This window comes from Trichocoleus sp. FACHB-262, assembly GCF_014696035.1.
Classification (GTDB): Bacteria; Cyanobacteriota; Cyanobacteriia; order FACHB-46; family FACHB-46; genus Trichocoleus.
Map to the genome: position 1 here is coordinate 1 of NZ_JACJPK010000079.1, position 57,671 is coordinate 57,671.

50 protein-coding genes, 1 tRNA gene, 1 rRNA gene and 1 pseudogene (1 of these 53 running past the window's edge) are annotated in these 57,671 nt (G+C 46.7%); 28 read left to right on the plus strand and 25 right to left on the minus strand.

What is annotated here, in order from left to right; translation table 11 throughout:
• The 6 genes from rrf to H6F68_RS15895 form a co-directional block, all read left to right on the plus strand.
• Positions 1 to 114 (plus strand): 5S ribosomal RNA (gene rrf, locus H6F68_RS15870); the annotation flags it as partial.
• 212 nt (positions 115 to 326) lie between these two features.
• Positions 327 to 1,151 carry a molybdate ABC transporter substrate-binding protein gene (gene modA / locus H6F68_RS15875; RefSeq protein WP_190560445.1) on the plus strand — a complete coding sequence of 275 codons (825 nt, stop codon included), beginning with the start codon at positions 327 to 329 and terminating at the stop codon, positions 1,149 to 1,151.
• A 33-nt stretch (positions 1,152 to 1,184) separates the two neighbouring features.
• The gene (gene modB, locus H6F68_RS15880) at positions 1,185 to 3,050 is read left to right on the plus strand and encodes a molybdate ABC transporter permease subunit (RefSeq protein WP_190560447.1); all 1,866 of its coding nucleotides are present in this window, start codon (positions 1,185 to 1,187) and stop codon (positions 3,048 to 3,050) included.
• Between the two features lie 98 nt (positions 3,051 to 3,148).
• Positions 3,149 to 3,715 carry a hypothetical protein gene (locus tag H6F68_RS15885; RefSeq protein ID WP_190560449.1) on the plus strand — a complete coding sequence of 189 codons (567 nt, stop codon included), beginning with the start codon at positions 3,149 to 3,151 and terminating at the stop codon, positions 3,713 to 3,715.
• The gene (locus H6F68_RS15890; protein ID WP_190560451.1) at positions 3,715 to 4,104 is read left to right on the plus strand and encodes a DUF2358 domain-containing protein; all 390 of its coding nucleotides are present in this window, start codon (positions 3,715 to 3,717) and stop codon (positions 4,102 to 4,104) included. The genes H6F68_RS15885 and H6F68_RS15890 overlap by 1 nt, the downstream gene beginning before the upstream one ends.
• 244 nt (positions 4,105 to 4,348) lie before the next feature.
• Positions 4,349 to 6,208: a polysaccharide deacetylase family protein gene (locus H6F68_RS15895; RefSeq protein WP_242065530.1), complete on the plus strand. Its 1,860-nt coding sequence runs from the start codon at positions 4,349 to 4,351 to the stop codon at positions 6,206 to 6,208.
• 90 nt (positions 6,209 to 6,298) lie between these two features.
• Here the strand turns inward: H6F68_RS15895 and fba are convergent, their stop codons facing one another.
• From fba to H6F68_RS15915, 4 genes are all read right to left on the minus strand, one after another.
• Positions 6,299 to 7,378, minus strand: a complete 1,080-nt coding sequence (fba, locus tag H6F68_RS15900) for a class II fructose-bisphosphate aldolase (protein WP_190432357.1) — start codon at positions 7,376 to 7,378, stop codon at positions 6,299 to 6,301.
• A 164-nt stretch (positions 7,379 to 7,542) separates the two neighbouring features.
• Positions 7,543 to 7,614, minus strand: a tRNA-Lys gene (locus H6F68_RS15905).
• 138 nt (positions 7,615 to 7,752) lie between these two features.
• On the minus strand, positions 7,753 to 8,622 hold the full coding sequence (locus tag H6F68_RS15910) for an aldose epimerase (protein WP_190560453.1): 870 nt from the start codon (positions 8,620 to 8,622) through the stop codon (positions 7,753 to 7,755).
• A gap of 49 nt (positions 8,623 to 8,671) precedes the next feature.
• On the minus strand, positions 8,672 to 11,545 hold the full coding sequence (locus tag H6F68_RS15915; protein WP_190560454.1) for a CapA family protein: 2,874 nt from the start codon (positions 11,543 to 11,545) through the stop codon (positions 8,672 to 8,674).
• Positions 11,546 to 11,891: 346 nt separating this feature from the next.
• Here H6F68_RS15915 and H6F68_RS15920 point away from each other — a divergent pair, with 346 nt between their 5' ends.
• Positions 11,892 to 12,116: a hypothetical protein gene (locus H6F68_RS15920; RefSeq protein ID WP_190432362.1), complete on the plus strand. Its 225-nt coding sequence runs from the start codon at positions 11,892 to 11,894 to the stop codon at positions 12,114 to 12,116.
• Positions 12,117 to 12,354: 238 nt separating this feature from the next.
• On the opposite strand, the gene H6F68_RS15925 is transcribed toward H6F68_RS15920, so the two are convergent.
• The 3 genes from H6F68_RS15925 to H6F68_RS15935 are packed head-to-tail and all read right to left on the minus strand — an operon-like array spanning position 12,355 to position 14,895.
• Positions 12,355 to 13,893, minus strand: coding sequence for an AAA family ATPase (locus H6F68_RS15925; RefSeq protein ID WP_190560456.1), 1,539 nt, complete (start codon positions 13,891 to 13,893; stop codon positions 12,355 to 12,357).
• Positions 13,886 to 14,326 (minus strand): VOC family protein, encoded by a 441-nt coding sequence (locus H6F68_RS15930; RefSeq protein ID WP_190560458.1) that lies wholly within the window; start codon positions 14,324 to 14,326, stop codon positions 13,886 to 13,888. Before H6F68_RS15930 ends, H6F68_RS15925 begins: the two co-directional genes overlap by 8 nt.
• A 59-nt stretch (positions 14,327 to 14,385) precedes the next feature.
• Positions 14,386 to 14,895 (minus strand): TIGR02652 family protein, encoded by a 510-nt coding sequence (locus tag H6F68_RS15935; RefSeq protein ID WP_190550260.1) that lies wholly within the window; start codon positions 14,893 to 14,895, stop codon positions 14,386 to 14,388.
• A gap of 116 nt (positions 14,896 to 15,011) precedes the next feature.
• On the opposite strand from H6F68_RS15935, the gene H6F68_RS15940 reads away from it, so the two are divergent.
• A complete protein-coding gene (locus tag H6F68_RS15940) occupies positions 15,012 to 15,569 on the plus strand; it encodes a gamma carbonic anhydrase family protein (RefSeq protein WP_190560460.1) in 558 nt (185 codons plus the stop codon).
• Between the two features lie 154 nt (positions 15,570 to 15,723).
• Complete coding sequence (locus H6F68_RS15945; RefSeq protein WP_190432371.1) at positions 15,724 to 15,843, plus strand: photosystem II protein Y; 120 nt, start codon at positions 15,724 to 15,726, stop codon at positions 15,841 to 15,843.
• A gap of 150 nt (positions 15,844 to 15,993) precedes the next feature.
• Here the strand turns inward: H6F68_RS15945 and H6F68_RS15950 are convergent, their stop codons facing one another.
• Both H6F68_RS15950 and H6F68_RS15955 read right to left on the minus strand, forming a co-directional pair.
• Positions 15,994 to 16,737 carry a queuosine precursor transporter gene (locus H6F68_RS15950; RefSeq protein ID WP_190560461.1) on the minus strand — a complete coding sequence of 248 codons (744 nt, stop codon included), beginning with the start codon at positions 16,735 to 16,737 and terminating at the stop codon, positions 15,994 to 15,996.
• Between the two features lie 65 nt (positions 16,738 to 16,802).
• On the minus strand, positions 16,803 to 17,318 hold the full coding sequence (locus tag H6F68_RS15955; RefSeq protein ID WP_190560462.1) for a hypothetical protein: 516 nt from the start codon (positions 17,316 to 17,318) through the stop codon (positions 16,803 to 16,805).
• Positions 17,319 to 17,527: 209 nt separating this feature from the next.
• On the opposite strand from H6F68_RS15955, the gene H6F68_RS15960 reads away from it, so the two are divergent.
• Positions 17,528 to 18,955: a folylpolyglutamate synthase/dihydrofolate synthase family protein gene (locus H6F68_RS15960; RefSeq protein ID WP_190560463.1), complete on the plus strand. Its 1,428-nt coding sequence runs from the start codon at positions 17,528 to 17,530 to the stop codon at positions 18,953 to 18,955.
• On the opposite strand, the gene H6F68_RS15965 is transcribed toward H6F68_RS15960, so the two are convergent.
• Together H6F68_RS15965 and purT are read right to left on the minus strand one after the other, a co-directional pair.
• Entirely contained in the window at positions 18,952 to 20,337 is a 1,386-nt protein-coding gene (locus H6F68_RS15965) for an ABC transporter substrate-binding protein (protein WP_399314174.1), read from the minus strand. The two genes, H6F68_RS15960 and H6F68_RS15965, sit on opposite strands and share 4 nt — an antisense overlap.
• Positions 20,309 to 21,532, minus strand: a complete 1,224-nt coding sequence (purT, locus tag H6F68_RS15970) for a formate-dependent phosphoribosylglycinamide formyltransferase (RefSeq protein ID WP_190560474.1) — start codon at positions 21,530 to 21,532, stop codon at positions 20,309 to 20,311. The genes H6F68_RS15965 and purT overlap by 29 nt, the downstream gene beginning before the upstream one ends.
• A 695-nt stretch (positions 21,533 to 22,227) precedes the next feature.
• On the opposite strand from purT, the gene pilM reads away from it, so the two are divergent.
• The 7 genes from pilM to H6F68_RS16005 all read left to right on the plus strand — a co-directional run bounded on the left by pilM (position 22,228) and on the right by H6F68_RS16005 (position 30,368).
• Complete coding sequence (gene pilM / locus H6F68_RS15975) at positions 22,228 to 23,337, plus strand: type IV pilus assembly protein PilM (protein ID WP_190432381.1); 1,110 nt, start codon at positions 22,228 to 22,230, stop codon at positions 23,335 to 23,337.
• Between the two features lie 4 nt (positions 23,338 to 23,341).
• Positions 23,342 to 24,127, plus strand: a complete 786-nt coding sequence (locus H6F68_RS15980; protein ID WP_190560476.1) for a PilN domain-containing protein — start codon at positions 23,342 to 23,344, stop codon at positions 24,125 to 24,127.
• Positions 24,124 to 24,864 carry a pilus assembly protein gene (locus tag H6F68_RS15985; protein ID WP_190550248.1) on the plus strand — a complete coding sequence of 247 codons (741 nt, stop codon included), beginning with the start codon at positions 24,124 to 24,126 and terminating at the stop codon, positions 24,862 to 24,864. Before H6F68_RS15980 ends, H6F68_RS15985 begins: the two co-directional genes overlap by 4 nt.
• A 67-nt stretch (positions 24,865 to 24,931) precedes the next feature.
• The gene (locus H6F68_RS15990; RefSeq protein WP_313930148.1) at positions 24,932 to 27,121 is read left to right on the plus strand and encodes an AMIN domain-containing protein; all 2,190 of its coding nucleotides are present in this window, start codon (positions 24,932 to 24,934) and stop codon (positions 27,119 to 27,121) included.
• 332 nt (positions 27,122 to 27,453) lie between these two features.
• Complete coding sequence (locus tag H6F68_RS15995) at positions 27,454 to 27,738, plus strand: HU family DNA-binding protein (protein WP_190432385.1); 285 nt, start codon at positions 27,454 to 27,456, stop codon at positions 27,736 to 27,738.
• Between the two features lie 26 nt (positions 27,739 to 27,764).
• Positions 27,765 to 28,844, plus strand: a complete 1,080-nt coding sequence (gene cobD, locus H6F68_RS16000) for a threonine-phosphate decarboxylase CobD (protein ID WP_190560480.1) — start codon at positions 27,765 to 27,767, stop codon at positions 28,842 to 28,844.
• A gap of 66 nt (positions 28,845 to 28,910) precedes the next feature.
• The gene (locus H6F68_RS16005) at positions 28,911 to 30,368 is read left to right on the plus strand and encodes an NAD(P)/FAD-dependent oxidoreductase (protein ID WP_190560482.1); all 1,458 of its coding nucleotides are present in this window, start codon (positions 28,911 to 28,913) and stop codon (positions 30,366 to 30,368) included.
• Between the two features lie 28 nt (positions 30,369 to 30,396).
• Here H6F68_RS16005 and dcd (H6F68_RS16010) read toward each other — a convergent pair.
• A pseudogene (gene dcd, locus H6F68_RS16010) lies at positions 30,397 to 30,585 on the minus strand (dCTP deaminase); the annotation flags it as partial.
• Positions 30,586 to 31,427: 842 nt separating this feature from the next.
• Between dcd (H6F68_RS16010) and H6F68_RS16015 the strand changes: the two are divergent.
• Both H6F68_RS16015 and H6F68_RS16020 read left to right on the plus strand, forming a co-directional pair.
• On the plus strand, positions 31,428 to 32,132 hold the full coding sequence (locus H6F68_RS16015) for a thermonuclease family protein (RefSeq protein ID WP_190560483.1): 705 nt from the start codon (positions 31,428 to 31,430) through the stop codon (positions 32,130 to 32,132).
• Between the two features lie 279 nt (positions 32,133 to 32,411).
• The gene (locus H6F68_RS16020; RefSeq protein ID WP_190560484.1) at positions 32,412 to 33,581 is read left to right on the plus strand and encodes a hypothetical protein; all 1,170 of its coding nucleotides are present in this window, start codon (positions 32,412 to 32,414) and stop codon (positions 33,579 to 33,581) included.
• Between the two features lie 65 nt (positions 33,582 to 33,646).
• Here H6F68_RS16020 and H6F68_RS16025 read toward each other — a convergent pair whose 3' ends face one another.
• The 3 genes from H6F68_RS16025 to H6F68_RS16035 form a co-directional block, all read right to left on the minus strand.
• The gene (locus H6F68_RS16025; protein ID WP_190560486.1) at positions 33,647 to 34,306 is read right to left on the minus strand and encodes a DUF2290 domain-containing protein; all 660 of its coding nucleotides are present in this window, start codon (positions 34,304 to 34,306) and stop codon (positions 33,647 to 33,649) included.
• Positions 34,303 to 36,423 carry a DEAD/DEAH box helicase gene (locus tag H6F68_RS16030; protein WP_190560487.1) on the minus strand — a complete coding sequence of 707 codons (2,121 nt, stop codon included), beginning with the start codon at positions 36,421 to 36,423 and terminating at the stop codon, positions 34,303 to 34,305. The genes H6F68_RS16025 and H6F68_RS16030 overlap by 4 nt, the downstream gene beginning before the upstream one ends.
• 158 nt (positions 36,424 to 36,581) lie before the next feature.
• On the minus strand, positions 36,582 to 38,549 hold the full coding sequence (locus H6F68_RS16035) for a phospholipase D-like domain-containing protein (protein ID WP_190560490.1): 1,968 nt from the start codon (positions 38,547 to 38,549) through the stop codon (positions 36,582 to 36,584).
• A 618-nt stretch (positions 38,550 to 39,167) separates the two neighbouring features.
• On the opposite strand from H6F68_RS16035, the gene H6F68_RS16040 reads away from it, so the two are divergent.
• Together H6F68_RS16040 and H6F68_RS16045 are read left to right on the plus strand one after the other, a co-directional pair.
• Positions 39,168 to 41,876 carry an Eco57I restriction-modification methylase domain-containing protein gene (locus tag H6F68_RS16040; protein WP_190560492.1) on the plus strand — a complete coding sequence of 903 codons (2,709 nt, stop codon included), beginning with the start codon at positions 39,168 to 39,170 and terminating at the stop codon, positions 41,874 to 41,876.
• Complete coding sequence (locus H6F68_RS16045; RefSeq protein ID WP_190560494.1) at positions 41,866 to 42,522, plus strand: hypothetical protein; 657 nt, start codon at positions 41,866 to 41,868, stop codon at positions 42,520 to 42,522. Before H6F68_RS16040 ends, H6F68_RS16045 begins: the two co-directional genes overlap by 11 nt.
• Before the next feature lie 602 nt (positions 42,523 to 43,124).
• On the opposite strand, the gene H6F68_RS16050 is transcribed toward H6F68_RS16045, so the two are convergent.
• The gene (locus H6F68_RS16050) at positions 43,125 to 43,493 is read right to left on the minus strand and encodes a hypothetical protein (RefSeq protein WP_190560496.1); all 369 of its coding nucleotides are present in this window, start codon (positions 43,491 to 43,493) and stop codon (positions 43,125 to 43,127) included.
• A 226-nt stretch (positions 43,494 to 43,719) separates the two neighbouring features.
• On the opposite strand from H6F68_RS16050, the gene H6F68_RS29815 reads away from it, so the two are divergent.
• Positions 43,720 to 43,956, plus strand: a complete 237-nt coding sequence (locus tag H6F68_RS29815; protein WP_190560498.1) for a helix-turn-helix transcriptional regulator — start codon at positions 43,720 to 43,722, stop codon at positions 43,954 to 43,956.
• 344 nt (positions 43,957 to 44,300) lie between these two features.
• On the opposite strand, the gene dcd (H6F68_RS16060) is transcribed toward H6F68_RS29815, so the two are convergent.
• From dcd (H6F68_RS16060) to H6F68_RS16085, 6 genes are all read right to left on the minus strand, one after another.
• Positions 44,301 to 44,897, minus strand: a complete 597-nt coding sequence (gene dcd / locus H6F68_RS16060; protein ID WP_190560500.1) for a dCTP deaminase — start codon at positions 44,895 to 44,897, stop codon at positions 44,301 to 44,303.
• Positions 44,898 to 45,115: 218 nt separating this feature from the next.
• A complete protein-coding gene (locus tag H6F68_RS16065; RefSeq protein ID WP_190560505.1) occupies positions 45,116 to 45,640 on the minus strand; it encodes a DUF6262 family protein in 525 nt (174 codons plus the stop codon).
• The gene (locus tag H6F68_RS16070) at positions 45,621 to 47,030 is read right to left on the minus strand and encodes a tyrosine-type recombinase/integrase (RefSeq protein WP_190560508.1); all 1,410 of its coding nucleotides are present in this window, start codon (positions 47,028 to 47,030) and stop codon (positions 45,621 to 45,623) included. Before H6F68_RS16070 ends, H6F68_RS16065 begins: the two co-directional genes overlap by 20 nt.
• A 1,007-nt stretch (positions 47,031 to 48,037) precedes the next feature.
• Positions 48,038 to 49,123 carry a tyrosine-type recombinase/integrase gene (locus H6F68_RS16075; protein WP_190560565.1) on the minus strand — a complete coding sequence of 362 codons (1,086 nt, stop codon included), beginning with the start codon at positions 49,121 to 49,123 and terminating at the stop codon, positions 48,038 to 48,040.
• Positions 49,124 to 49,290: 167 nt separating this feature from the next.
• A complete protein-coding gene (locus H6F68_RS16080) occupies positions 49,291 to 49,713 on the minus strand; it encodes a dCTP deaminase domain-containing protein (protein ID WP_190560510.1) in 423 nt (140 codons plus the stop codon).
• A gap of 128 nt (positions 49,714 to 49,841) precedes the next feature.
• Positions 49,842 to 50,423, minus strand: a complete 582-nt coding sequence (locus H6F68_RS16085) for a P-loop NTPase family protein (protein WP_190560512.1) — start codon at positions 50,421 to 50,423, stop codon at positions 49,842 to 49,844.
• 313 nt (positions 50,424 to 50,736) lie between these two features.
• Here H6F68_RS16085 and H6F68_RS16090 point away from each other — a divergent pair, with 313 nt between their 5' ends.
• From H6F68_RS16090 to H6F68_RS16115, 6 genes are all read left to right on the plus strand, one after another.
• On the plus strand, positions 50,737 to 51,285 hold the full coding sequence (locus H6F68_RS16090; protein WP_190560514.1) for an adenylate kinase: 549 nt from the start codon (positions 50,737 to 50,739) through the stop codon (positions 51,283 to 51,285).
• Positions 51,286 to 51,372: 87 nt separating this feature from the next.
• Positions 51,373 to 52,092: a ribonuclease PH gene (gene rph, locus H6F68_RS16095; protein ID WP_190432395.1), complete on the plus strand. Its 720-nt coding sequence runs from the start codon at positions 51,373 to 51,375 to the stop codon at positions 52,090 to 52,092.
• 170 nt (positions 52,093 to 52,262) lie between these two features.
• Complete coding sequence (locus H6F68_RS16100) at positions 52,263 to 52,541, plus strand: hypothetical protein (RefSeq protein WP_190560516.1); 279 nt, start codon at positions 52,263 to 52,265, stop codon at positions 52,539 to 52,541.
• A gap of 82 nt (positions 52,542 to 52,623) precedes the next feature.
• Positions 52,624 to 54,150 carry a ferredoxin:protochlorophyllide reductase (ATP-dependent) subunit B gene (gene bchB / locus H6F68_RS16105; RefSeq protein WP_190432398.1) on the plus strand — a complete coding sequence of 509 codons (1,527 nt, stop codon included), beginning with the start codon at positions 52,624 to 52,626 and terminating at the stop codon, positions 54,148 to 54,150.
• An 84-nt stretch (positions 54,151 to 54,234) separates the two neighbouring features.
• Positions 54,235 to 54,468: a hypothetical protein gene (locus tag H6F68_RS16110; protein ID WP_190560518.1), complete on the plus strand. Its 234-nt coding sequence runs from the start codon at positions 54,235 to 54,237 to the stop codon at positions 54,466 to 54,468.
• The gene (locus tag H6F68_RS16115; RefSeq protein ID WP_190560519.1) at positions 54,465 to 54,806 is read left to right on the plus strand and encodes a type II toxin-antitoxin system PemK/MazF family toxin; all 342 of its coding nucleotides are present in this window, start codon (positions 54,465 to 54,467) and stop codon (positions 54,804 to 54,806) included. The genes H6F68_RS16110 and H6F68_RS16115 overlap by 4 nt, the downstream gene beginning before the upstream one ends.
• A gap of 54 nt (positions 54,807 to 54,860) precedes the next feature.
• Here H6F68_RS16115 and H6F68_RS16120 read toward each other — a convergent pair whose 3' ends face one another.
• From H6F68_RS16120 to H6F68_RS16130, 3 genes are all read right to left on the minus strand, one after another.
• A complete protein-coding gene (locus H6F68_RS16120) occupies positions 54,861 to 55,559 on the minus strand; it encodes a lecithin retinol acyltransferase family protein (RefSeq protein WP_190560521.1) in 699 nt (232 codons plus the stop codon).
• 44 nt (positions 55,560 to 55,603) lie between these two features.
• Positions 55,604 to 57,025 carry a protein kinase domain-containing protein gene (locus H6F68_RS16125; protein ID WP_190560523.1) on the minus strand — a complete coding sequence of 474 codons (1,422 nt, stop codon included), beginning with the start codon at positions 57,023 to 57,025 and terminating at the stop codon, positions 55,604 to 55,606.
• 253 nt (positions 57,026 to 57,278) lie between these two features.
• Positions 57,279 to 57,671, minus strand: partial view of an FHA domain-containing protein gene (locus H6F68_RS16130; protein WP_190560525.1) — the 3' portion only. 372 nt of this gene lie beyond the right edge of the window; the window shows 393 of its 765 coding nt (coding positions 373-765); its start codon lies off the right edge, out of view; its stop codon occupies positions 57,279 to 57,281.

The following is a 57,671-nucleotide window of genomic DNA, read 5'->3' on the forward strand; positions in this document are numbered from 1 at the left end:
GGTGTTCATGGCGCGGTGGAACCACACTGACCCATCCCGAACTCAGAGGTGAAACGCTGTAGCGGCGACGATACTTTGGGGGCAGCCCCACGGGACAATAGCTCGATGCCAGGGCAATAATCAAACACAGAAAAGAGAGAGGAGCATGCCTAAGCGCTCCTCTCTCTTTTCTGTGTTTCGGGTATGGTATACCTGATTTGTACGTTGTTTCTCTCTGTTGACGGTCACTTTAAATCTCTTACTTCGAGCTACTTGTTTTCTGGTACTGAAACAAATAACTGCAATTGTGATATGGTGCTTCAAATTAAAAGCTTTTCATAAGTTGCATGAAATTCTTTGCTCTTGCCGGAGTAGGTCTTTTGGTCTCTGGATTCGCTTTAACGATCGCTGGTTGTAATTTTGTTAACTCAAGCTCTGAGTCTTCAACCTCAACAACCTCAACATTTAAAAGCCAATCAGCTACTTTGACCATATCAGCGGCGGCTAGCCTTACAAATGTAATGGAAGAAGTAAGGTTGCTTTGGCAGAAAGAAAACCCAGAAAATTTTTTAACTTTTAACTTTGGTTCTTCCGGATCCTTGCAGGCTCAGATTGAGCAAGGTGCTCCTGTCGATATTTTTGTATCTGCTGCAACCAAGCAGATGGATGTTTTGCAGAAGCAAGGATTGCTACTAAGCAGTACTCGGAAAAACTTCTTAACAAATCAAGTGGCTTTGATTGAGCCGAAAAATGTGTCGGCTTTGAAAGATTTCAACGACCTCAAGAATGGAAGTGTTAAACGTTTAGCGATCGCAGATCCTGAGAGTGTACCAGCTGGAATGTATGCCCAAGAAGTTTTGACTTGGCTGAGAATTCTTGAATTAGTTAAACCAAAATTAGTTTTAGCGAAAGATGTAAGACAAGTTTTGAGCTATGTAGAAACGGGAAATGTGGATGCTGGAATAGTTTACTTGACAGATGCTAAAACGTCGAGAAAAGTTAGGATCGTAGCGATCGCGCCTGAACAGTCTCATTCTGCCGTTAGTTATTCTGTAGCAGTGTTGAAAGATAGCAAAAATGTAACTGCTGCTCAAGAATTTGTACAGTTTTTATCCAGTCCACAGGCTAAAGCTGTATTTCAAAAGCATGGATTTGGCATTGCCAGCAATTGATGTTTTTATTGCAGGAGATAAAGGCATCATGACATGGCGTTTGACTGGTCTCCTCTGGAGATTTCTCTAAAGACTGCTGCTGCTGCTACTACGATTGCTGGTTGCTTGGGGACAGTAGTAGCCCGTTGGATGTTTAGTTACCCAAGCAGGGCAAAACCCTGGTTTGATGGTGTACTGACGCTGCCTTTGGTTTTACCACCTACTGTCGTTGGTTTCTTGTTGCTGCTGCTATTTGGTAAGCATGGGCCGATAGGTCAAGTTCTACAACCTCTGGGTTTGAACGTGATTTTTTCCTGGTCTGCAACTGTAATTGCGGCTACTGTGGTCTCGTTTCCTTTGATGTACCGAACTGCACTAGGTGCTTTCGAGCAAATTGATTCTGATCTGATTCAAGCAGCACAGACTCTTGGGGCTTCAGAGTGGGGGATCTTTTGGCGGGTACTATTGCCTTTGGCTTGGCCAGGCATGATAGCGGGCAGCATTTTGACCTTTGCACGCGCGCTAGGAGAGTTCGGTGCCACTTTGATGTTGGCAGGCAACATTCCTGGAGAAACTCAAACGATTCCTACCGCTATTTTCTTTGCAGTCGAGCAAGGGAACAGGTCTCAGGCTCTAGTTTGGGTAGTAGTGGTGGTAGTGATCGCGCTAGTGACCATTGCTAACCTAAATTACTGGTCTCACTATCGACATCGGTTCAGGCAACAGCAAACAGTCCAACCACAAGGGCATTCCGCCAACATAACTACTCATTTGGCCAAGGGTGCTACACGACCCACTGTAGAAGCAAAAACTGCATCCTTGAAACCGGAACTAGGGATCGCCATCTCCAAGCAGTTAGCTAACTTCTCGCTCAAAGTTAGCTGTACAGCTGATCAAAAACCACTAGGACTCTTAGGAGCTTCAGGTTCTGGCAAGAGCTTGACTCTGCGCTGTATTGCTGGCCTAGAGACGCCATCGAGTGGGTGTATTGTATTGAATGGCCGAGTGTTATTTGACTCAGAGCGGGGCATTAATCTTCCTAGTCGGCAGCGGCAGGTTGGCTTTCTATTCCAAAATTACGCGCTTTTTCCTCACCTGACAGTTGGACAAAATATCGCCTTTGGGCTGTATACATTGCCTGCAAGCGAACGTGCGGATAGAGTGGCTCGGCTGCTCAGTGTGATGCAACTACAAGGGTTAGAACGCCGATATCCGCAGCAACTGTCGGGAGGTCAGCAGCAGCGAGTCGCCTTGGCTAGAGCCTTGGCGATCGAACCGCAGATTTTGCTTTTAGATGAGCCTTTTTCGGCGTTGGATACTCATCTGCGCAGTCAATTAGAGAAGCAATTACAGGAGATTTTAGCAAGTTATCCAGGGATTACTTTGTTTGTAACCCACAACTTAGAAGAAGCTTACCGGATTTGCCAAAATCTAATGATCCTAGCTGCTGGACAGGTTGTGGCTTCTGGCCCTAAAGCAGAAGTCGTGGAACGGCCAACTAAATTTGTGGTGGCTCAGCTAACGGGTTGCAAAAACTTTTCCCAAGCGGAAATAGTTGAAACACAACTGATTCGAGCCGTCAATTGGAATTGCCTGCTAAGGGTTGTGGAGCCGATTCCATCTGACTTATCTCTGGTTGGTATCCGAGCTCACCACATTATATTTACCAATGCTCCTGAGCAGAGCAATTCCGCGATCGCTCCGGATAGCAGTAACACTTTCCCTTGTTGGTTAGTTCAAACCAGTGAAACGCTACACCGAACGACGCTCTACTTGAAGCTGCATGCGGCTCCCAGCGATGACCAGGACTATCATTTACAAGCAGAGGTGTTCAAAGAAAAATGGTCTTCACTTAAAGAGCAGCCCTTGCCTTGGTACATCCATTTAGACCCTTTGCGACTATTTTTAATGACGGGGTAAGCCGCATTAGTTACAACGTGGAGGCAATGTGTAACGGTTGTGCCATTTCCAAGTGGAGCGTCATGATGATGCTACAGCCCTAAATTCCGCGCTCTACAATGACTCCTGACGAAATAACCAATGCCTTGACGAACTTGTTTGGCGCTTTAGCTCAAAGGTTAGAGCCAGAAGCCTGGCAAATCGAAACCACAAACTTCCGCCTCCTAGTTTTGCTGTCCGAAGACCACACTTGGTTAAGAGTGCTCCTGCCGATCGCCCCTGCACAAGAAGCGCAAGCTTTTATGCCACAACTGCTAGAAGCTAATTTTGATGCCACTCAAGAAACCCGTTATGCCCTGCACCAAGATGTTTTGTGGGGGGTGTTTCAGCATCGTCTAGAAAGTTTGGCGATCGCAGACCTAACAGCAGCGATTCAGCGTTTGCAGTCCCTGCATGAACAAGGTTTAGCCAAACCTTTCAATGACCTAGTAGAAGTCCAAATTCGCCAAATTATTCATGTCGCCAAACTCCAAGGACAGTCATTAGAAGCGACTTTGCAAACGTTAAATCGTTTCTATGAGGAAGGATTAATGGGAGATTTGGAGCAGGGAGCTAGTAGCCGCGAAGAAGTACTCGCAGCTTGGAAGCGTCAATTAGAGCGTTTGTGGCCTGAGGTCGAGTCTTAATGGATATTGTGCAGGTTCTACGTGAGGACTATGAGCGGTTTCCTGTGAACCAAACCTATAGCATCTATGCAGAAAAAGTCTTTTTTCAAGATCCGCTCAATCGTTTTCAAGGGGTAGAGCGCTACAAGCAAATGATTGTTTTTCTAGAGCGATGGTTTGCGGACCTCAAAATGGATCTGCATGATATTCAGCAGAACGGCAACTCGATTAGAACCGAGTGGACGCTGAAGTGGCGATCGCCCCTACCTTGGCAACCCAGGATTGCTATTACAGGTTGGAGTGAGTTGCAACTTGATGCCACCGGGTTAATTGTGTCCCATGTGGATCATTGGCATTGCTCCCGCTGGGATGTTTTAAGGCAGTATTTCTGGGCAAGGGATGAAGCATGAATATGTGCTTTTAGCACCTCGATAGAGCGGCGTGAAGTTAGGGTTTTACCCGGATTTTTGGGGCAGGCAGAGTAGTGTCTAATTAAGGTTTAGCGAACACAACCTGCTAGGAACAACCTTGGAAACGGTTGGTCTAAAGATTGCAGTGGCAGAGTTGGGATCTGCCTTTTGTGTGATTTGTAACACCTGACAAATCTTTTGGTATCGGTTACATCTAGCCACAGTGCCTTTGTCCTGCAAAAATATGACGTTGATTTGCCGGGAGCATCACCTGGGCTCTCAAGCTGCCAAAAATTTCTCTCACGGACTTGGAATTATTAACTTTCGCTTCCGTTTCGCTATTGGTCTGCCCTTAGGATTGATGACGCTGCTGTGGTCCCATTCAGCGATCGCGCAGGACTTGAGCCATTCTCCACAATCGCTAGCGTCTGGGGCAGGATTGTTAGCGCTTAACTCTAGAGAAGCACAATCATCTGAGCCAGTTTGTCAAACCGATGACAATCTCAGAACGTCAACTCAGCTAACTACTTGGATGGGGAATTTGGTTAAAGCTTCCACCTGGGTTGGTGATCCGGAAGTTGGTTTAAGTCATTTAATTCAGGGCTTAGGACCGCAACTGGTAAGCTATCTCAATCCTAGCCCTTGGCCACAGATCAGCGATCGCGCTCAACAGGCCAGAGTCCCCGTGATCATGTATCACGATATTCTGCCAGAAAAGCAAGTTTTCTTTGACGTAACGCCGGAAGAGTTTGAGCAACACCTGCAACTGATTCAAGAGCGTGGGCTAACCCCGATTAGTCTCGATCAGCTAACCACGCATCTACGAACTGGGTTGCCTTTACCAGAAAAGCCCATTTTATTAACCTTCGATGATGGCTACAAGGGACACTATGAACACGTTTACCCCTTACTCAAAAAATACGGCTACCCAGCGGTATTCTCTATCTATACTGCCAAGGTTGGTAAAAAGCTGGGGCGCTCTAGCCTGAATTGGGAAGAGTTGCGACAAATGGCTGCCGATCCCTTAGTCACGATCGCGGCTCATAGTGTGACTCATCCGCCAGATCTCACCAAACTCACAGATGATCATTTGCAAACAGAAGTAGCCGAGTCGAAACGGCTTTTAGAAGCTGAATTAGGCATGCCGATTCGTTACTTCACTTACCCAGAAGGAAAGTACGATGCCCGAGTCGCTAAAGTGGTTCAGGACGCGGGTTACTTAGCAGCATTCACAATGGATGATGTGGATGAGCGCTTTGCAGGTGAATCCGAGAGCTTGTTGGCGATCGCTCGCTTTGGACAGTCTCGCCTCCCCGATATTGTAGATCAAGCTTGGGGTGGATCTCCCCTGCCCAGGTGGAATCTGGGATTTGATTTTTCTGCGCCAGTGCAACTCACCGAAACAACAATTGACGAGACACCTTTCCGGTTAATTTCCGGAGGTAAACCGATCACGATTCATGCCAAGAGTCGTTACCAGGTTCAAGAAATCCTAGAAGGAACTCAGGCGATCGCGGCAGTAGATGGCGGGTTCTTCTCCCTCAGGTACTTGGACTCCAACGTGATGATCGGCCCTGTCATGAGTCAAAGTAACGGGCAATTCGTCCCAGGAAATCACAGCGACAATCCCAGGCTGAAGGGACGGCCACTAGTGGTAATGGGTCCTCAAGCGGCTAAGTTTATTCCCTTTAACCCAGACAAGCACAACAGTTTAGAGGGGGTGCAAGCAGAATTAGCAGGTGTGACAGATGCTTTTGTCGCGGCGGCTTGGCTAGTGAAGAATAGCCAACCTCAACCTGCTAGTACTTTCAATAGCTTGTTCGATTTTGATGCCGTGCGTCATCGAGCCTTCTGGGGCATCAATCAAACCGGGCAACCCACCATCGGAGTTTCAGTAGAGCCAATTGACTCGGTTTCTTTAGGAATTGCGTTGGTAAAGGCAGGCTTTCGCGATGCAGTGATGCTAGACTCTGGTGCCAGCACTTCACTCGCTTACAAAGGTGAATCGCTGGTGGGATATATTCCTCGCCCTGTGCCTCATGTGGTCGCACTCGTACCCTCTGACGCAGAAGCTAAAGCAGCTTGTACACTGGCATCTCGATAATTGATGGGCGATCGCCTGAACCTTTCCATAAAAAAGCTGGATAGCATTAAAGACTACCCAGCTTTTTTAGTTAAGAGTCGAACCTGTTAATTAAACAGTGACAGCTTTCTTGGTAGCGCCACCCAGTTCGCCTTTGGCATACTTAGCAGCAAAATCATCCAGAGAAACAGGCTTGATCTTGCTAGCTTGACCCGCAGCACTAAAGGCTTGGTAGCGCTCAGCACAAACGTTTTGCATGTACTTGATGGAAGGCTTGAGGAAGTGACGAGGATCGAACTCCTCAGGCTTGGAAGCTAGTGCTTCACGGACCGCAGCAGTGATCGCCAAGCGGTTGTCGGTGTCAATGTTGACTTTACGCACACCGCTCTTGATACCCTTTTGAATTTCTTCGAGGGGTACACCGTAGGTTTCAGGAATCTTACCGCCGTACTGGTTGATCAGCGCAATTAGATCTTCAGGTACAGAGGAAGAACCGTGCATGACCAAGTGGGTGTTGGGAAGGCGACGGTGGATTTCTTCGATGCGGCTGATGGCGAGGATTTCACCAGTAGGCTTGCGGGTGAACTTGTAAGCACCGTGGCTGGTCCCGATCGCAACTGCGAGGGCATCAACGCCAGTTTGCTCCACGAAGTCTACTGCTTCATCAGGGTCGGTCAAGAGTTGGTCATGGGAGAGGGTGCCCTCAAAACCATGTCCATCTTCTTTGTCACCTTGGCCAGTTTCTAGAGAGCCGAGGCAACCCAATTCACCTTCAACGCTGACGCCGATTGCGTGAGCAACTTCTACCACTCGGCGAGTTACTTCAACGTTGTACTCGTAGCTGGAAGGGGTTTTAGCATCAGCTTCCAGAGAGCCGTCCATCATGACGCTAGTAAAACCATGACTCATGGCTGAGTAGCAAGTCGCAGGGCTATTGCCATGATCTTGGTGCATTGCGATAGGAATATCAGGATAGGTCTCTACCGCAGCCAAAATCAGGTGGCGTAGGAAGGCTTCTCCAGCATATTTACGAGCGCCACGAGAGGCTTGCAAAATCACAGGGCTATCGGTTTCATGGGCAGCCTGCATGATGGCTTGAATCTGCTCCATGTTGTTAACGTTGTAGGCGGGAATGCCGTAACCGTTTTCAGCCGCGTGATCCAACAACAGCCGCATGGGTACGAGCGCCATAGAGAGTCCTCCTAATTACTTCGTCGTTAGCTAGCTAGTTTTAGACGAGCTCAATTCTTACGTTAATCTTAAGATACTTTGTGCTTGTAAATAGAGGAAGTATCTCAAGATTCACCTTGAACCCTTTTTACTAGGTCTATAAGATTTGTTTATCTTTCTTTTTATGGGTCGCCCGGGACTCGAACCCGGAACAAATCGGTTAAAAGCCGAGTACTCTACCATTGAGTTAGCGACCCGTTCAGTTGCGCCTGTCCCAGCGCCGTTTACAACAATAACACAGCCTTCCTGAATTTAGAAGATATTTACCAAGAAAAACGTAAATTTCTTCAGATTATTTTTAGATTGCCTGCCTAGCTTGAGATGCAGCGCTGAAACTACAGAAATTTAGCCGTGAGTTGAACCGTTGTATCTAAAGTCGCACCGGGGGCTAACTGGGTCAGGCGATTGCCCGTATTCAAGGCATTGCGTCCCGCAGTCCAGGGCTCTAGGCAATAGAACTCTTTGCCTTTTACTGTCCAGAAGACCACGGTGGAGTAGGGTGACTCGTAGCTGAGCGTCAAATGCACCCCCTGGCTGCGATCGCTGGCGCTGGCTGAGCGGTGCGAGAGCTCCCGGAACGCTACATCAATTTCATCGCGCTCAAAATCGAACTGGTTGCTGAAGGATTCGACGGCTTGCGATCGCTGATCGAGCAAGTCGGTGGCAGGAATATCGAACTGGAGCTGAGTTTTATCTGAGGTTACAAAGTAAGGATGTAGACCTACCGAGAAAGGCATGGGTTCATTAGAGCGATTCTCAAACCGCTGATGAATCTCTAGGGTATGCCCTTGCAATTTGTAGGTGAAGGCGACTTGAAACTGGAAGGGATACGCCGCTAGGGTTTGCTCATTGCTCTGTAACACCAGAGTCAGGCTGGCTAAATCTTGCGTTTCTTGTTCTGTTACTTGCCAAGGTAAGTCACGAGCGAAGCCATGCTGTTTGAGCGTGTAGGTTTGGCCGTTGTTGTTGTAGGTGTTGTTGGGCAGATTGCCGCAAATCGGAAACAAGATGGGGATACCACCCCGCACCGTCAGTTCAGGATTGGCGAATCGTTCAGCATCCAGATACAGCAGCTCTTGGCCTTGCACTTGCCAGCTGGTAACAATGCCACCCCGCTCAGGCACAATTTCTAAGTGAGAGTTGGTGGCTTGGTCAGAGAGTAGATAGGTTATGTATTGCCGCTGTTCAGTTGCGATCGCAAACACAGTGATTGACTCCTTGGGTTGGAATGAGATCTCGCTCAGCTCTGCAAAGCTACTCTGAGCGCTCCGCGAATGGGTTGGCTAGAGGCGTTTCTGGTTGCTGGTGGCGACTTGCTGCTGTTGATAGAACTTGAGAAGGAGCAGCAGTAGAAGTAGGGAGGGCGATCGCCGGAGCTTGATGTTCTAGGAGAGCAATGTGCTCGCGAGGATGCTGTTTAGGATGTGAGGGTGGCTCGAATGGTTTTGGCTCAGATGGTTCTGCCTGAGGCAATACAGGTTCCGGGGAAGAATTTCCTTGCTCCGAATCTGGCGCTGCGGTTGGAGCAGTTGGAACTGTCTCAGCAGGATTGGTAATGAACGGCTCCAAGCGATCGCTGGGTGCAGTCGTGGGTGCAATTGATGGCTCAGCTTCCAGGGGTGTGGAATCTTCTGGAGAGGTGGTGAAGGGTTCCAGATTGTTGTTAGGCGGAGCCGATGGGAGTGAGGGTTCCGCGTTTTCAGGAATAGAGGTATCGTCCGCAGGTGCCTCTACAGGCTCAGTGAAGGGTTCTAAACTCTCGTTTAGGGTTGGACTAGGTGCGGGTGTCTGATTCAGAGGACTAGAAGTATCACCGTTTAATGGCTGAGAAGGATCACCCTCTAGGGGCGACGACTCAAAGGGTTCAGTGCTGTTTTCAGGCTCTGTAAAGGGTTCTGGCTCGGGTTGAGAGTTGAGAGGAGCACTAGGGTCAGGAGATGTATCATCGCTAGGGACAAGCTCGTCAGGCGGTTCTGATGGGTCTGGTGTCAGCGGTTGCCAATAATCATCTGGTTCCTGACGGTGTGGGTAAGTATAGCCATCCTCAGGCTCAGAGTTCAGCTCTGATGGCTCAGATTCGGTCGGTTCAAGCTCCGCTGGCTCAGATTCAGATGGCTCCGAATCTAGGGATGGGTTGGACCTGTATGGCTCGAAAGCATCTGGCTCAAAAGGTGCAGGCGCAGTGGAGTCATCAGGCCAAGCATCGGTTGAGTCTGGAGAGGGGGCAGCGGTCGGTTGAGAGGGTAAGGATTGCCAGTTGTCGGCGGGTTCTGGATTAGAGAAGCTAGGGCTTGGCTCTGAGCCGGGGAAAGCAGGAGCGCTATTACTGGGTGCAGTATCGGGTGCGAAAGGTTGTGAGTTGAGTGGAGTAGCAGGGTTGCTGGGTCGCTCATCTGGTGAAGCAGGTAGGTCGTCAGGAGCTGAGTCTGGTGCAGTAATAAAAGAGTCAGGTGACGTTGTCTCAGGTGTAGATTGTGGCGACGGAGCAAGATTTGTCGTATCTGGGTTGGGAGATGGTTCGCTGAAAACCTCTGACTCTCCTGGCTCAACCACTTCAGAACTACGGGCATCAAGAATAACGGAGGACGGCATCGGTTGAGCAAAGAGGCTCGATCGCTCACGAATTTGATTAAGGATTTGCTCACCGCGATCGCCAGACACAATTCGGGGTTGATACTGCGTCACCTCAACTGGCAAAAATTCTACCTTCATTTGCTTGTCTCGCAAGGCAACTTTTAGCACCGCCGTATCGTAGTCGCTGCGGGAATTGCCGCCAAAAATGAAGTTACCTAGCGAATAGACGATCGGTCGTCCCTTATAAATTTCTGCTCCTTGGAGGACATGGGGATGGTGCCCCACAACCAGATCAGCGCCTTTATCAATGGTGTGATGTGCTAGCTGAATCTGCATATCCACGGGATACTCAGCTAATTCCTCGCCCCAGTGATAATTCACGACGATCCAATCAACCTGCTTACGAATGGCTCGAATATCCTCGGCGATGCGATCGTTGCGAGTAGGATTGGTGCCAGCAACATCTATATCTGCCGCATGAAGGTCTGCATCGTAATAGCCGAGATAAGCAATGCGCTGCCCCTTCACTTCTAAGATTTCTGGACGACGAGCTTCTTTAATATCTCGACCCGCCCCAATGTGATGAATGCCCGCCTGCTCTAGCGTTTCTAGCGTTTCTATCAACCCCGATGCTTCGTAGTCCATCGCGTGATTGTTAGCCAGAGTCACAATGTCGATGCCGCCATCCGTCAATACTTCTACCGACTCTGGGTCAGCCTTGAAGTTAAATTGCTTATCTGGCAGTGGCGTGGTGGCGCGAGTTAAAGGATTTTCGAGATTCACCATCGCTACGTCTGCTTGGCGATACTCCTTCATGTCGGCGAAGGCCCAATTGTAGTCTTGACCAACTAAATCCTCGAAGGCATCAGATAGGGTGACATCCCCCCCAAACATCAAGGTGACGGCTGGGTCATCAGGATTGAGTAGGTTTTGGTGCTGCACCACTGGAACTGTTTCCAAGGCAGCACGGATCGCATTCGGTCGGTTGGGTTCAGACCTCGTGAGTGTGGCTTCGGGGGTGCGACCGTTGGCAGAGGCGATCGTTGGCTCGGTAGGAGTTTCGTTATAGCTGAGCAGACAACCCAAGACAAACGCTGCTACAGCAGAACCACTGAGCAAGAGAGAACGAGCTAGTTTCAGATAAACACGCTGGTCTAGCAGTTGTTTGACAGATATGGATTGAGTCGCTGCTTGAGAGCGGTTGGGGGGCTGACGGGGGCGCTTTTGGCGTCTGCTGGATGTGGCTAAGCGAACAGATTGCTGCCAGAGAGTTTGACTTTCATCTGCGAAGCGAGCCGCAATCCTGACTCCTTCGATAAAGTCTAAGTTGAGCTGGCAGAGACGATGGCAAATGAAGCGGACTAAGCGATCGCGCTCTGGAATGCGATCGAACTCGACGGTAATGTGTAGGCAGTTGGAGCGAGTGGGTCGAATGGAGGCGTAGACCCCTTGAGGAACTAAGTAGCTATTCAGCCAATAGGCGATCGCTCGAACATTACCTTCTCGTGCTAACTCCAGCACGGAAGGTTGAGATACACGATTAGAATAAGCCATCCTCTTCACTCCTCAACATCAACTGCCACCGTTACTTCCCGTTGCACCCACAAATTGGCAGATGATTGACCCTATCTTATCGGCATTAAATCATTAATTACTCGGACGGGAAACCTATTTATACCTTTAATCCAGAATAGTTAGCCCCGATAGAACATATGGTTCACGCTATTTTGGCTTCATAGATGCAGCCTGCACTTCCTAGTTAATGTTAGTTGTCAGTGATAGCAATCACAAGCTTATAACGTTTAGGGTCACAGGTTATAGTCGATCTCAATCAACTGTTAGAACTCGAAAATACCTGATAGTAAGGGTGGCAGTAAAACAGTCAGGATAATTCGTAGCTATGATCCATACGCTCGTACAATCTGCTTTCCAGACAGGCTGTCTCAGCGTGGCATCTGAGGGGTTAATCCGCCAAGTATTGTCAATTGGAGGCTATAAAGCTGCCGATTTAGAGGTGTTAGAAAAGTTATACAGTGCCGTGGATGCTGGAGTCATTAAGCGAGAAGCTCCTGGAGCCGTTGAGATGCCATTGCAACGTCTGCGATCTGTGGCACAACGGAGATAACTCTCGACTGAGACACGAGCTAGTAGGGAATAAAGTTTTAATTTGTGGCTAAAGTTATGGTGAAGAAGACTCTGGCTTAGGGATTCATGAACCTAAAATTCATAGGATTAAACTGCTATTGGACGACTAAGCAATCCTAATTTTGATCTAAATCAAAACAGAATTTTTATCCGATCTTGACCACAATCTTTCCCATGACCCAACAGACACCAAGCTCCTCAATCAGGGGCTTATTTTTTTAGTTACGAGTTTTCAGTTTTTGTTGCCTCTGTTCCCAAGCTCGTAGAATATGGGCCATCGTTACCTTAATCTCCAACGAATCTGCGGCTGCGTAAAAAGTCGCAGCTTGGGCGATCGCGCGAATTTCACCTCCATTTAGAGGCAGCTTGTGAGCTAGAAACTCCCAATCAATGCTGGAGTCGAGGCCGATCGTGCCTGGAAAAACTTGATGCCATAACTTCAAGCGATCGCCTGGCGTGGGGAGCGGGAATTCTAAAATTTGGTCAATTTCCTGTCGCCAGTGCCAACGCACCGATTGCAACAGCGGCACACTGAATAAGGTGATGCCTCGCTGCTGCTGACGTTGATGAATCAGTTGATGCAGGTCTGTGGTCGCTAAGGAAGCAGAACGTCCCAGCCAGAGCGGTGCCGACTTAATCAGCAATACCGTGGGGCTGTGTTCATGAATTTCCTGAAGCAACCTGGGAAACTCGGCGGGCGGCACCAAGGCTAGGTCAGTCCAGAACAGAGAAGTTTTTAATTGTTGAGCGATCGCCGCTGCTGCCATAGTTTTGCCTGTACCCGCCGCTCCTACCAAAATCGCCACGGTTCCAGGTAGCGGGGGAGGGGTAGAGCAGCTAGGTTTTAAATCGCTCCAAACTGCTTGCACCTCGGACCACAGCTCTACCCGTTGCCCTAAATGCTGCAAGGTTGCCAAAAGCGATCGCGGCAAAATCAGTTGCGTCCAGTCAGGTGTGGCTTTTTCTTCACGCAGGTAACGGGGCAGGAGAACGTGAGTATGAGGAAGAGGGTGCAGCTGAGGAAGCTGAGCAGGTTGAACTAAAACCTCTAAAGTTTGCGGCTGGGGTTGCTCAGCCAATAAATAATTCACCAAGTCGTCACTCAACTTCAGCCGCCGAGTGAGGAAGGTTTCCTCGCCACAAGCCACCATTTGCAGCAAACCCTGCTGAATTAAGCCAGAGTTTGCAGTCAGGTAAGCCCGACCCGTTTGCCATTCCTGGTCATTACGACACAGCAACCGCAACACCAAATCGACGGTGGGTAAATCAGGGCAGCCACAGGTGCTCGAAAACTCAACCGAAACTCGTGCTGCTGAGCTGGATTCGTGGCTTTGGAGATAGCTGTAGAGCTTAGCGTAGCGACGATTAATTTCTGGAGCCAAGCTAAACAGAACTAAGTTCTTTTCAAAGGCGGTGAGCTTGAGGCGATCGCGCAACTGAGGTAAACCTAGGGCCACACCCTGCTGTAAACTAGCCTGAATTCGCGCCTCCATCTGCTGCTGATAGCTGGTTGCAGTACCACTGCGATGGGTAGGACGCAGACGAGTTTCATCATAACCAGTCGTACCGTCTAAGGCGACTAAACCTTTCCACCAGTGGCTTGTGGCTCGATCAGCCCGTGACTGCGCCACTCGATCTACTGTTTTTTGCTCTTGACGCTGTCGAGCGATCGCCACACTCAAGGTGCGATCGAGCCAAGTCAGTTCTGCTTTCAGGTAGGCCCAGTTATTCTGAAACACCTCTGCTGGATCACTCATGCTTCATCACCCGGATGAATTCCAGGGGTAAACCATCGGCATCGGCAATGAAAGCAACCTCATAAACGCGATCGCCAATCATTTGTTGGTTGGGTTCCAGTAGCACCTTCAGGGGTGAGATCTGCTCAGGTTGGAACTCAGCCGCCTCAGCAAATTTGGCTTGCAAATCCTCTAGCCACTTGGGCAAATCCGTAGTGGTATCGGTGAGGTCAAAAGAAAGGTGATAGTACCCGGTGTAGTGCTCGTCGTTAAAAGCATCAGCGACGGGACGCGGCTCTGGAATTTGAATCAATTCAATCCGTCCGCTCAAGCCTGACATCCAGCAAGCCAGCGTGTAGCCCGTGGTGAATCGTTCATTGACCACAAACCCTAACTGCTCGTAAAACGCGATCGCCCGATGGATATTGGCAGTCCGAATAGATGCGTGATGCATGGATGATGAAGTTCAGCGCCCAGAGCCGTTAGCGAAAGTAGGTTACAGCTCCGGATGGATTACTCAAATAAACGAAAATACGGATACCGAACAGGGGCACCCGGTTCTTTTTCTAGATCGAAGTTAATTACGTCCCAGCAGGGATCTTCTTCTGACGTCGGGCTAAATTCTACAGGTAGGCCGTAAAGCCGAGGTTTGGCTGAATCTGTCTGACCCCGCCAAGGAGTGCTGCGCTCTAGATAAGCACTGATTAAGTCTTTATAGCGTTGGGCAATGATGACGCGAGTCGCCCGATAGCCCTGAGTGTAAAGCCGATCTAGCGCTTCATGAATTTCAAAGCGAATGCCGTCTGGATGCGTGTGCTGGCGATACCACTCGTTGTTCCATTGTCGCCAATGCCGCCCTGACTGCAAGTGAACCAGTTCGCCTGTTTGTGGATCTGATTCAAAGGCACCGTGCCTCTGACACAAATAAGTATCTGTCAGGGTTAGAGCCGGAATGGTTTGGCGGCAGTGCGGGCACTGAATCTCCGGACCAAAAATTGGATACTGTAAGCCATGAGTCATCATGAAGTGCGGATCTGCATGGTGTTTCTGTGTCAGTGCCAGTTGTTTTATTATAACTAGGGAAGTTCTGCCCTCGATGTCAATTCTATGGGCATTCTGCTGATACTCTGGGCACAATTTTGAGTGATTTCAACCCATCTCCTCTAATTTCGGCTTCTTATTGGCCTGCACCGGATCTTTCTCAAGCTGCATTTGTGGCTCCGGGGGCGACGGTCATGGGTAATGTGGCGATCGCCGCTGGTGCCAGTATTTGGTTTGGTGCAGTGGTGCGGGCTGATGTCGAGCGCATTGAAATTGGCATCTGTACCAATGTTCAAGATGGAGCCATATTACACGGTGATCCAGGTAAGCCCACCATCTTAGAAGACTACGTCACCATTGGACATCGAGCTGTAATCCATAGCGCTCATATTGAGCAAGGTTGCTTAATTGGCATCGGGGCGATCGTGCTGGATGGCGTGCGCGTAGGGGCAGGCAGCATTGTGGGGGCGGGTTCGGTCGTAACCAAAGATGTACCTCCGCGATCGCTTGTGGTGGGAGTTCCGGCGAAACGGTTGCGCGAACTCGCAGATGAAGAGGTGGCAGACTTAATTGAGCATGCCCGGCGTTACGAAAAGTTAGCCTTGGTTCATGCAGGCAAAGGCACCGATCTTGGCTTCACCCAAACGCACGCTTAAGCATGCTTGTAGATGCCCTCAATCGATCGCTAAAAATAAGCCGAAAGCCTGAGAAATTGCGATCGCTGTGAAAAAGCGCCCGTTTGGATAAATAATACAATTATGAGAGCTATTCAAAAATCTTTAATCTCTGGTTAGAAGAGGAGATCGGGATATGGACTTGGATTATCGCGTGGTGGTGGTTTTGCTGCCAGTCATTTTGGCTGGAAGCTGGGCAGCGTTCAATATTGCCAAGGCTGCCTTGGCTCAAATTCAGGGGTTTCTGGCCAAGTAACCACACTATAGGGCTGAATTATTTCAGTTCACATGATGCAACAAACGACTGTAATCCTTTGCGGAAACACAGTCGTTTTTGTTTTGGCGCTATGTTCTAGGGCAATAAGTTAGAGCAATGCGATCGCTGGATTTTTGTAGGGCTGTGGCTTTAATCGAGTTTTTGCTCGGTTGTTTCAGACCATGCCAGCGGGTTGAAGGAAGTGTCGTAGTCGTAGACATCAATGTGCTCAGTCTGCTTGAGAAAGTTCACCACTATGTAGGTTAAAGGGGTGGCGATCGCCTCGTAAGCCGTTTTGATCAGCCATTGAGTAACGATCGCTGAAATCATCTGGCTAGCTGCGATCGTGCCGACAAAGGCTACTGTGACGAAAATTAGCGAATCCAACCCCTGCCCGACAATCGTGGAACCAATGGTTCGCATCCAAAGCCATCTTCCCTGAGTCGCCACTTTCAACTTGGCTAACACGAAGGAATTGACAAACTCCCCCACCAAATAGGCTAGAAACGAAGCCAGCAGCAATCGAGGTGTATTGCCCAGAATCCGCTCGTAAGCCGCTTGTCCATCCCAAAACGGTGCAGGAGGAAGCTGTTGGCCGAGCCAAATGGCAAGCACGGCAATTAAGTTGCACAGAAACCCCAACCAGATTGCTAGACGAGCCTGCCGATACCCATACACTTCAGTGAGCACATCCCCACAGATGTAGCTAATCGGAAAAATCACGATTGCCGCAGTTACGACCTGGCCTTGCAGGCTCACCAGCTTGGTCGCGACAATGTTGGACACAATTAGGCAGGTTACGAATAGAACCACCACGAGCAAGAACCATCCAGAGTAGCGAGCGGAGGGAGGGGGCGATGCTGAGGGGGAATTGCGAGAAGGCTGCTTCGGCATGGTGCTGTTGCTAGGGTTCTACCTGCAAAGCATTGTGGCACTGAATTGAGTAGATGAACGAACTGTTAACTTATATCGTCAAGTGTTTCTCCAAGCTTGGAAAATAGAGTTTTAAGTTCGTTAAATTGAGTTTTGAGTTGATGCTGCGTCGCAAAAATTCGCGCCTGCTGGACCCTTATAGAAGGGTCCAGCAGACTAGAGGACCGAGCCTTCTGGGCGAACTCCTCAGGTGCAACTTGAACTTGATAAATTTCACTTAACAATTTTGCTAAGGCCTCTGAAGTTGGCTTTCCCTGGTTTAATAAACTCTGAGCCAGAATCCGGGCTTGACTCAGCGTCAGCTTTTGCTGCCCAGCATATAGTTCTTGATTTTCCTGATTGAGGTTGGACAACTCTCGGTTAGTATGAATCAGCTCTTGCTCCAGCACTTGAGTTTCTTGATACGAATTTTCTAGTTGTTGTGTTAGAGACTCTATCTGCTCTTGTAATAACGCGATCGCATCTTGTAGCTTAGATTCAGCCTGTTCGTAAATAGCGTTAATTTCCTGCAATTTTCTCTGCTCGGAGGGCTGACTCAGCATAGCCGATAGTCCTTGCGCGTTTTTTGTTAGTGCACACCTCTTAACTAGAAGTTTAGAAGACGGCAAGATAGAGGCCAAAAAAATTCATCAAACTAGAGCGATTAACTTTAAAGCAACGTCTTAACTAGCTAGGAAACAGAGCTGCAAAAATCAGGATGATGGTTGGGCAGCTAATGTCATCCTGTAAAGTAACGGTTCCTGGTTTGGCAATGAATTCGATTAAGCAAGCGAGTGATGCAGGTCAACCTAATGACAAAAGACAGGCAGTCAATGTGGAGGCTCTGCTCAACCGTTTTGGTTATTTTGGGGTGCATTTGGGCTTAGAACGCATCCAGCGACTTTTGGCGGAATTGGGTGATCCGCACCAGCAGGTTCCGATTATTCATGTGGCGGGGTCGAATGGGAAAGGCTCTGTCTGTGCTTACCTGTCAGCCGTGTTGACCCAAGCTGGGTATCGCGTGGGGCGCTATACCTCGCCACATTTGGTCGATTGGTGCGAACGAATTTGCTTGAATGAGCAACCCATTGCACCGGAAGCATTGGAGCAAGTTTTGCGACAAGTCGAGGCAGCGATCGCCCCAAACCAGCCCTCTCCCACGCAATTTGAAGTGATTACTGCGGCCATGTGGCTATATTTTGCCCAACAGCAAGTGGATATTGCCGTGGTTGAAGTGGGCTTAGGAGGGCGCTTGGATGCCACGAATGTTTGCGATCGCCCCCTGGTCAGCGTCATCACTTCCCTCAGCCGCGAGCATTGGCAACGCCTCGGCCCCACTCTCGCCGACATTGCCAGAGAGAAAGCAGGGATTCTCAAGGCTGGCTGCCCTGCGGTAATTGGCCCCTTACCCCCAGAGGCGCAAGCTGTCGTCGAAAAACGAATTGCAGAACTGAACTGTCCGGCTGTTTGGCCGCAACCTGCCATAGAAACTCAACCCGGTTGGGCCGAAGTCGCTAGCATCCCAAATTGGTTCCAATCAGAAGCCAAAAACCAAAAGCTAAAAGCCAAAATCGAATATTCGTTGCCGCTCCCCGGTGCGGTGCAATTGAGTAATTCCGCTTTAGCGATCGCTGCATTGCAAATTTTGCAGCAGCAAGGCTGGGAGATTCCCGATGCAGCGATTGTGAGTGGCATCGCTAAAACGCAATGGCCTGGACGATTGCACTGGCTAACTTGGCGCGGTCACCGTTTGCTGGTAGATGGGGCACATAATCCGGCGGGAGCCCAAGCTTTGCGGCAGTATATCGATCGGCATGGTGACCAACCCGGAGAGGTGTATGGCGATCGCTCTGTTGTGTGGGTGGTGGGCATGATCGGCACTAAAGATCATGAAGAGGTACTCGAAGCTTTGCTGCGCCCTAACGACCAGCTCCATTTAGTCCCAGTTCCAGACCATGAGCCTGTGGATCTTGATCGGTTAGCGGATTTAGCCCAGCAGCGGATTTGTCCTCAGTTAGTCGCCTGCGAAACTTACCCCGATCTGGAGCTAGGGCTACAAGCGGCTACCCAAAATGCCAAAGGGGTAGGCAATCAACCTACCCCCGGTGCTTTAGTAGTGTTAGCTGGTTCGCTTTATTTGTTGGGTGACTTCTTTAAGCGATTCCAGGCTGATTTGGGTCCTAATTTGGGTGCTATCTAGGCTCCTCTCCGCTGATTCCAATTTGTTTCGGCATCCGCGATCGCCTGATCGATGGTTTTCTCACCCAACATCGCCGCCTGCAAATTGTCGTAAATGGTTTTTTGCAGTTGCTTCACATCCTTCATGGCTGGAACCAACACTTCTGCATCTTTTAGCTGCCCTGCACTGATAGAGCGAGCTTTGTCTACCGGAGTGGCGTTGGTAGGCAGAGTTTTGAAGTAGCTATCCTCTAGGGCCTGTACGGTCGAGGGCAGCACATTGGCTTCCTTCGCAAAAACCAATTGATTGTCGTTGTTGGTGACATACAACGCAAACTTCACGGCTGCGTCAGGATGCTGAGTATCGCGAGGAACGACTAAATTCATCACAGCCACATTTTTCTTGCCACTGTCCCCGGTGATTTGCGGAGCAGAGGCAGAAGCTTGAGCCACAGCAGGAGCATTTTTAGCGATCGTATTCAGGAATTCTGGACCAGAAGCCAAGATGGCAGTTTCACCTTGCTGATACAAGTCGATCGCGTGGCGGTGTCCTTGGGTTAGCACTTCACGAGGCAAAGCACCGCTTTTGTACAGGTCCACCCAATATTGGAAAGCAGCCTTGCCTTGAGGCGTATTAAAGGCGGCTTTACCCTGCTCATCAACTAACTGAACCCCCATCTGCACAAACGACTCCATCACCTCGCCAGAGTCTTCCGGGACCACCGTGGCAAAAAAGGCGTACTTGCCTGTTTTGTCTTTGATTTGTTTAGCGACTGTAGCTAGTTCAGCGTAGGTGGTCGGTGGCTGGCTCACTCCTGCTTGCTTCAACAAATCGGTGTTATAGATCGCAACTCGCGTCGTTAAATACCAAGGAATGCCAAAGCTTTGATTATTCAGCGTGCTGGCTTTCCAAATATTGGGGAGGTACTGCTGGCGCACTTCGGCGGGAATTTTTTCATCCAAGTTTAACCAGGCATTGCGAGCCGCAAGCTGAGAGGCAAAGCCCGGATTCAGGTTGACCACATCGGGGGCAGTTTTGGCAGAGACAGCGGTGAGAATCTTGCTCTCCATCGCCGTCCAAGGCACATCCACCCAGCGCACTTTGATATCAGGATTTTCCGTTTCAAACTTACCAATCAGTTGGTTGAAATAGTCGGTAAATTGAGGCTGCAACTGCATGGTCCAGAACTCAATTTCTTGCTTACCGCCCGCAGTTTGGTTGTTTCCAGAGTTGGAAGGGCCTGTGCCACAACTCACTACCCAACTCAAAAGCAAGCCCAGCAAGGCAAAAATGCCAAATTGTCTCCAGCGTCTCATTCTCATAATTTCATAACGATCGAGTATTGCCCAATCTACTGCTTCAAAGTAGCCACTACTACACCACAACTTTGACGGCAGCCGCACAAGCTTTGGCTCGTTCTCTAGCTTCGTCGGTTGTGGCTCCTAAAGCCAAAGCAACGCCCATGCGTCGTTTCTGGTGACACGAAGGTTTACCAAAAATGCGAACTTTGCTCGTGGGGACTTGCAAGGCCAGATCAATGCCTTCATAGCGGGGGTTGTCTCCCGTCTCGGACGCTAAAATCACTGCCGAAGCTCCGGGTCGAATCAACTCAATCTCACCAATGGGTAGCCCAGCGATCGCCCGCACATGCAGCTCAAACTCCGACATATTTTGGCTAATCATCGTCACCATCCCTGTGTCGTGGGGGCGAGGGCTAACTTCACTGAAGTAAACCGTTTGCGCACTTGCCGGATCACCTTGGATAAATAGCTCCACACCAAAAAGGCCCCAACCGCCTAAAGCTTCGGTGATTTGACGACCGATGGCATGACACTGCTCTAGCGTGCCTGGGTTCAGCGGGCAAGGTTGCCAAGATTCCCGGTAATCACCATTGACTTGAATGTGCCCAATCGGGGGACAAAAGTGAGTCCCATCCATAGCCCGCACCGTCAGCAAGGTGATTTCTGTATGAAACTCCACAAACCCTTCGACAATGATGCGGCGATTCTGGGCGCGTCCCCCCGATTGCGCGTATTGCCAAGCAGCATCAATTTCAGCCTCAGTTCGGACAATACTCTGCCCCTTTCCCGAAGAACTCATGACAGGCTTGACGACACAAGGCAGTCCCAGTTCCGCGATCGCTTGCCGATATTCTGCCTCGCTGTCGGCAAAACGGTAAGGCGAAGTCTTCAAGCCTAACTCTTCCGCTGCTAGCCGCCGAATGCCTTCGCGATTCATGGTTAAGTTGGTTGCCCGTGCGGTAGGAATCACCCGCCAGCCTTCTTGCTCTAGCTCTACTAGGGTAGCGGTGGCGATCGCTTCCACTTCTGGCACAATCCAATCCGGTTTTTCGCGCTCAATTAAGTGCCGCAGCTTGGGGCCATCCAACATATCCACTTCGTAGGATCGATGCGCTACTTGCATCGCGGGAGCATGGGCATAGAAATCAACTGCAATGACTTCCAACCCCAGCCGCATCGCTTCGATCGCAACTTCCTTGCCCAACTCTCCAGAGCCTAGCAGCATGAGGCGTCGCCCACTAGAGGTTAAGGGAGTTCCCCAAACTTGGCTTTCCTGGCGTGATGGCACAGCATTCATAATTTAACCGTCTGTATTTTTCTCTTTTTTATATATACTTTCATGCATCCCGTTCTAACAGACGGGTGCTCAGGGGTCGCTCTACGCTTTTTCGCTGCTTACACAGCCCAAAAGGACATTGTCTAGCTTGGCGGGAACAATTAACCATAAGACAGCCATCACTTAGTGGTTTGCTAAAGGGGAAAATACCTATTCGGTTGATGGGTTATCCTCAAATCGTGATGGGTTGATCAGCCGGATGAATCCTATTCCATCAGTACGAGTTAACTCAATTTTTGAAGAGGTGTACGCAATTTTCACAATTGTGTGTAATATCGCTGGTAAGTTGAGTTGGATTGAGATCAACGCAAGCGAACTGTCCCCTTGCTTGGTTCCCCAAAAAAACCAAACTTTTGGAAAGTTCAAAACGAGCTTATTGGGGATGAAAGCCAAAAACATTAGGAGAAAAAAACAGCCGTTTTCTTTTCTTTAGTGAATGGTGTTGCTGTAAATGATGTTTTCACCCGAAGACGCAACCAGCAATCTAGGAGCAGTTCACTCTTTGTTGATGATATTTTTTAAGGTTTGTATCCTTCTAAGCAGCATGGTAATTCTGCAATAAATTGGTTACCATACATCGGCATCCATCTCACTACAGCCCTTGTCTCTGGCCTCACCCAACTAACTAAACTGATACGACTGAGTGGATAAATGCTGTGGTTAACACATTGAAAGGTCTATTTTCAAAGCGTACGAAAGGGGTTGGTATAGAGATCACCCCCGAACGAATTAACATTGCCCAAGTGCGGAAGCAGGGACAGGCATTCAAATTAGTCACGCTGTCATCTGTAGAGGTGCCAGAGGGTATATTTCAGGAGGGCCAAATTGCTGACCCGACTGCGATGGCTGGCTTGATTCAATCCGCCTTGGCTGAAAATAAAATTAAAGTAAAGCGTGCAGCAACAGCGATCCCGGCACGAGAAGCAGTCACCCGATTGATCCCCGTTCCAGCGGAACTGGATGATCGCGAACTTCGGGAAATGGTCTTGAATCAAGAGGCTGGTCTTTACCTGACCTTCCCTAGAGAAGAGGCTGATGTTGATTACCAAAAGCTGGGCTTCTTTGTAGATGAGGATGGCATTGAAAAGGTTCAAGTTTTGCTCGTCGCCACGCGCAAGGAAGTGACAGATACTTACCTCAGCACTTTTGAGCAGGCGGGCTTGCAACTGGACGTTTTAGAAACCAGCAGCTTCGCTTTAATTCGGACAATTCGAGAGCAACTGCGGCAGTTTGCCCCTCAAGAAGCAGTGGCGATCGCCGACGTTCAGTTTGAAAGTACAGAAATTTCTATTGTGGTGGATGGCGTCCCCCAGTTTTCCCGCACCGTCCCGATTGGCACGTTCCAAATTCAGAGTGCATTGAGTCGAGCGATGAACCTGCCTCCTAGCCGCAATACTGATTTGTTGCAAGGCATGACGATCCCAATTACTCCCACCGATACTATTGGTGGCACGACTAAAATGGGGGGTACCAATCCAGGTACGGCTGCCATGCTGAGAGTTCTGGGAGAACTAGCAGATGAGCTGCGTCGTTCTATTGACTTCTATCTCAATCAAGGTGAGAACTTGGAAGTGGCGCAACTGCTCTTGGCAGGACCAGGAGGTGGAATTGGTCAGTTAGATGAATTTTTTACTCAACGACTCAGTTTGCCTGCAAGCCAGGTTGATCCAATTGCAGCGCTTTCACTAGAGGTTGATCAGGAAATTCCCTTAGTTCAACGACCTGGATTAGGGGTGGTGCTAGGCCTAGGATTGCGGGAGATCTGAACTCATGTATAGTCTTGATGTTAATTTTCTCAATGACCGACCGGAGTATCGACCAGATGTAGGAGGTGGGCCATCTCGGCCTAAAGCGGCTCCTGGCAGCTTGGTACCCTTGTTCCTGGGGGTGGCAACGGGTGTGTTTCTCCCTGCTGTCGTTCTCGTTTTGTGGTTAGTGCTGCAAAACAAAAATGCAGAACTACAGACTCGAATTGATGAGCTCAATGTACGACTAGGTGAATTGCAAAGAGCGGATGAAAAGGTAGCTGCAATTAATGCTCAGGCGGGTCAAATTAAGGCTGAGACTGACGCCTTGGCTACAGTCTTCAATCAAATTAAGCCTTGGTCTGCCATGTTGCAGGATATCCGCGATCGCGTTCCAGCCGGTGTACAAGTCAGCAACATTCAGCAGACTGATGCCCCTGCTGCGACTCCTCAAAGTCCAAATCCAGCTCCCAAAGTTGAGATTTCAGGCGCAGCTCGCTCCTTTAATGATGTTAATGATTTCTTGCTAACCCTACAGAAATCCCCTTTTCTCAAGGCCAGCGAAACACAGCTAGTCGGTGCTGACTTAAGGGATAACCCAACTCAAATTGAGGTTCGGCAAGATCGCACACCTCAATCTTCTACCCCAGATGTTCAAGTGAAGCTGCCACAAGTGGTGGTTTATAAAATTCAAACTAGCTTAAGTGATGTCCCTGCTTCTGAATTGCTCCGAGAACTGGATCGCAAGGGTGCTGTGGGGTTAGTCACTCGGATCAGAACGCTTCAACAAAAAGGAGTCATTCAACCATGACTATCAGTGGAGATTTTGTCCCTTCCGACGGCAGAGACTTTGGCTCCGAGCCTGCCTATCCTACAATCTTCGGCATTGCCTTAACTCCCACCATTAGTGGTGTTTTGGTGGCGGTTTTAGGCATTGGGGCATCTGCATATCTATTGCTCAATCAAGTTCAGCCAGCTTGGAATACCTACCAAACCCTCCAAGCTGAAGCAGAGCAAAAGGAAACCCAAATTCAACAACGGGGCAATATTCAGAAAAAAATTGATACAGCAAACAAAAATTTAGAGCAGGCGAAACAACGTAGGACAGAAGTTTATGCTTTGTTCGCTGATGAGAGAACGTTAGACACTCTACTGCTTGATCTCAATCGCCTAGTTAATGCCAGAAAAGCCAAGTTAAGTAGTTTCACACCTGCTCCAGAACCTGCAACTGTGGTCAGTGATGGTTCCTTAGGGCCTGCGGTCAATGGCAAGCTTAAGCGCAAAGAGATCACGGTTAACTTAGAAGGCAACTACGAACAAACTCAGTCGATTATGCGGAGTGTAGAGCGATTACAGCCGCTCTTGCTAGTTAAAAGCTTTAACTCTCAACTAGATCAGTCAACCCAGAAAATTACCGTTGATCGCCGGGGTCGTCTGCTTCCAGTTGGTCGGCCTGAGACTAACTTAAAAACATCCTTTAAGCTACAGGCATTATTGCCGTTGAGTTCAGAGGAAGCGGCAGCAGCGGCAAAACCGCCTGCTCAGTAACGTTGATGGCTTTTGAGTGTGGAGCCAAGACAAGGTTGAGATTTCCATTTTTTGAGAGGAGGGAACTGTGAAGCATCATCTCGGATTGAGCAGTCTGTACATTGGTGGGGCCGTCATGGTGATGGCTGCTCAGCCTGTATGGGCTGCTCCAGCAACGCAAGTGACTGGTGTAAAAATTAATCCCACGAGCGGTGGGGTAGAGGTTGTATTAGAGACTCGTAATGGCGCACGTCCACAAGTTTTTACTGTCAGTCGAGGCAATAGTTGGGTTGCTGATGTAATCAACACCCAACTGCGCTTGCCTCAAAGTGAGAGTTTTCGTCAAGATAATCCTGCGCCTGGGATTAGTTCTGTCGTAGTGCTACCCCTAGATACCAATAGTGTGCGAGTGATCGTGGCGGGTCAAGGCGCAGCTCCCGCAGGACAAGTAGCCCAGCGCGATCGCGGCGGCTTACTGTTTAGCCTTACCCGTCCAGCGGGTAGCGAAACAGCTCAAGCAACTCCAGCGCCTACGGCTCAGCCCGGTAGTGCTACCCCAGCAGCCCCAGCTCCAGTTCCTACAGCTCCTGCTGAGGATGTGTTGGTTCCTAACCCCAAAATTACAGTAGATGGGGTGCCAGTACCACCACAAAGTCCGAATGTAGCACCTCCATTCTTGCCTAGAGCCGTAGCGCCTCCGGTGGGCGATATTGTGGTTTCTAATGTGGACGCGGCTGCAAGTGCAATTGATTTGGGTAGTGCTGAGCGTGTTCCTCGTTTGGTGTTGAGGGATGCACCAGTGCGAGAAGTGCTGTCTCTATTGGCTCGTGCCGCAGGACTCAATTTGGCTTTTAGTGCTGAGGGAGGTGGGCAACAGCAAGGTCAACAAGCCCCAGCTCAGCCAGGAGCCGCAGGAGCAGGTGGGCCAACTATCTCACTAGATATTGAGAACGAGCCAGTCCAGAATGTATTTAATTATGTGCTGCGCCTCAGCAACTTAGAAGCGAACCGTGTAGGACAAACCGTTTTTGTGGCTCCCAGGTTACCTAATGCCGCTAGAGATGTGATTGTTCGCACCTTCCGGATGAACCAGGTAAGCGCGGAGCAAGCCTCTGGCTTTTTGGTCAGTATGGGCGCGGAGAGCGCAGTTACAGTCACTCAGCCAGTAACAACTGTTAACGCGATTCCGGTGCAAGGAGCTGAGGGTGCGCCACCAATTACCCAAACCAGCACCACGAATCAGACGGTCGTAAATACACTACGGATTGATACGGAAGACTCAACTCCTTTGCTCAGAGGTTTGCAAGTCTTAGTAGATACTCGCCTTAACTCTATAACCCTGGTAGGTCCTAGAAACCTGATTGAGGTAGCATCAGCTCAGTTAGTGCAACTCGACCTACGCCGTCGCCAAGTAGCCGTAAATGTCAAAATCATTGACGTAAACTTGCTTAAAGAAGAACGGTTTGGCTCCAGCTTCTCCTTTGGGATTGACCAAAGCCGAGCGATCAATGCAGGTGGCATTGGAGTTGTGAACTTTGGTAGTACAAGCCCAGTCACAGCAGGCAGCCTCACTAATGCAACTGTAGGGACTGGACCCACTAGCTTTGGTGGACCACTTGCCTTCAACTTTGCTAGGCAGTTTTTGCTTCAGCTGCAGGCATCTATTGCCAATAATAATGCCAAGATTTTGACTGATCCAACATTGGTGGTGCAAGAGGGGCAACAAGCAACTGTTAACCTCACTCAGCAAGTTATTGGAGACGTTGAAACCACCATTTCCACTAGCACTCCTCCTGTGGTAACTACAGAGATTACCAAAGAAGATACAGGTCTCATCCTGACAGTTAATGTTGAACGAATTGATGATAACGGCTTTGTTACGCTGTCAGTTGCTCCTCAGGTGATTGCCTTAGCAGGAACGCAAAACGTCACACTACCTGGATCTGGAACACAGGCGATTGCTTTGCTATCAGAGCGATCGCTGACTTCTGGAACCATTCGGATGCGAGATGGACAGACTTTAATTCTGTCTGGCATTATTCAAGATCAAGACAGAGCCAACGCTCAAAAAATCCCTATCTTAGGTGATTTGCCCATTATTGGTGCTTTATTTAGAAGTACCGTAAGAGCCAATACTCGAGCTGAAGTAATTGTGTTGTTAACACCGCAGATCTTGGATGATTCCGATCGCTCTACTGTTGGCTACAACTATACGCCAAGTCCTGATGTCCGTCAGATTCTGGAACGAGGCACCACACGCAATCCTGAGAAGAAGTAGTGAATGCCTGAATAGCTTCTGTTGCAGGGTACCAGATTCTGTAACTGACTATTCTTAGTACCCAATCCCCTATTCACCTCTGAGTAGGGGATTTTTTTGCGAAAAAAGTTTCCAATTTGAGTCTAATTACCTAGAAAATCCTGAGATCTATATATCTTAAAGGTTTCAACGATCCATATTAGGCGAGTACACCTTAGAATAAGGCATTGAAAATTCGAGTCTGCGGGACTTTCAGCCATTTTGGCTGAGTTCTTCTCGGATGATCACTCTACAATCTCACCTGGAGATTAGGACAGTAATATCTATCTTCTTAAAAAAGGAGATTCAAACGCATGAATAAAGGTGAATTAGTTGATGCGATCGCCGATAAGGCGAGTGTGACCAAAAAGCAAGCAGATGCGGTCTTGACTGCGGCTTTGGAAACCATTGTTGAAGCGGTTTCTACAGGCGATAAAGTCACGCTAGTCGGCTTTGGCTCTTTTGAGTCACGGGAGCGCAAGGCTCGTGAGGGACGCAATCCCAAAACGGGTGACAAAATGGAAATCCCAGCGACCAAAGTTCCTGCCTTCTCGGCAGGTAAGTTATTTAAGGAGAAGGTTTCGCCTCCCGAAAAATAGCTACTTTTCACTAGTGAGGCCGCTCTTTGAGCCGTCCAATCCACGGGGGGAATTTAGCTTGGGCAGCAGCGCTGGCGGGCTGTCCCCCTGCTGCTATTCTTGATTTCTCTGCCAGCATTAATCCTTTAGGCCCCCCTGAGTCTGCGATCGCGGCAATTCAAGCTCACTTATCCGAGCTGACGGCTTATCCTGATCCAGACTACGCTCAACTTCGAGCCGTTCTGGGTCAGGCTCATAGCTTACCTGTAGACTGGCTCTTGCCAGGTAATGGTGCTGCTGAGTTGTTGACTTGGGCCTGTAGAGATTTATCTGCGCTGGAGGTGACTGGCTTAATTACCCCCGCCTTTAGCGACTATGGGCGAGCCCTAAAAGCATTTAACAGTTCTGTGCTTGAGTGCCCGTTCGATAATTTTGGTTTGCCAGTTTTGGATGTTGGGTCAGTCATTGAACCCCTAACATCCAAAATTGCTTCCCAGACCAGGGGCTTGTTGATTAATAATCCTCACAATCCGACTGGACAGCTATTTTCCAGAGAAAGTATTCTGCCATATTTAGAGCAATTTGCTTTGGTGGTGGTAGATGAAGCCTTTATGGACTTCTTGCCGCCAGAGCAGCAGCAAAGCTTGATTGAGGTGGTGCAGAAATATCCCAATCTGGTAATTTTGCGATCGCTCACCAAGTTCTACAGTTTGCCTGGTTTGCGCTTAGGCTATGCCATTGCTCACCCAGAGCGCTTAAAGCGTTGGCAGCAATGGCGAGATCCTTGGCCTGTGAATGTACTAGCGGCGGCAGCAGCGGCAGCGGTGGTTCAGGATACAACGTTTCAGGCGCAGACTTGGGCTTGGTTGCCAGTAGCGCGATCGCAGCTTTACCAAGGTTTGGCTCAATTACCAGGATTGCAACCTTACCAAGGGGCTGCGAACTTTTTACTCGTGAAGTCGGAGCAGCCTACCGTAGAAGTGCAAAAGAATTTGTTGTTGTGTGAGCAGATTTTGATTCGGGATTGTGTCAGTTTTCCTGAGTTGGGCGATCGCTACTTTCGAGTTGCGGTTCGTACGGAGGATGAAAATCAAAGGTTAATCACAGGGTTGGCTAAGATTCTTTAGGGGGTGCTTGTGTTAGGCAGCGTGTCTAACGCCTCATCCAAATCAATCTGGTGAACGACTAAAAGCATGTCAGTTGAATACGATTTGGTGGTGGTTGGCAGCACACCTGCGGGTGGCTATGCGGCAAGGATGGCTGCTGAGTTCAAAGCGCGAGTTGCTTGGGTCGTGCCGGAAGACTGGGGAAATCAGGGCTTAGCCTCTGAGTGGATTTCCCATGCTGCTCTAGCTCATTTAGGCAAGGTGACAGAGCAGGCCTACCAGAGCCAAGAATTAGGGTGGTTGGGGCAGACAACTGAGGCAGGAACTTCACCTGGGTCTGTGCAGTGGTCTGGGGTTGAGCAATGGCTGCAACGGATTGCAAGTAACTGGGAAGAGCAAAACTCACCCACAATTTTGTCTGCGCTGGGAGTTGAGGTGATTTTTAGCGCGGGGCAGTTTTGCCGTCGGCCTCGGTTTGCTTTCACTGTCAGCGATCGCTTGATCCGAGCTCGATCCTATCTATTGGCTTTAGAGAGCTACCCCTTCATTCCAGACATTCCTGGGCTGAGCAGTGTGGGATTTTTGACTACCACTGGCTTTCCTCAGGCGATCGCTAACCAAGCAAGGCCTGAAACGGTGGTGATTTTGGGCGGTGAGCCGACCGGAATTGAATTGGCTCAAACTCTGGCGCGCTTAAATATTCATGTGACGTTGGTGCTGGAAAGCGATCGCATTTTGCCCTACGAAGATGCAGAACTGGCGTTTTTGTTGCAAGCGCAGTTGGAAGCAACAGGCGTCCGGATTTTAACGAATACGCTAGTGGCTCAGGTGAGAGAGATTGAGCAGAAAAAATGGGTGCAAGTAGGCAACCAGGCGATCGCGGCAGATGAGATTGTGGTGGCAATGGGACAGCAACCGCATGTGGAGTCGCTTAATTTAGAGGCGGTGGGAGTCGAATGGTCATCGCAGGGAGTTTGGTGCAACCAAAAACGGCAAACGACAAATCCACGAGTTTATGTCTGTGGCAACCCGATCGCAGGTTATCTGGCTCCTCACGTAGCTCAGTATGAGGCGGCGATCGCCCTGAAAAATGCCCTCTTTTTCCCGCGCTACAACGCCAACTATCAAGGAATTCCCACAACACTAGCTACTGATTCAGCCTTGGCCCGAGTGGGTTTGACAGAGCCAGAAGCCAGACAACGTTATGGCAAGGATGTCTTGGTTTTACGGCAGGACTTCAAAAGCTTGGCGCTGGCGCAGATTCGGGGCGAAACTACCGGATTGTGTAAGTTGGTGGTGCATCGCAATGGGTCGATTCTGGGAGCACATATTTTGGCGTCAGAGGCGGGTGAGCTGATTGCTGTGATTGCTCTAGCCATGCGCCAGAATCTAAAGATTGACGCGATCGCTGACCTAGCCATTCCCTCTCCCACGTTTGCTGAAATCCTGAGCCAAACGGCAACGGCATGGCAACTGCACCGCTTTAAGCACAACTCCATGTGGCAGAACTTCTTGGAAGCTTGGTTAAATTTTCGGCGATCGTAGTCTTCTTAGCGCTGAGTTAACCGATGTTTTAGACCCGCGCCAGCGTTACGGCTTCTGGTTGGTCTTGATACTTACCCCGACGAGTTTCGTAGCTAACCGCGCAAGGCTCACCTTCTAAAAATAGGAGTTGTACCACACCTTCATTGGCGTAAATGCGGCAGTCAGCACTGGAAGAGTTAGAAAACTCTAGAGTCAGGTGCCCACGCCAGCCAGCCTCTTATTTCTAGCTAAAACGCCGTAACCCTTGCCTATAAAGGCTTTCAGCTCGTTTACATGTAATTGAAAAGCTGGGGTGTTGAGATAGCTCACTATGCTAGTCAGGAGTGCTGGTGTAAGTTTTGAGTTCTTGTGCATTGGCATATAGTCAAGCATATATTTAGTTGGGACTGATGAATAATGTCTCAGGTAAAAGTAAGTATTTAAGCTTTAGAAGAGGTGAGTTCTATATTTACACGCTTGGCTTTGTTCAGCTTGCTAGGGATAGTGCTCCAGTACGATGCGTCATTCTCACAAGGCTCTTCGGGTTAGCTTTCCCGCAGAACTTAAGTGTTTGAGTAGAAATTCTTGCTAAACATTTTAACTTATGTTTTAAAGTGGCTTTAAAGCCTGGCAGAGTAAAGCTTTAAATATGATCTATAAGCTTATATCCCTTTTCAGCCATTCAGGGGTAGTCATCCGAGGGTAGCTTTCAGGGGCAGATTGCTGAAGGCAGGGGAGGGGGTAAGGCAGTTTGAAGGAGAGGGATGGCTAAGGTGAGGTTGAGTAAGTTGTTAGGGATCGCTCATCATCTCAAGATGCTCTCCGAGCAAAGCTGCACTTAGCTCATCAAGATCGACGGGCTTGACCAAGTGCGAATCGAAACCTGCTTCGAGCTAAACCAGAATTACAGGTTATTTAATTCACAATCCTGAGGGTATTACCTTCCAGTCTATGAAAGTCTGGATAACGCTGAATCAGCTCAATGCGACACAGAAGTTCTTTGTGCTCCTGTGACCAGCTAGTTTGTCTGACATGACTAAACCATAGGGAATTCTAAGCCTACCTCCTGACGGTAAAAGCATGAATCGACTCTTTGCATTGGCAGCAGCAATTACTCTAATTTCCTCCACTCCACTTCTGGCTCAGACTAATGTATCGGGAACTGTTCTTAGTACTGGCGATGGAGACACCTTGCGTGTTGAGATGAACGGGAAGCCTGTCACTGTGAGGCTTGTCTGTGTGGATGCTCCGGAAGCCACCCAAACGGGCGGGAAAGAAGCAGCAACTCGCCTCAGCCAATTCCTACCCAAGAACCAAAGTGTCCAGTTGCGAGTAGTAGAGCAGGATCGCTATGGTCGCACCGTAGCTGAGGTATTCAAAAATGGGCAGTCAGTTAACTTGCAGATGGTGCAAGAAGGTCGGGCCGTAGTTTATCGGCAGTACCTGAGCGGTTGTGCTGTCACCAAGGATCGCTATCTTCAAGCGGAAGTTAAGGCTAAACAACGAAAGCTAGCCTTTTGGAGCCAAGCCAATCCAGTAATGCCGTGGGATTTTAGAGCAGGCAAGCGAGGTACTTCAAACCCAGCTCCCGCTGTCATTCGCCCTACTGCTCCATCACCTGCCGCTCAGACTTCTAACTGCTCCCCGGCCTACCCAGGCGTGTGTATTCCACCAGGGCCACCTGACCTAGATTGTGGTGATATTTCAGAACGGCGCTTCCAAGTGGTAGCACCCGACCCACATAGATTTGATGGTGATAGTGATGGGGTGGGTTGTGAAAGTTAATTCCAAAGCGTTGAGTGTGATCACCTTTGCCATCTTGACTAGGATCGCTACCTTCCCAATCTGGGCACAGTACCTCTGGCCTCAGATGTTTGCAACTGAACGTTGTGTTTTGCAAGCACCCAACGGTGATGTGGTGAAGTCCTCTGGAATAGGTTGCAGAGGAACTGACCTATAAAAGCGATGAACTAAGTAGCGCCACTTGAAAAACTTCGTGTCGATTTCACCTCTTGAAGTTGGCTACATCAGCTTTAGCTCACTCTTAGCAGCTAGATTCGACAAATGAATCGAATTGGATCAGGCAAAGCCATCAGCACCATTCTCAAGCATGATGCCAAGGTCACAAGCTACAAGATCGCATTGCTGAGGGCGATCAATGATGTCGTGCTGTCTTTTCCAGACTTAAGGAACTACAACCAAGATGTTGCAGTTCCTCTCAGGGTTTTAGCAGAGTACTGGGTTGCTTACTACTGGCCGTTCGTTGATCTCAACAAGCCAGTTTTTCAGGGACAACGGGCAAACCTGCATAGTGAAACAAGAAACGATATAGCGTTTCGACCAGTCCTAGCAGCACTTCGCTTACGGTGGGAACTAGAATTAGAAACAGTTTCACGTCCCTCGGATGGGTTCTTTGTCATCAATGAGATGCGAGTTGCTCGTAAGCGGGCTTTGTATTCTCAAGATTTCTTAAAAACCTACCAGCAAGCTATTAGGAAAATTAGCAACGCCTTGGAAATGCCGATTCGCTATGCTGGCCCTGGCAATTGGACAGTTTTTGCACGGCCTGTTAGGTACGAGGAACTTGATGGGCTGGCTGTTTCCACACCTGGAACGCAGAGCAATGACAAGTGTGTAGTCATTCAGGCTGAGCTATGGCAGTCTTTCCAGTCTTTATCCCTATGGGTTGAAGCACTCTGTATTCATGAGTGGTGCCTATTTTCAGAGGGTGTGGAGCAGGGGAGCACTCAACAAGTTGATCGCGGTGACATTTATCGCCTACTGACTGATCGCCCAGACAACCGCCGACCTCTGACTTGGGAGCGCAACAATATTGATTTATTGCTAGTGGAAGGACACGAATTTGTTTGCCCTTGGACAGAGAAGCGAATCCGAAGTGGTGTAGGCTACGACCTCGACCACTTGGTACCAGTGTCAATTTATCCGATCAACGAACTTTGGAATTTAGTGCCTGCTGATCCCCACTTCAATTCTCACGTCAAACGTCACTACCTACCGTCTTGCGAGCGTTTGCAACAAGCAAGGCAAAGTTTAGAGTTGGCGTACCAGCAATACGGTGTTTCAAAGGCTTTAGCAAAAGCGCTAAGGGAGGATGTAGCGATCCGGTTTCTAACCGTAGGCGATAACGTAACAAACTTTCCGACGCTAGTGACTGGAGCAGTGGTTAAACTAATTGATCAAGTAGCTGAGTCACGTAACATTGCTCGCTTTTAAAGACAAAACACTACTGACTGAAAATTGTTGAAGTCATCTTTAGTTCCTAGTACTACATATATCCATTAATGAATAGATATATGTAGTACTTGTTTTTCTAAAAAGGTTATAGTTTCTTGAAAATAATTTTTTGAAAGTTTCAATTCATTTGTAAATTTTCTAAAGGCAGTGTTGTAAAAATTACGAAGAATGAAATGAATGAAGATGCTTGGCATTATGGGAGAACAAACGGGAATTCTACAGTTCTTGAATTGCCCTAGCGTTAAATGACACTTTGGGTGATCTAGTTCTTGATAATTGCCTGGATCATAGTCAAATCGAACAGGTACAGGCAATATATTTCTTGCGATTATATCTGCGTATATATCGTCGAGTTCATAAATTTCTGGTTGATTCTGGAATTCTTGCAGAAAAGGTGATGGAAAAAAAGCAAGTCTGTGGGAAATCAGCTCTGAGTCTCTAAAAACATACATTATCTGTATTAGAGCACCATCAAGCATTTTAATATTATAGTTTCTACTCTGATCTAGCTCTCTGTAAATATCAGCATATTCAACATTTCTCAAGACTATAGAAAGATCCTGCATGCCATCATAATTAATTTCATGGCTGTTACGTCCGAAAAGATTACACCTAGGAAAGTTTTGGCTATCTGAAAGACCAAGTTCTATAAGTTTCTTGGTAATAGTTTCTATTTCATTCAAAACATTCAGATACGTAGTCATTGGTCAAGAAGCTTCTCTTTCAATCGCTGTAAAATCTCTTCTGGTAAATCTTCTTTATGGATTTCTCCTTTATCAAGAGCATCAAGAAGTTCTTTTAATCCTCTCTTTTGTTTAATAATACGGTCACGTTCCTCTGGGCTCATATCTCTATTAACGAGGTTCATCTTTCGGCGTTCCTCTTCAGAGGGATAAATGAATGTGAGGGCAAAATCCTCTCGTTTAACTCTCTCGTACTCAGCTTCTAATCTTTGCATCTTCTCGCCACATCCTAGAACTCTAATCCATGCTTTGCTTCTCGTTATGGCTGTAAATAAAATATTTCTCTTCCTAGCAAGTTCTAATCCAGAGAAGCACTCATCAGCATTAATGACATAGACCATAGCAGCTTCATTACCCTTAGCTCTATTAATGCTAGTAAAGGTAATAGCCTCTTCACTAAAAAAATCATCACGTGAAGTAGTCACTCCAGCCAAATTAGAGTTAATGCCTCTCTGATATAGTAAAGCTCTCGCCTCTCCTGATACTTTTCGAGTTGTAAGCGGGTTAGTATGAATAACGATTATGTCGTCATGTTTTAATTCATCTTCCCGAAGGTTTATTTCTATTTGATCTGCTAGCCATTCAAATTGTTCAAAATTACTATTAAAGGATTTGAAAATGATTAAATCATCAATGGGTGAGTGAGTTTCCAGAAATCTTGGGCTTGTACTGCTAGTTCTAGTAAGCTTTACATGATTACTGTCCTTAAGGGCCCCTTCTTCGACCCTGTAGCCAATGTCTCTCCATAATTCAGCATAATCAAACATCTGAATTAAACCTTCGGCTCTATAGATACCGAAACCTAACGCATGTGCAGAGCTTAAAAGAGGTCGCGAGTTTCTATAGCATTTCTCTAGAACAATGTCTTGTTTTGGCTCGCCAGGCGCATTCCTGAGCTGAACCTTCGGTTGTCCAGTAGAGTTAAAACCGAAGATTGATTCTGGAGACTCCATTATTTTTTTGTTAAGGCTTTGCAACTCATCATACGCATAAACTAGTCTCTTCGGTTCCTTTAAAATTTCATAGCAAAGTTGTAAAAAATGCTTAGAAAAGTCTTGTGCTTCATCTATTAAAATTGCATCATAGTACTGTTCAAATTTAGCTATTTTGTTAAGAGCCTCCTCACAAACTATGTCAAATTCTTGTCCATATACATTGGAAATCTCCTTAGCAGCATCTAAATCCCTATACTCAATACCATGCTTTTTACAAACTTCATAATAGACACCATCCATTGAAGGACTTCCCCAAGCATGAATGATCTTAATCTTTGACCAATCTGGTTCTTGACTTGTATGTTCTATGCTGAAAGTGTTGATAAGCTGCCTGAACTGGCTCTTTAAAGAGCGCGTATTGAAAGTGACAGCAATATCCCAATCGGGATGAACTGCATGTAAATATGCAACTTTAAGTGCTAAAACTATTGTCTTTCCTGAGCCAGCTAGTCCTCGAATTCTCTGGACACCATCAACAGTCTCAATAACGGCTGCACTTTGATTTCTATCCAAATTAGCAATAGAATCCTCTAAAGCTCTTAACTTTGCGCCTCTTGAATTTTCTTTTTGAACATACTTTCGTTGCTTTCTATTTCTGATAGAAGTGATAGCTTGTATGACTGAATTAAGTTGCTCAAAATATTCATTGCTCTCCCATTTTTGGCTGCATAAATACTCTTCTAAATCTTCTTCATTTAATGCAATAGGGTAATCATCCTCAATCTGGCCTGGTCTACTTACCCAAACAGGCGCAAATGTTACTACGCCGAGCTCAACCATTAACTTCTTCCGGCTGGTCAGCCCCTTCTGCTGAAGTAGTTTTGATTGAATCTTATTAAAGCTTTCATCTTGTACTTCTTCTATATTAGTCATAACGTTAGGGCCTTCAACAATATTGAAGACAATAACGCCATGTTCTTTTGATATTAGCAAAGCATCAATTTGATAGCTGCCTTCAAAAGTTCCTATTATTGGATAACCGAGGTACAAGCTACCATCAATATCAGTTCTGCTTTCAAAGTAATCTGCTAGCCTCTTCGATGATACTGGCTTATTAACATCACCTCGAATAACGTTAACCATAGGACATCGCTTCGCCTAAACCACCTATAAGTATTATCCTTCAAATTAGTACAAATGTCTTCCGCTACTTCTCCTGGAAATTTCTCTTAAAAAACATTAGTTACTTAATTACAATTTTTCAACAAGACAAGTAGAGTTACCAGTTAATAGCTGACAAATCAAGCAGTGGATTGTTCAGATACCTGCTCCAAATCTCTAGCACTCTCAAAGCGTTTCATAAGCCCATTAATAATACGTGGGTCTGTAGTATATAGACCTGCTTCTCTTTCGGAAGAGCTATCACTTGATAACAGAAAGTTATGACTTCCAACCAAAGCAAAATCAGAGTCACAAACTAGAAACTTTTCATGGGTACCTAGAAGTTTTAATCTGAGTTGATTTGGATATTCTTCTGCCAGCCTTTTTAGTTTTGGTAGAGCACTATACTTCCATCCCGTTCCTATATCACCATTCCGTATGTCACGCAAGTGCCCCCATCCTATATCTACTTGAACATTCCTTCTGAGGACATTTCTTAGTTTTTGAAGTACTGTATTATCAATGCTGTAGGTACTAGGCCAGGGACACACCATTATTAGTTGTTTTTGAGATCTTTCAAGAGCTTGAATAAGATACCTACGGCTATCAGAACGATCAAAAACCAACTCATAGCTATAGGTCGATTGAGCATCTAAAAGAAGCTGTTTAAGGTCAATCAAGCACTCCTCGATAGCAGCATCAACCCTACCCGAAAACTCTTCTGATAATGTTGCTAATGCAATTTCTAGTTCGTTACCCTTTTCCTTTGCAGCAAGTAAGCTCTTCAGTTGCTGTTGCATCGCATCCAGATTTCGAGTGCGATCATGCAATACCTCAAAGCTAGTATCCAAGTTCTTGAGCCAAGCTTCTAAATCCTGAATCTGCTGCTGTAACTCTTCTGATCGCTGAGCTAAGGACTGTTCAGGGCGCTCAGCAAAAGCTTGGTTCAACATCTCAAGCTCAATCTTCAGGCTTGTCATACCGTGATCGAAGCGATCAACAACAGTTTGCTGCCAAGGTGTCAGCTCTTGCTTGGTTAGAAACTCTAGTGACTTTTTCTCCAAGGTTGTGATCGCGTTTTTAGTCTGCTCCAGTCTCTCGTCTACCCCTAACTCTGTGACTGACAGTCGTACTTCCTGCACCTGCTGCTGTAAGTCATGGGCTTGAGATCGCAAGCCCTTAATATCTGTTTCTAATGGAGTTGGGTCAAATGGTTGCGGCGGTGGAGGCAGCTGCTCAAGCTGCTGTTGTAGTTGTGAAACAGCATCACTAAGTTCAGCGACCTTTTGGTGTTCAGCTTTAGTACCAACTTGGTGGCTCAAAGCTGCTAGTTGCTTGGTTAAGATTGCAGTCGCCTCTACGGTTGGCTTGAGCTTCGGTGTTAATTCAGAGATGTGAGGTTGAACAGCCGTTTTATTAACTCGTTCTAACTGTTCAATTTGCTGACTGAGTTTTTTGAGTTGTGCTTGTAATGATGCGGTTTGTGACTCAGACCCCTCCGCTTGAGCTTGAAGATTGCTCTGAAGCTGACTGACATTCTGATGAAGTGGGTTGAGGTCAATAGCTTGCAACGGAATCAAACACGCTTGTACTGCTGTCAATCCTTCCGAGAGTTGAGTGATTGCGCTTTCAACTTGCTCCAGCTTCACCTCTAGGTACTGAGGGTTGAATACCGGAGGAATTTGAGATAGCCCTGTCTGTAGCTGACTCTGTAAAACTTCAAGTTTCTCGTCTAGATACTGGCGAACTTCAGTAACAGTAGCCTCAGCATCCTGCTGCAAATTAGCAACAGCTGTCTGGGTTCTTGTAATCTGAGTTTGGAGATCGGTTGAGTCAAACGGTTCTGGTGGAGGAGGCAGAGTTTTCAGTTGTTGCTGGACGGACTCAATTTGCCCCTTGAACTGCTGATCAACTTGAGTAATTGCAACCTGAGCAACTTGCTGAGTTTGTTGTAGGCGATTGCGATTCAGTGTCCCTAAAGCTAGCGATACGGATATTGGAGCGGCAGCAAAGACAACTTGTTGAGATACGGTAGCTGCAACTGAGCCGATGGCCGAAGCAGCAAGTGAGGCATATTCTGCAGACTCCAGCCAGTGACGGTTACTCATGGGGGTACAAAATTCTTCTTATGACAAGAATTCCACCAATACTGAAGTTTGCGACACAAGAAACATAAAAAGTTTAAAGGCTGGTGTAAATAAGCGATAAAGTTTCTGGTGGGCAGTACGTTGATTAAGAAATACCGGACAGTTTAGGAAGCTTATGAATTGAAGTTATACAGCTGTATCAAAAGTGAGACCTTAGTTACTCAAATAGAAAGCTCTAAGCCTGACCTCAAACTTATAAGCATGAATCGACGGGTTAGAAAAGTCAGAGCGTAACCAACAGAAATTGGTCTGTAAAGAAACGCCAAGTAAGCAGGATGTTTCAGTGAAGCAACTCCGAGAATGATTTATAGTACAAATATACTATAAATCTAATAGTGAGACTATGTAAGCAAATGAATCTCATAACGCAAGGCCCAGCATAGCTTTGCTACTAGACTACTTAGGGGTCATCAGGTTATTAGTTAAGTCTTAGTCATAGATGAATAGTTCAAGTTTGCTGCAATTCCCTAAGGAGAAATTATTGCTGAGTTTTGTCTGAGATGGTCAGCAGCTCCCTCTAAAAGTTTAGAATAGAGGGATTTAAAGTTATTTAACCTACTATCACTCCCAGGAACTTCCATGTCAGTTCGATACAATTCTGTAATGCAATTGACTTCTTCTTCTAGTTTGTCGGAAACCGACGAAAGAAGACTATTGAATGATTTTTCATATGAATTCGGCTGGACACCTAGCGACAGATTAGAAGTTCCAGCTATTGAAGAAGTTTCAAGCATACACTTGGTTGTTGAACACGGACTTGAAAATCAGGCAGTTATTAGCTTTCTTAAAAAACCCCACCATGAATTGAGCGCCGAAGAACAGAGAGGACTTCTTAGTATTTCATATAACAATTTAGTTGATTGGCATGTACAAATACAATCAGATCAAGTGATCTACACCTTTAATCGCTTCTATCCTTTCCAGATGACTAGGCGTGAATATATATCAAAAGATAACTTAGACTTTTTAACCAGTGAAGTTTTTCAGCAAATAATTGAGGATAGACAAAATTCCAATCTTCCATGCTTGGATGATGCTTTGATTGAAACAATATCATTTTGGAAAAGGAATCTCTCAGCCGAGCTGGGTTCTGAAAATATAACCAACAAAGAACTTTCTTCGTTATTCAACGCAATTATCTTTGTTAGAGCAGTAGAAGATAATTACAGAAGTGCTCTTTTGAGAAGTAATTCAAACGTAAGAATCGATAACCAAGTTCTTCTGCAAGCCGTCAGAGAAATGGATTCTGGTGAAACGTTCAGCGGAGTTATCAGACAAGCCTTAAATATGCTTGAACAGCATAATATCTCTCAAGAATTAATAGATTTTCCTGCTCTGGAAGCTTTTAATCCACTTAATAGAGAGTTGCTTTTCGACTTGATAAGAGACTTTTATAAAATTAAGCATGCAAAGCCATATGAGTACGACTTTTCTTTAATGTCCAAGCATGCTCTTAGCCGAATTTATGAGAAGTATACTAGTGTCCTAAAGCGAGTTGAGTCTGACCAACTTTCACTTTTGACTACTTTGCCGGAAGAAAGTAATAACCGAGCATTAGGTAGTATCTATACTCCTCAATTTATTGCACGCTTCTTTTCTCGATATTTGAGAGAACAAGTATCTCATTACCAGTTTAGAAGGCTTAAAACTTTAGAACCGTCCGTTGGATCAGGTATATTCCTGAGGACTCTATTGGAGTATCAATGTGATCTAACGCAGGAAGGCGTTACCACAGAATTAATTAAACAAGCCTTTAATAATGTAGTAGGCGTGGATATTGATCCCAATGCCTGTCATGCAACAATTTTATCTTTATCTTTGCTTCACTTAGTTTTAACAAACCAGCTTCCGTTAAAGTTAAATATTCATAATTGTGAAGCTATTACATACTATCAGGAGCAAGCTAACATTCGGTCTGGATTTAATGCTGTCATTTCTAATCCTCCGTTTATCTCGTTAGGAGATCAGGCTGAAGAGGTAAGAGAGCAGTTATCAAAATTTATAGGTAATCACGGAAGAGGAAAACTAGATTATTACTTGGCTTTTCTTAAGATTGCTCTAGACGCTTTAGAGCCGGGTGGATACGGTCTTTTTATAATACCTCACGGTTTCCTGGTAAACGCAAACTCAGGAGGAATAAGAAAGCTTTTAATTAGTGAAGCTTGGATTAGATGTATTGTTGACCTGTCTGGAGTCAAAGTTTTTCCAGAAGTTGATACTTATGTTGTGCTCCTGATTTTTCAAAAGAAATTTAGACTAAACCCTGAACCCAAGGCGATGATTGCTCAATGCCGTGCTTTAGTTAGTGAAGCATTTCATGCTGTCCTAGAGGACCGAGAAACCGATACTAAAATGTATACAACCTTTAAGGTAAATCAGAGTGCTTTTAATGAAGACACTTGGCCCCTTCTGCCACCTTCGGTCTGGTCAATTCATCAGAAGTTAAAATCTCTGCCTAAGATTTCTAACTTTATGGATATCAAAGTAGGTGTTCAGACGGGTAGCAACAAAGTGTTTATTTTTGATGAGAAAGCAGTACCTACTGAGGAAATAGACATTTTTATTCCTTATCTTCCTGACAAGGAAATGCTTCCATATTCGGTACCTAAAACTCCCTCTCAATACCTGTTTTATCCCTACCGTCACGGTCGCAGACTTTCATCTGATTATATTAGCAAAAACTTTCCTAAAACTTGGAAATTGATTGCAAAACAACAGGAAATCTTGAACAAGAGATCTGCTGTTCAGAAGAATCAGATTGAGTGGTGGCAACTTGAAAGGCCTCGGCATGACTATATAAAAATGCCAAAGATTTTAACTCCACATCTAGTTATTCGGCCACGCTTTTCCCTAGATTTAACTGGTCAATATGGAGTTATTAGATCCCCGGTTATTTTACCTAAAAGAATCAACGCTCGAAATATTTTGGATGGAGAAACCTTAAATGAGGGAGTATCAGATGAAGAAATATCTAAGGAATTATTAAAATATTTTGTAGCTATATTGAACTCAACAGTTTGCTATCGATATATCTCTGAAAATGCAAACCGTTATGGAGGTGGCTACACAATGCTTGAACCAAAAAGATTACAAGACACTCCTGTGCCTGATCCAAAGTTGGTTGCTCCTAAAATCTTGAATAGACTAATCTCGTTAGTTGACATTCGCTTAGAAGCCAAGGGAAAGAACATGATAGAGATCGAAGAAGAAATTGATAATATTGTCTCAAATTTATATGGATTAACTCGTGATGAAGCTATGAGTTATCAGATAAAGCATGATTCGTAGTTCTATGAAAATAGTTATTTCTACAAGTAATCAAACTAACACTACTAAAAAGAAAAGGAAAAACCTAGATCAACTAATTAGAGAAAGAGAAGAGATTGTCAAAGAGGTTGTAAAACCTCTTGCAAGCAAACCAAATGAACTGTATGTAGAGCGAGAGCAGAGTACCAGTTTATATATAATAAGTATTCGTGACAAAGTTAAGTATCCAGGAGGATATAGAAGTCATAGGTTTAACACAATTGCTCCTGGCCTTGTTGCTGGCTACTTTGAAATGTGGAGAAGAGCTATAGAAGAAAAAGAAAACGCTCCTAATGAATATTTCTATTTAGATAGAGCTTACTTACATTTTTATTTACCTAAGAAGAAGGAAAACACAGAAGAAGAGTTTTTTCTTCTGCATTGTGATCCAAATGATGACGGGCAACATGCAATATACAAGCAAAGCCTTCATTTACATATCGAATGCCATGATGCACCCTCACCTCATTGCAACGTTTGGCCGCGTAGCCATATAGCTTTAAACGTTGGCATGCAAGACCAGATATTGGCAAGCGTTGAATCTCTAACCGAAGCCCTTAGAGCGGCAGTTTCTATGTTAAAAAATCAGGTGTTAGAAAATGATTATTGGCAGTCTATAGGAAAATAGATGTTTTGCCTCTCTCGGCTAATCTATAGACAGCTTTAAGATGGTACATAGAGCGCAACCAGGAGGCCAATATACTTTGACAGCATTAAGTCATTAGCTTCTTTATAATCATAATTGAACCAATTTTTAAGTATAAGCTGCCAGGGCGTGATTGCTGCACTTTCTGCCTTGCCCCCTTCTAGCCTATATAAATTATCCGGTTATTCAGAGGATCTTATCGGTAATTTGCGTCTGGACTTTCAGTGTGATTCTATGTCAGAGTCTGCTACCACTCAATTTATTGCTTAGGCCTTAGTTACTTGGGCACACAACAGCTTCGCCAATCCTACAGACCTTTCTCTTGCCTCTATAACCAACTTTTCAGGGAACTTCTCGTAGAGATGAAAACCGTCCCGTCGTCATCAACTACAAATTTAAACTCCTCAACGGCAACCTGGAAGGAAAAACAATCCCCCTCCACCTCGTAGGATCGCCTCACTTCTTCCAGATTAACTGTACACTGGCCCACTGTAGCAGCGATCAATGCCTCTATTGAATGTTGCAGTCCAACTTCTGTTATCTCAAATGCAGCCTGAGCTTCACTGTCAATCTTCTTCCGCTTGCTAATTCTGTTCGCTCTTCCTAGACCGTGCGCGTCTGCCTCTTGGAACCCTGATTTTTCTAATTGACAACTTCGGGGCAGGGTTGGTCTTTGTGAAGTAGGGGCTGAGGTCGAGGTCATAGGCGTGATCACCCAGTAGCTCTTGCAATCGTTCCCTAATGTCTTGGAATGCAGAATCCAAAATAGCGCCCATGCAGTAGCCCTCGCCTTCTTGCGTGATCCTATGTATCCGCGCCTTGACCAGCTCTATAAAGCTACCTTCAATCGGGGTGCTGTACTCTTTCGAGCCTTGCTGCACAGCCCTTGCAATCAGCTCTACTAAGTTCTGTAGGGCAACCTCCTCTTCTCGGGAGGAAAATTTGAAGTTCATACTGCCACCTCAGCTATGTAACAGTTGCCATCGAACACGCTCCCCGAGCTTCAATCTTGTTTGAGGCATCTGGTGAAGAAACCTTTCTAATAACAATTGCACTCGGCACAACTCTATCGAAGCCATTATTCAACTACAGCAGATTATACATTTTGTAGGCTATAGCCTACAAAACTTAGACGCCAGCCTGTAGAAAAACGGAGCTAACGTCCAGCAGCATTATGCGGTGACGAAAAATGATCAAACAACTATCAGACAACGCTTTGGCAGAGCCATCCGGCGACGACGGCGAGGATTAGATATTTCTCAAGAGAAGCTAGCGGAGCTAGCTGAACTTCACAGAACATACATTTCGGAGATTGAAAGGGGTGAGGTAAATCCTTCCCTAGAGACTATAGACAGGCTAGCAAAGGCACTTGACACATCGATTGCCCAGCTCTTTGCTGACTACAGTATCGGGTAGTTTACAAGTCTACGCTCAGCACGTTGATACAAACTTGTGAGGTGTAAGAAAATCAAATCTCTTGGTGCTGCGTTCAGACGCCACCAACTTCGTTTTGATATCTCTATGGGAAGTCAAACAACTAGATTGCAATCGCTTCTACGAAGCAACAAAACTTTTAAGTATTTAGTGAGCGAGGATAGCTAACAATTCAAAACTGCAACTGTCTATTCTTAAGAAGCTGAAATTATTGATAGGTGAGAATTCAGCTTCTTAAGACTATATTTCAAATTAATAGCTTCGCAGCACCATATTAGGATGCTGCGAACTTAGCAAGTTCTTCAGGTACGAGTAATAAAAAACTCCTAGACCTTAGCTAATGTTACTCTTTGTGGTTGATCTTGATATTTACCGCTACGAGCAGCATAGGTAGTTTCGCAAGGCTCTCCTTCTAAGAATAAAGCTTGGACTACCCCTTCGTTGGCATATACTCGGCAATCAGCACTTGAAGAATTACTTACCTCGAGCGTCAGCCAGCCAATCCAGCCAGATTCTCCGGGGGTTAGGTTCCAGATAAGCCCGCAGCGCGCGTAAGTGGATTTTCCAATAAATAAGCAAGTAATGTTAGGAGGAATTACTAACCTTTCTAGGGCAACTCCTAAACCATAGCTATGTGCTGGAAGAATGAAGTAGTCCCCGTCTTCATCTGATTGGAGTGGTACAGACTCCAGGTTACCGGGATTAAACTTTTTTGGGTTGACTACTGTACCAGGTACATGCCGAAAAACCTTAAATTCTACGGGGGATAGCCGGATATCATACCCGTAAGATGAGAGGCCATAACTAATGACTGAAAGCGGAACACCAGAGTCTGGCGTAATACTACGAACCAACTTAGGTTCAAAGGGTTCAATCATTCCCTGTTGAGCTCTCTCTACAATCCAACGATCATTCTTTAACATTCAGCATTCCCACGTCTTGAATTAGAACTAAAAGTCTATAAACACCAAGTTGACTTGCAAAGATTTTCCTTAGCAAATTGATAGGAGATTGCCTTAATAAATAGTGAAAGTTAAAGCAATTGTGAATTCTATCTATCCAAGTGATGATTGTCAATACCTTTACTTACGTCCTATGAATAAGCCGGATCAGAACATAGGCGCAGGATTAAAAAAAGTTTTTAGGAAAAATGGTCTTCTTTAGTGAAAATTTTCTTCTGCTTGAAAGCATCAATTTCTGCTCTAGCTTGTATCAGAATTTTCTGTAAATGTTGATTCTGCCTCTCTAACTCAGCAATCTCAAGCTGCTGAGTTTCGATGGTGTTGAGCAGCTCTGGGTTGGCTAACCCGTAAACTACTTCTAATTGACCTCTCAACCCTCTGTTCTCAATTTCTAACTTCTTTACTCGTTCTTTCAGTGTTTTGATAATAGTGTCTTTTGATGAATCAGATGGCTTTAAATGTGGAGGAACAGTTTTTTTGGAGCTAGATTGATTGCGTAATTCTTCAATCTTGTCCCGAATAGCTTGATTATTGTAAAGCCATGTGCGTGACACATTAGCTACTTCTGAAACTGTTGCAAAGCTAATTTCTTTTCGTTCTTTAAGTAATTGATGTATGGCAGTATTTACACGCTCAAAAGTTTGCTCCCGCTTTTTCTGAGCAGCTTTTTCAATTCCTTGCGTGTTAGGCTGTCGGAGCGTCATTAGGTACCTCTAATGAATTGAGTAGCTTGTCTAAGGCTTCTATTTTATCCTTTGCTTGAGTCGCTCTAGTCCTATAGCCTTCAGCCATTCTCACTTGTCCCGCTTCCTGACACTTTAGTGCCTCAGCTTCAAACTGCTTGATTTCTTTATAAAGTTGAGCTTTATCATTTTTAAGGTTGGTTAGCCTCTCAACTGATGGCCTAAAATAAGCACAGCTATAACAAGCATGAAACTTTGGGCAGCTTTGAATTGCAGGCAGGGTGCAATGACCATTGTGGACCTGCTGCTCCAACATTTTTTTCTTCATCTCCTTATGCTTTGGAGAGTCTAATTTAGTTCGCTCAATGTTTACGACTGCTCCTGTAATATCTACAATGTTTGATGATGATTGCTTCCATGCATCTTTGAGAGTTTTATCATACAGTTTTGCATACACAAGTGTCATTTCTGGCGACTCATGCCCCAAAATATCCTGTACCATTACCAGAGGCATTCCTCTATTAATTAATTCACTAGCTCCAGTATGTCTAAATCTATGGGTTTTTGAGATTGTATAGGGCTCCCCGTTATAGGTGATTTGCCTATCTTGAACAAGTTTTCTTAAGGCTTGTCTAAAAGTGTCTGCATAAGGTGCTCTTGGCTCATATCCAAATGTTCCGTCTTTTCTTCTTCCTCCACTTCTAGAACAAAATAGATACTCATAATCACTACTGAATGTATCTTTAATAAATTTTTGCTGTAATTGAATCATATTTGCTACTTCTTTTTGTAGCGGAATTGGGTTGTGTTCTTTATCGAGCTTATAGTCCCAAAAATGTAGCCACCAATCTCCTTCAGAGTCTTGGCGAAGGCAGTCTAACCTCATCCCACAAACTTCTGACACCCGAATTGGAGCAGCCATCATTATGATGATCATTCTCGCGTGCTGCCACCATAAACCATCAAGGTTATTAACGAGCTGCTCAAGAACTTCTTCTGGAATGATTTGCTCAAATGTTTTTCCAGACTTCTGAAGCCGGGGAAGATCTTCCTTGAAAACTAAATTTGGGTTGGTGATGTCTAACCAATTAAAACGATCAGCCAAGCCAATAAAATCATCAAGGACTATGAGTGTTTCCCTGGCTAACTCCCTAGAATAATTTTTAAGATAGACTAAAAAATCAACTACTACTTTTCGATTAACATTCTGTGAGCTGATTTCTGGATATTGCTCATTTAGAAAGACTGCAAATTTCTTGATTTTGTCAAGTTTTGATAAGCACGTATTCGCTGCTTTTGTACTCAGATCAAACCTTAAATATTCTTTGGCAGCTTTCTTGAGCCAAGGATGCTTAATAGCTTCAAAATTAGCAGTAAACCAGTTTGCAGAGGGAGGAAAATCAATCCCCATCGCCCTTAAGTCCCAGTAGTCTGAATTGTAATCAAATACCCTGGGAGAGTTCTTAGGCTTGTCTTTAGTAGAGTCTGAGAAGTGTCTATTGCAGTCCTTACAGCGGTACTTTTGTTGATTTCCTCTGAAGGTAACTCTATTGATTCTTTTGCTCTGGCAGTCCGGGCAGGGTGGATAGTTTGTATAGTCTGAGAAAAATTCTTCACATGAGTTACATCGGTAAAGCTGACCACTTTTCCTCATTCCGTACTTTTTGACATCATCAGAGTCACAGTGTGGGCACGGTGGATAAATAGGTCTCGGTTGATCTTTCGTTAGTTCAGTAAATGTCCGTTTGCAATCATTACAATTATACTTCTGAGCTTTAGTGTATTTACAAACACCCTTTTTCCTAATCCAGTTACTTCTACAATCTGGGCAAGGAGGAAGACCTAGTGTTTGTTTCTGCCGAGCTATTTGATCTCGCTGAACCTCTTTCGTCGAATCTCCAAATCTTCTATTACAAACTTTATTTTTGCAGATGTATTTTTTTTGTCCTTGAACAGAGCCACCCCCTCTTGAGTCACTACCACAGTCCGGGCAAGATGGATAACTCTTAACTATTGGAACTTGGAATTCAGCAGGACACTCCGTGAGCTGTGGTTGGGTCTTCTGAGCATTAAGAAAGCGTGTACTTTCGATAAGTGCAGTTGATTCTCTAAAACTTCTTAGGCATTCGTAGCATCTGTACTTTAATTCACCAGTTTTATGATGCTTGCCCCTTTTATGCACTTGATTACTACCGCAGTCTGGGCAGATTGCATTTTTTAACTCCTTTCTTGGTTGATTTTTCGTAGATTCTCGGAAGGCTCGACGGCACCTAATGTTTTTACATACATACTCTTGAACGCCTCTTGATGTAGTTCTTGAGCCTGACTCACCTCTGCAATCTGGGCAAGACGGATAAGTGATTGGCGTTTCTACTTGGAGGACTGAGTCTGTGAGATGTGATTGTGGCTTGATAAGTGTCATTTATCTCGTGCTTCCAAATAATTTTGATAAGCATTCTTAAGCGCCTTTGGCCTGACGTGTGTGTAAGTATTGATAGTTGTTTGTATAGAAGCGTGACCAAGCCGCTCTCTGACAATTAACGCATCTACACCAGCTTCAATGAGTTCAGTTGCATGTGTGTGCCTAAACATATGTGGATGAGCTTCTATAATGCCCGTTTTCTTTCTGAGCCGCTCAAATAAATCAGCTACTGTTGAATAGCTGATAGGATGTCCTATCTTCCCTTCCCAAATATTGACAAATACGTAGTCAGTAATAAGTTCTTCTGGATAGTCATACATAAAGTAGTCGGAATAGAGATTCATTAACTCTATTGACACGTCAATTTTGTAAGACTCTTTTCTTTTAGTTCTGGCCTGATTAACGTTTTCTCTAGGCACTATATGAATCTGATTATCCCAAGGTTTGAAGTCTTCATGCCTAAGCCCTAACGCCTGCCCAATCCTCATTCCAGTTTCATGAAGCAAACTGAGCAGTAATTTATCTCTACGATTGTTACAGGCAGTGATTAGAGCTTCAACTTGCTCTCTTGTGAAAGTTTTTACGCCTTTCCGAGCTTCTTTGAGTTTAAGTAGCTTCTTTTGAGCCGGTTTATGCTTTGTAATATGATGTAAAAATGGCTTGAAACGCTTGCTTCCGAAAGATGAAAAGTTAGTATAAAGCTGGAGGTTTTCTACTTCACCAGAGCGACCTTGAAAGGTGTAAAAGCTATAAACAGCCGACAAAATTGTGTTGATTGTACGTTCTGTTCGTTTTGCTCTACAAGGCTGTACTGCTAGATTGTTAAAGTCACGATGCCGCAACCAAGTAATGAAATTACTTAATTCGTCTACTTTAATAGTTTTCCAATTTAGCTGATTGTTCGATAGAAACTCCCAGTAAAGTTTTAAGTGCCTTGCATACGCTTGAATTGTATTTGGGGAAAATTCCAAAGCTTCACAATACTGTAAATAGCGCCGAATAGGTTGAATAGGAAGATAGTCATCTCCTATGACTATCCAGCTCAGTTGTCCATTCGGGTATTTAATGCGCTGTACTTGCATACCGGTCACGGTTGTTATTGATGTATGAGTCTATTACAGATAGAACGTCTTCACGTTGTTTACTTTGATGACGTATAGAAAACACGCTTAATAAGGTTTACACAAGGACTAAAAAACGTCCCTGAGAGGGACGTTGTTGACGTTGATGACATAAATTTTGTACCCCTTTATAAAGCCTCCGCAGGGGTCAGGTTAGCGATGATGCCTGCTCTGGCATAGGTTGACTTGCCAATGCAGATTACCGTGGCATTGGTAGGAACTTCCAGTCGTTCTAGCGCTACCCCCAAGGCATAGGAGTGAGCAGGCAACACAAAATAGCTGCCATTGCTGTCTGTATGGAGCTTAGTTGGCTCTAAATTTTCTGGGTTGAAATTCTTTGGATCAATCACCGTGCCCGGAATGTGGCGGAAGATGCGAAACTCAGCAGGTGATAAGCGAATGTCGTAGCCGTAGCTTGAGAGGCCATAGCTAATCACAGGGCGAATCGCTAAGTTGGCATCTCCAGAGACTTCCCGAATCAACTGCGGCTCAAAAGGCGTAATCATGCCCTTTGCAGCCATTTCTGTAATCCATGTGTCGTTCTTAATCATCCCGCTTCCCCCAAATCCGAATCCCATGTTTCCCAAAGCAGAGTTAAATTACACCCATCGCAGTCACTAGGGCAATATTCTGTGCTAATTTGTGACTTCTCACTGACTTCTAACTAATAGTTGTGAGCCTAAGGTTGGTGGCTGCGGCGGAGTTCTGTGATTTGATCAGCAACATCTAAGATGGCTGGAGGCATTTCTGGCCCCGTCAAAATCACATCTACATGACTAGGCCGCTTCTGTAAGAAAGCCAACACTTCTGTTTCTGGAATTAAGCCAAAGTTGATCGCCAAACTTAATTCATCCAAGACAACCAGATCGTAGTTGCCCTGCATCACCACTGATTGGGTATGATGCCACAAATCTAGAAGCGATCGCATTTCAGTTTCGTCTAGATGAGGTGTATCGATGCAGCGGGGTAAATCGCAGCGAATCCAGTCGAGGTTTTGCCCTAGCCGTACCGGATGCTCGTGCCCCTGCCCAATACCACCTTTGAGAAACTGCACCACTAAAACTGAAGTGCCTTGCCCGGCGATGCGGAGCGCTTGTGCCATCACACTTGTGAAAAAGCTGCGATGCGAACAAGTAAAAACCTGTACCAATCCTTCGATCGCGTGGGGGAAGCGGCGACTGACTTCTGCAACAGTTCGACGTTCTCCAAGACCTTGCGTTTTGAGTGAATTCAGGGCTGGGGTTTCAATTTGGGAAACCATAAGGCAGGTCACGATCCAGTCAGGACTTTAAGGCGAGCAGTTCAGGCAGTAGATGCAGCGTAGAAAGCGAAATATAGCGTAGATTGCTCCGAACTCCCCCCATCAAACACTAGATGTGTGAGTCCGTCAATAGTCGTTTTTGGATGCATTTCTATTAAGCCAAGTCTAAGCCTAGAAAACATCTAGAGCAGGACAGAGCTAGAGAAGCTTAATGAAGCTCCATGAATCTTGGGGATTGCTGCCGAAATTTATCGTTTCTCACGAACTTCAGCTAATAATGAGAAAAACTGGCAGCAGGTAGGAGCATAGGGCCGTGAGATTGGTGATTCTGGGTGGGCCAGGCGCAGGCAAAGGAACTCAAGCTCAGCACCTCTGCCGTCATTTTGAGATTCCCTTAATTTCCACAGGAGAGATGTTGCGACAGGCGATCGCGGCTCAGACTCCCCTCGGTCAGCAAGTCCAAGCTTTTGTTGAAAAAGGCGAATTGGTCCCTGACGAAACCATGATTCAACTGATGCGGCAGCGACTGCTGCAAGCCGATACCAGTCGAGGTTGGCTCTTAGAAGGGCATCCCCGCACCGCTTTTCAAGCCGAAGAATTAGATTTTCTCTTAGAAGACTTAAATCAGCACCTGAACCGAGCAATCTGGCTAGACGCGCCGGATGATGTGTTGATGAGCCGCTCGATCGCTCGACAACGCAGCGACGACACGCCAGAGGTGATCCAGCACCGAATTGAGTCATTCCGCGACTACACCATGCCCATGCTGGACTATTACGAACATCGCGATCGCTTACTCAAAATCAACAGCAACCAATCTATCGAACAAGTGCATCAGGAAATTTTGCAGCACCTACAATGATCGGCAGGATGCTGCAAACCACAACTGCTGTATCCTAACTGATGCGTTTGAGGCAAAGGCGTGAATTCAGAAGGGCTCCTTACAAAAATGGCATTCCAGCGTACCGACGGTCGCCAACCTGACCAACTGCGTCCCATCAGCTTCGAGCGTCACTTCACCCGGTTTGCTGCTGGCTCCGTGTTGACCCGTTGTGGCGATACCCAAGTTCTTTGTACGGTCACCATTCAACCCAAAGTACCCAGATTTTTGGAAGGCAAAGGTCAAGGTTGGCTGACCGCAGAATACCGCATGCTGCCCGGTGCCACTCCCCAACGTCACGAACGAGAATTTCTTAAGCTGTCTGGGCGCACCCAAGAAATCCAGCGCTTAGTTGGCCGTAGCTTACGGGCTGCCCTCGATATGGAAGCCCTAGGTGAACGCACAATCACGATTGATGCAGATGTCTTGCAAGCCGACGCTGGCACCCGCACCACCGCCATCACCGGAGGCTTTGTCGCCCTCCAAGACGCGATCGCCCAACTGATCCAAAAAGGAGACCTAGAGCGATCGCCCATCCGCCACCAAATCGCCGCAGTTTCAGTCGGCTGGCTAGAAGACCAACCCATCCTCGACCTTAACTATGTAGAAGACGTAGCCGCCAAAGTAGACCTCAACGTCGTCCTCAACGACCAACTAGGCGTGATTGAAGTCCAAGGCACCGCCGAAGAAGGAGCCTTCAGCCGCACCCACCTGAATCAGATGCTAGATCTAGCCGAAAAAGGTATCCAAGAGTTATTTGAAGCCCAACGTCAGGCGTTAGTGGATTGATCTGCTCCCCTAGCCCCAATTCTGGAGGGAATTAGAAACTAAGTGTCTATAACTTGCCACTGATAAGACTTGCCACTGATAACTAAAGCCCTTCTGGAGGAGGTCTGGAGGACGCAGCCGTCCTTCAGCGGGGGTTTGGGGGCGAGTGCCCCCAAGGCTCGGATTTCACAATGCCAAATCTAGAAACCCCGCCTGCTAGTCGTTTTAAGCCAAATCACAAACAGTTAAAAATCATTGCGGTTCCCCCAGCCATTAAACCACATACTAAATTGCTATATCCCAGGACAGCCAAGGGTTTGACGCGATCGCCCCCTCTCCCTAAGCCCAATGTGCCTACACTCACCTTCCCGCCATCTTTGAGACAATCAAAAGCGACTCACACTATAAACCCATCACACCCCACGATTGCGATCGCTGAGCCGTTACTTCCTTGGTGCCAGAAGGTGTAAGAACTTTTTGCTAAAGGTTTTGACTTCTGCAATTTCCCTCAGCGGAGTGGTCGATGACAACCGAGATTAAGGGACACCGGATATGAAATTGGCTTACTGGATGTATGCAGGCCCCGCCCACATTGGCACCCTCCGCATTGCCAGCTCTTTCAAAAATGTGCATGGCATCATGCATGCTCCCCTAGGAGATGACTACTTCAACGTCATGCGATCAATGCTAGAGCGGGAGCGAGACTTTACCCCAGTAACCGCCAGCATCGTAGACCGCAACGTCTTGGCCCGTGGCTCTCAAGAAAAAGTAGTAGATAATATCACTCGCAAAGACGCAGAAGAGCATCCTGACCTGATCGTGCTGACTCCCACCTGCACCTCCAGCATTCTGCAAGAAGATCTGCAAAACTTCGTCGATCGTGCCCAAGAAGCTTCCGTCGCTGATGTCCTGCTAGCTGACGTGAACCATTACCGCTTCAACGAAATGCAGGCTGCCGATCGCACCTTAGAGCAAATCGTGCAGTACTACATCGCGAAGGCCCGCAAAAAAGGCGACCTCCCGGAAGGCAAAACCGCCAAGCCCTCCGTTAACATCATTGGCATCTCCACCCTGGCGTTTCATAGCCACCACGACTGCACCGAGCTGAAGCGGTTGATGGCTGACTTGGGCATTGAGATCAACGAGATCATTCCAGAAGGAGCATCTGTTCTCAATCTCAAGAACCTGCCCAAAGCTTGGTTTAACTTGGTGCCTTATCGCGAACTCGGCTTGATGACAGCTCGCTACCTCGAAAAAGAGTTTGGCACTCCTTATGTAGACATCACGCCGATGGGTGTAGTAGAGACGGCGCGTTGTATTCGCAAGATTCAACAAGTCATCAACGCCCAAGGTGCAAACGTTGACTACGAAAACTTTATCAACGAGCAAACCCTGCATGTCTCGCAAGCAGCCTGGTTCTCTCGCTCCATCGACTGCCAAAACCTCACAGGTAAAAAGGCCGTAGTCTTTGGCGACAACACCCACGCCGCCGCCATGACCAAGATTCTGGCCCGTGAGATGGGGATTCAGGTAGTCTTAGCAGGCACCTATTGCAAGTACGATGCTGATTGGTTCCGCGAGCAGGTCAGCGAGTACTGCGACGAAATCTTGATTAGTGATGACAATGGCGCAATTGGAGATGCGATCGCTCGCCTAGAACCCTCGGCCATCTTTGGCACCCAAATGGAACGGCACGTCGGCAAACGGCTTGACATTCCCTGTGGTGTGATTGCCGCCCCCATCCACATCCAAAACTTCCCCATCGGCTACAAGCCATTCCTTGGCTACGAAGGCACCAACCAAGTCGTAGATTTGGTCTACAACTCCTTCACGCTTGGCATGGAAGACCACTTGCTAGAAATCTTCGGCGGCCACGACACCAAGGAAGTGATTACCAAGGGCATCTCTGCCGACTCTGACCTCGGTTGGAGCCGCGATGGCCTAGCTGAACTGAACAAAATCCCTGGTTTTGTCCGTGGCAAGGTGAAGCGTAACACCGAAAAATTTGCCCGCGAACGTGGCATCGGCGAAATCACCGCTGAAGTTCTCTACGCAGCCAAAGAAGCGGTTGGTGCTTAGCAATTAGTAGTTAGCTATTAGCTTTTAGTTATTCTGGGGGTAGCCATTAAGGTTATCCCCTTTATTTTTGACAAGGTTCTTTAAATGACCGCTCGCGAGCAAATTAAGCAAGAAATCGATCGCCTCAATGAAGAACAGCTTAATCAAGTACAGGATTTTATCGCTTTTATCAAATTCCAAAATAGACGAGCAATGAGTGCTTTCAATGATAAACAGCTTGCTGATTTGTATAATGAATCCGCTGCAGAAGATCGAGAATTCGCTGAAGTCGAAATGAACGGTTTCGGAGAAATGCTGCAACAAGAAGACATCAGATGAACGTTAAGCGAGGCGAAGTTTGGCTAGCGGACTTAAACCCAACTCAAGGTTCTGAGCAGTCTGGTATGCGGCCAGTCATTGTTTTTCAAAATGATTTGATTTCCAGATTTAGCACTACAGCGATCGCAATTCCATTAACAACCAACTTCCGCCATGCTTCTCTACCAACTTGTTTGCTAATCAGTCAGGGTGAAGGAGGTTTAGCTCAAGATTCAGTTGTTTTATGCCACCAAATACGAGTTCTAGATAAAACTCGATTACAACGAAAGCTTAGCGATCTCACACCTCAGAGCTTCAATCTCTTAGAAGAGGTTGTGCTTCTAACTTTAGGATATTAATTCGGTTCCTATCAACTTTGGCAACAAAAAGCGATCGCCCTTCCCCAAACTTATCTAACCGCTACTAATTGTTTGTCTTAAGGGCAAACTATCGCGATTGAGTTGGGCTTTGAGGGTTTCTAGATAGTCGATTTGAGATTTGAAATCAGCGGCAGTTTTTTTCCATTGGACTTTACGGTAGAGAGCAGCGCGGGCTAACTCCTCTCGGCCTTGTTTCAGAGCCGCTAGAGCCACACGGTGCCAAGTGTTCTCTTCTTTTTGCGCGTGTTGATACTGCGGTCGGAGCGTACTTTCTGCCGAAGCAATATTGTCTAGCGCTTGGCGGTACAACTCCATAGACTTAGCTGGAGATGAACTGTCGATCGCCTCATTGATCAACTTGTCAGTTCCAGGCAAGCTAATTCTGACCGCATCTAAGCCAAAGTTGCGAAGTTGAGCACTTTCATTCACTCCGGTTTTGCACCAAGTGGTAAAGTGCTCACAATTGTTGGTCGTGAGATTGTAAGCTGATTCCCCAATGCGGCTCTCGGCTCGTTGTATTACCACATCGGGAAGATAGGAAGTGGTGTAGCGCTTCACATAGACGGGTTGCCCCATCGCAAACTCCGCCATTGAGGTGCGCGAAATCCGAGCAACTTCGGTTTTGCGGTAGTGAATCACTGTGCCGTCACCACAGTCGATGCCGTGATGCTCATAGAGACCCGGTAGCCCCATGAACTCGCGCATCACGTAGATCTGATCTCCTCGTGCCATGAAATAAATATCCTGTCTAGAACTGCTGATCTGCCAACTCGATCCTAGACTGCAATTTGGGCGATCGCCGTTGCTACCTCACGCGCAGTTGTGTAGCGCTCTTCTGGCTGAGGATTGGTAAGCGTGCGAATGATGGGAATTAAAGCAGGCGGCAAGTCAGGAACATACTCAGCGTAGAGCCTCGCGCCTTGGTCCCGATGGCCGTAAAACAAGCTAGGGTCTTCCCCAGTGAGCAGATAAATCAGGAGCGGGCCGAGAGCGTATAAATCAGATGCGATCGAGGTTTCACCCACTTCTTGCTCAGGGGCCATATACCCTGGTGTGCCAATGGGTTTGCCAGGTTCGACTGCCGCAACCTTGACTGATCCAAACCCAATTAAAGCAATTTCATGTCCGTCGCCTGGAACCGCTCGTCTAATTAAGTGCTGTGGCTGTAAGTCTCGATGCAGAACTGGAGGCGTGAGGTTGTGGAGATAGTCGAGCGCTTCACAAATTTCTGTCATCCAAGCGATCGCCTGGGCCAGAGGTATGGGACCACTCGCGGCGACGTCTTGGGCTAAGCTGTGCCCGTAGATCAACTCCATCGCCAAATACGGCTGCCCCGATACGGCAAAAGTATTGATTAACCGTGGCAACCCAGGATGATCAAATTGCTTGAGTAAATTGACTTCCTGCGCCAATAAGTCTTTAGCTTGCGGATGGTCCGACCATTCTGAATTTAAGGTTTTGAGCACGACGCTCTGCCCGTCTCGCCAAGCCCAGTAAGTAATGCCCATTTCGCCGTGATTCAGCGTCTGCAAGACCTGGTACTTGCCCAAAAGCTGCTGAATCTGAAGCGGTTCGCCACAATCTAGGCAAAAGCGTAGTTCCGGGCTAGCGCGCTGATGTTGACAACTTAGCTTGGTGGCTGGAACTGGAGAGATTTTAGTAGGTTGAAGTTGCCGCTCTCCAGCAACGGTGACAACCTTTCTTGCGCCCGTGGTTTGAGTGGAATCGGACTCTTCTAGGGGAGCGGGTAGTCGCAAATGCGGAGGCACAGGAATCGTGCTGACTTGAGCGCTAGTCTCTTCTAAAACATCGCTAGCGTCTTCGTCTAGTTTGGTTCGTGCTTGTTGAGCCAAGGTACGCTCTCCAGACAGCGTTTTAGGCAGTTCTTTCATTGCCTCCGCTCCAATGCGAATCTGAATATTCGGCCCAGAGCGGGCAAGCCGAATAATTACCCCATCAATGACAGGCGCGTGCGTGATGCGCTTGCCCTCTAAGTAAGTACCATTGGTTCCGATGCTGACAATTTCCCAACTAGAACCATTGCGCCGCACTTCAACATGGTGACGCGACACTACTGCACTGTAGAGCACGACATGATTGTCCGTTGACCGCCCAATTCGAATCACTGGCTCTTGATCGAAGACCCAGGTTTGCACCGGAATATGCTGGAGAGGATGGAGGAGAGTCAGAGTAATCACACTGGCGATGCTAAGTCTGAAATAACAGAAGTATCGCAGCCGGAGCAGCAATAACTTTAGAGCTTTTCTATATCCTAATCCTAGGCGGCTTTAACTCAATTTCGTTGAGCAATTTTCCATCAATTGATGGTAGTTCAGAGTTGGCAAAGTGAGCAATTATTTGTTTTTTATTTGCAAACGCAGCCTAGAGGCTAGAGGTCTTACGTCGCTAGCTCTCTAGTAATTTTAATTCGATAAAATTGTTAAGAAGTTATTAAGAAATCTGGAATAAAAAGGTAACGCGATCGCCCTTCCCTAAAGAAATGCGATCGCCTGAGCGCAAGCGATGGCGATTGCCCAAGGGGATCAGCATGTTGTTGATGTAGGTGCCATTGGAGCTACCCACATCCTCAATGTAAAACGCATCTCCCTCCACCCGAATATCCGCATGGATACGAGAGACGATTTCTGAGTCAGGAAACCCAGACACATCAATATCTGGAGGAATGCGATCGTTCCACTTGCCGATGTGGATGAGAGACAACTGGGGGGGCAATTCCAGAGGCGTATCGGTGCGTAAATGCAGTAGTTTGGCCGTCTGTTGTTGCAGCCGCGTGTGGGAGTCGCTAGAGACGACCGGAGATGGCACGGGAAAGTCACTTGCAAG

What these genes read in the sequence shown, in the direction of transcription:
- modB (WP_190560447.1), top strand. Translation starts at nt 1,185, where the DNA reads ATGGCGTTTGACTGGTCTCCTCTGGAGATTTCTCTAAAGACTGCTGCT.
- H6F68_RS15925 (WP_190560456.1), bottom strand. Translation starts at nt 13,893, where the DNA reads ATGAGTGATCCAGCAGAGGTGTTTCAGAATAACTGGGCCTACCTGAAA.
- bchB (WP_190432398.1), top strand. Translation starts at nt 52,624, where the DNA reads ATGAAATTGGCTTACTGGATGTATGCAGGCCCCGCCCACATTGGCACC.
- modA (WP_190560445.1), top strand. Translation starts at nt 327, where the DNA reads ATGAAATTCTTTGCTCTTGCCGGAGTAGGTCTTTTGGTCTCTGGATTC.
- purT (WP_190560474.1), bottom strand. Translation starts at nt 21,532, where the DNA reads ATGAATGCTGTGCCATCACGCCAGGAAAGCCAAGTTTGGGGAACTCCC.
- H6F68_RS15920 (WP_190432362.1), top strand. Translation starts at nt 11,892, where the DNA reads ATGATCCATACGCTCGTACAATCTGCTTTCCAGACAGGCTGTCTCAGC.
- H6F68_RS16015 (WP_190560483.1), top strand. Translation starts at nt 31,428, where the DNA reads ATGAATCGACTCTTTGCATTGGCAGCAGCAATTACTCTAATTTCCTCC.
- H6F68_RS15885 (WP_190560449.1), top strand. Translation starts at nt 3,149, where the DNA reads ATGACTCCTGACGAAATAACCAATGCCTTGACGAACTTGTTTGGCGCT.
- H6F68_RS15955 (WP_190560462.1), bottom strand. Translation starts at nt 17,318, where the DNA reads ATGCTGAGTCAGCCCTCCGAGCAGAGAAAATTGCAGGAAATTAACGCT.
- H6F68_RS15890 (WP_190560451.1), top strand. Translation starts at nt 3,715, where the DNA reads ATGGATATTGTGCAGGTTCTACGTGAGGACTATGAGCGGTTTCCTGTG.
- H6F68_RS15915 (WP_190560454.1), bottom strand. Translation starts at nt 11,545, where the DNA reads ATGGCTTATTCTAATCGTGTATCTCAACCTTCCGTGCTGGAGTTAGCA.
- H6F68_RS16100 (WP_190560516.1), top strand. Translation starts at nt 52,263, where the DNA reads ATGCCAAATCTAGAAACCCCGCCTGCTAGTCGTTTTAAGCCAAATCAC.
- H6F68_RS16110 (WP_190560518.1), top strand. Translation starts at nt 54,235, where the DNA reads ATGACCGCTCGCGAGCAAATTAAGCAAGAAATCGATCGCCTCAATGAA.
- H6F68_RS16020 (WP_190560484.1), top strand. Translation starts at nt 32,412, where the DNA reads ATGAATCGAATTGGATCAGGCAAAGCCATCAGCACCATTCTCAAGCAT.
- H6F68_RS16030 (WP_190560487.1), bottom strand. Translation starts at nt 36,423, where the DNA reads ATGGTTAACGTTATTCGAGGTGATGTTAATAAGCCAGTATCATCGAAG.
- H6F68_RS15960 (WP_190560463.1), top strand. Translation starts at nt 17,528, where the DNA reads ATGAATTCGATTAAGCAAGCGAGTGATGCAGGTCAACCTAATGACAAA.
- H6F68_RS15930 (WP_190560458.1), bottom strand. Translation starts at nt 14,326, where the DNA reads ATGCATCACGCATCTATTCGGACTGCCAATATCCATCGGGCGATCGCG.
- H6F68_RS16085 (WP_190560512.1), bottom strand. Translation starts at nt 50,423, where the DNA reads ATGGTTTCCCAAATTGAAACCCCAGCCCTGAATTCACTCAAAACGCAA.
- H6F68_RS16115 (WP_190560519.1), top strand. Translation starts at nt 54,465, where the DNA reads ATGAACGTTAAGCGAGGCGAAGTTTGGCTAGCGGACTTAAACCCAACT.
- H6F68_RS16075 (WP_190560565.1), bottom strand. Translation starts at nt 49,123, where the DNA reads ATGCAAGTACAGCGCATTAAATACCCGAATGGACAACTGAGCTGGATA.
- H6F68_RS15980 (WP_190560476.1), top strand. Translation starts at nt 23,342, where the DNA reads ATGTATAGTCTTGATGTTAATTTTCTCAATGACCGACCGGAGTATCGA.
- H6F68_RS16045 (WP_190560494.1), top strand. Translation starts at nt 41,866, where the DNA reads ATGATTCGTAGTTCTATGAAAATAGTTATTTCTACAAGTAATCAAACT.
- H6F68_RS16080 (WP_190560510.1), bottom strand. Translation starts at nt 49,713, where the DNA reads ATGATTAAGAACGACACATGGATTACAGAAATGGCTGCAAAGGGCATG.
- rph (WP_190432395.1), top strand. Translation starts at nt 51,373, where the DNA reads ATGGCATTCCAGCGTACCGACGGTCGCCAACCTGACCAACTGCGTCCC.
- H6F68_RS15935 (WP_190550260.1), bottom strand. Translation starts at nt 14,895, where the DNA reads ATGATGACTCATGGCTTACAGTATCCAATTTTTGGTCCGGAGATTCAG.
- H6F68_RS15895 (WP_242065530.1), top strand. Translation starts at nt 4,349, where the DNA reads ATGACGTTGATTTGCCGGGAGCATCACCTGGGCTCTCAAGCTGCCAAA.
- H6F68_RS16050 (WP_190560496.1), bottom strand. Translation starts at nt 43,493, where the DNA reads ATGAACTTCAAATTTTCCTCCCGAGAAGAGGAGGTTGCCCTACAGAAC.
- H6F68_RS15945 (WP_190432371.1), top strand. Translation starts at nt 15,724, where the DNA reads ATGGACTTGGATTATCGCGTGGTGGTGGTTTTGCTGCCAGTCATTTTG.
- H6F68_RS16070 (WP_190560508.1), bottom strand. Translation starts at nt 47,030, where the DNA reads ATGGGGATTGATTTTCCTCCCTCTGCAAACTGGTTTACTGCTAATTTT.
- fba (WP_190432357.1), bottom strand. Translation starts at nt 7,378, where the DNA reads ATGGCGCTCGTACCCATGCGGCTGTTGTTGGATCACGCGGCTGAAAAC.
- H6F68_RS15995 (WP_190432385.1), top strand. Translation starts at nt 27,454, where the DNA reads ATGAATAAAGGTGAATTAGTTGATGCGATCGCCGATAAGGCGAGTGTG.
- H6F68_RS16035 (WP_190560490.1), bottom strand. Translation starts at nt 38,549, where the DNA reads ATGAGTAACCGTCACTGGCTGGAGTCTGCAGAATATGCCTCACTTGCT.
- H6F68_RS16005 (WP_190560482.1), top strand. Translation starts at nt 28,911, where the DNA reads ATGTCAGTTGAATACGATTTGGTGGTGGTTGGCAGCACACCTGCGGGT.
- dcd (WP_190560500.1), bottom strand. Translation starts at nt 44,897, where the DNA reads ATGTTAAAGAATGATCGTTGGATTGTAGAGAGAGCTCAACAGGGAATG.
- H6F68_RS16065 (WP_190560505.1), bottom strand. Translation starts at nt 45,640, where the DNA reads ATGACGCTCCGACAGCCTAACACGCAAGGAATTGAAAAAGCTGCTCAG.
- H6F68_RS15985 (WP_190550248.1), top strand. Translation starts at nt 24,124, where the DNA reads ATGACTATCAGTGGAGATTTTGTCCCTTCCGACGGCAGAGACTTTGGC.
- H6F68_RS16025 (WP_190560486.1), bottom strand. Translation starts at nt 34,306, where the DNA reads ATGACTACGTATCTGAATGTTTTGAATGAAATAGAAACTATTACCAAG.
- H6F68_RS16120 (WP_190560521.1), bottom strand. Translation starts at nt 55,559, where the DNA reads ATGGCACGAGGAGATCAGATCTACGTGATGCGCGAGTTCATGGGGCTA.
- H6F68_RS15950 (WP_190560461.1), bottom strand. Translation starts at nt 16,737, where the DNA reads ATGCCGAAGCAGCCTTCTCGCAATTCCCCCTCAGCATCGCCCCCTCCC.
- H6F68_RS16040 (WP_190560492.1), top strand. Translation starts at nt 39,168, where the DNA reads ATGTCAGTTCGATACAATTCTGTAATGCAATTGACTTCTTCTTCTAGT.